This window comes from Nonomuraea sp. NPDC003709, assembly GCF_040610775.1.
Taxonomy (GTDB): domain Bacteria; phylum Actinomycetota; class Actinomycetes; order Streptosporangiales; family Streptosporangiaceae; genus Nonomuraea; species Nonomuraea angiospora_A.
Window position 1 is genome coordinate 227889 of sequence record NZ_JBEXMW010000014.1, and the last position, 57140, is coordinate 285028.

Consider the following 57140-nt stretch of genomic DNA (forward strand, 5'->3'; position numbering starts at 1 on the left):
TCTCTCCATCGTCTCGCTAAGCCTATGCGGTCGGGAGTACTCGGCGTCACCGATCTCCCCGCGAATGCGCAACCCGCGTCTCACGTGCGAACGCGCCATCGCCGTCCCCTCAGGCGAACACCTCACCGCGCCTCCCCACCACCCATCCCAGCCCGCCACCAGACCCGTCCGAAACCCCTACGCCGCCCCGCGTCACCCATACCTCCTGCACCCTTATCCCGCCTCCACCGCCCGCAACCCCTCCAGCCCTCCCACACCCACTCGCTCTCCCGCTCCCCACCCCTCCCACCGCTCCATCCGCACCCTCTCCCGCACGCCCGCACCCGCCCCGACCGCTCGCACCGCCGCGACGCCTCTCCCGCACTCCCGCTCCCGCCCGCGGCTCGCACTCCCGCCCTTCTCCGACAGCCGCACCCGCTCACACCGCCGCGCCTCTCCGGCGCTCCCGCACCTGCCCGCCTCGCGCACCGCCGAGTCCCTGCGGTACCCGCACCCCACCGGCGCTCCCGCACTCGACCGCCTCTCGCGCTCCGGCGCTTCGCCATCACCAGCGACCCTCCTGGCTTCCACGCCGCCACGCCTCGCCGGCCCCACGTCCCCTGCGTCGCCGCCCTTCGCCTCCTGCGCTCCAGCACCGTCCGCCTCCCGCACACCCGTGCCTCCTGCGCCCTGTGCAGGCGCTGCGCCGGACGCGTCCGCTGCGGGGCTTGCGTCCCCTGCGGCTGGTGTGCCTTGTGTGCAATGTGCCGTTCTATGCGCCTGATATGCCCCCTGTGGCCACGTATCTACCCGCTGCGGTGCATACGTGATCTCCCCGCGACCTACGCCACCCGCGTCCCAGGCCAGGGGACGCCCGCCGGCCCCTCGCGCGCGCGTGCGCGTAAGACAAGCGGCGAAGGATCAGCGGCCGTCGGTCGTGCGGACGATCAGGACGTCGCAGGCGGCGCGGTGGGAGACCGCGGACGGCACGGAGCCGAGCAGCCGCCCCGCCAGGCTGTTGAGCCCGCGATTACCCACAACCAGCAGGTCGGCGCGGTGCCGGGCGGCCAGCGAGACGAGCACGTCCACGGCATCCCCCTGCTCGGCGGCCAGGACCACGTCGGAGGCGCCGGCCGCCACGGCGTGCCCGCGCGCCGCCCGCAGGGCGTCGTCGGCCGGGGTGGAGCCGCCCACCTTGTACGCGAGGTCGCCCAGCCGGTCGGCGGCCGCGGCGCGCTCGCTCTCCCGCATCGGCAGGTACGCGCAGGCCAGGACCAGGGTGGCGCCGGTCGCCGCGGCCAGGGACCCCGCCGCGGAGACGGCGCGGAAGGAGGAGGCCGAGCCGTCGGTGCCGACGAGTACGGTGCGGTAGGTCACGGAGACCCCCAATTGGACGCGGCGTTCAATTGACAGTCGGTACGATAGCGCCCGGTACCCACCCCAGGGCCGCCCGGGTCCCGCGGACCGGAACGCTCACGCCCCTGGAGGCCCCGATTTCGCGCCCAAAGCGAACAGGCGTACGGGCCGCTTGCGAGTAGGGCTCCAGGCGCACCCGATAAGCTCTACCCCATGAGCATCTCCCCGTCCTTCCGAGAAGTGTTGTCCCAGCGCGTCATCGTGGCCGACGGGGCGATGGGCACGATGCTCCAGGCCCAGGACCCGACGCTCGACGACTTCCACGGTCACGAGGGCTGCAACGAGGTGCTCAACGTCACCAGGCCCGACATCGTGCGCGGCGTCCACGACGCCTACTTCGCCGTCGGCGTCGACTGCGTCGAGACCAACACCTTCGGCGCCAACCTCGCCGCCCTCGGCGAATACGACATCTCCGACCGCGTCTTCGAATACTCCGAGGCGGGGGCCAGGATCGCCCGCGAGGCCGCCGACCACTGGTCCACGCCCGACCAGCCGCGCTTCGTGCTGGGCTCCATGGGCCCCGGCACCAAGCTCCCGACCCTCGGCCACCTGCCGTACGCCCTCCTGCGCGACGCCTACCGCGACAACGCCGCGGGCCTGATCGCGGGCGGCGCCGACGCGCTGATCATCGAGACCTGCCAGGACCTGCTCCAGGTCAAGGCCGCCGTCATCGGCGCCAAGCGGGCGGCCGAAGACTCCGGCCGCGACATCCCGATCATCGCGCAGGTCACCATCGAGACCAACGGCGCGATGCTGCTCGGCTCCGAGATCGGCGCCGCGCTGACCGCGATCGAGCCGCTCGGCGTCGACGTCGTGGGCCTCAACTGCGCGACCGGCCCCGCCGAGATGAGCGAGCACCTGCGCTACCTCGCCCGCCACTCGCGGCTCAAGCTCTCCTGCATGCCCAACGCCGGCCTGCCGGTGCTGACGTCCGATGGCGCGTACTACCCGCTGAGCGCGCAGGAGCTGGCCGACGCGCACGGCACCTTCACCCGCGACTACGGCCTGTCGCTGGTCGGCGGCTGCTGCGGCACCACGCCCGAGCACCTGCGCCAGGTCGTCGAGCGCGTCCGCGGCAAGCAGGTCGCGCCGCGCCGGCCGCACCCCGAGCCGGGCGCGTCCTCGCTCTACCAGACGGTCCCGTTCCGCCAGGACACCTCCTACCTCGCCATCGGCGAGCGCTGCAACACCAACGGCTCCAAGGCCTTCCGCGAGGCCATGCTGGCGGGCGCCTGGGACGACTGCGTCGAGACGGCCCGCGACCAGGCCCGCGACGGCGCCCACATGCTCGACCTGTGCGTCGACTACGTCGGCCGCGACGGCGTGGCCGACATGAAGGAGCTGGCGTTCCGGTTCGCCACCGCGTCCACGTTGCCGATCATGCTCGACTCGACCGAGCCCGCGGTGCTGCAGGCGGGTCTCGAGATGCTCGGCGGGCGCGCCGCGGTCAACTCCGTCAACTACGAGGACGGCGACGGCCCCGACTCCCGCTTCCAGAAGATCATGCGCCTCGTACGCGAGCACGGCTCGGCCGTCGTCGCGCTCACCATCGACGAGGAGGGCCAGGCCCGCACCGCCGAATGGAAGGTCCGCGTGGCCAGCCGCCTCGTCGAGGACCTGACCACCAACTGGGGCATGCGGGTCGAGGACATCATCGTCGACTGCCTGACCTTCCCCATCGCCACCGGCCAGGAGGAGACCAGGCGCGACGGCCTCGAGACCATCGAGGCCATCCGCGAGCTCAAGCGCCGCTACCCGGGCGTGCAGACCACGCTGGGCCTGTCCAACATCAGCTTCGGCCTCAACCCGGCCGCCCGCATGGTGCTCAACTCGGTCTTCCTCAACGAGTGCGTCAACGCCGGGCTCGACTCCGCCATCGTGCACGCCTCCAAGATCCTGCCGATGGCCCGCATCCCCGACGAGCAGCGCCAGGTCGCGCTCGACATGGTCTACGACCGCCGCCGCGAGGGCTACGACCCGCTGCAGCGGTTCATGGACCTGTTCGAAGGCGTCGACGCGGCCGCCCTGCGCGCCGGCAAGGCCGAGGAGCTGGCCGCGCTGCCGCTGTGGGAGCGGCTCAAGCGGCGCATCATCGACGGCGAGCGCAAGGGCCTGGAGACCGACCTCGACACCGCGCTGGAGCAGCGCCCCGCCCTCGAGATCATCAACGACGTGCTGCTCGACGGCATGAAGACGGTGGGCGAGCTGTTCGGCTCCGGGCAGATGCAGCTGCCGTTCGTGCTGCAGTCGGCCGAGGTCATGAAGGCCGCCGTCGCCTACCTCGAGCCCCACATGGACCGGCTCGAGGGCGAGTCGAAGGGCCGCATCGTGCTGGCCACCGTCAAGGGCGACGTGCACGACATCGGCAAGAACCTCGTCGACATCATCCTGTCCAACAACGGCTACCAGGTCGTCAACCTCGGCATCAAGCAGCCGGTCTCGGCCATCCTCGAGGCCGCCGACGAGCAGAAGGCCGACGTCATCGGCATGTCGGGGCTGCTGGTGAAGTCGACGGTCATCATGAAGGAAAACCTGGAGGAGATGAACTCCAGGGGCCTGTCCGAGAGATACCCCGTCCTGCTCGGCGGCGCCGCCCTGACCCGCGCCTACGTCGAGCAGGACCTGGCCGAGCTGTTCGAGGGCGAGGTGCGCTACGCGCGCGACGCGTTCGAGGGGCTGCGGCTGATGGACTCGTTCATGGCGGTCAAGCGCGGCGTCGCGGGCGCGACGCTGCCGCCGCTGCGCGAGCGGCGCGTCAAGACCGGCGCGGTGCTGCAGCGCACGCCCGTCGAGGAGCTGCCCGCCCGCTCCGACGTGGCCGCCGACAACCCCGTCCCCGCGGTCCCCTTCTACGGCGACCGCGTGGTCAAGGGCATCTCCCTGACCGAGTACGCCGCCTTCCTCGACGAGCGCGCCCTGTTCCTCGGCCAGTGGGGGCTCAAGCCCACCAGGGGCGGCTCGGGGCCCGACTACGACGAGCTGGTCGAGCTCGAGGGGCGACCGCGGCTGCGCATGTGGCTCGACCGCATCCAGACCGAGGGGCTGCTGGAGGCGGCCGTCGTCTACGGCCACTTCCCGTGCGTCTCCGACGGCGACTCGCTGATCATCCTCGACGACGACGGCAAGGAGCGCACCCGCTTCACGTTCCCGCGCCAGCGCCGCGACCGCCACCTGTGCCTGTCCGACTTCTTCCGCGCCAAGGACTCCGGCGAGGTCGACGTGGTCGGCTTCCAGGTCGCCACCATGGGCGCCAAGATCGCCGAGGCCACGGCCGAGCTGTTCGCCAAGGACGCCTACCGCGACTACCTCGAGCTCCACGGCCTGTCGGTGCAGCTCACCGAGGCGCTGGCCGAATACTGGCACGCCAGGGTGCGCTCGGAGTGGTCGATCGGCGGCGAGGAGTCCCTCGACGACATGCTCAAGGTCAACATCCAGGGCTGCCGCTACTCCTTCGGCTACCCGGCCTGCCCCAACCTGGAGGACCAGAAGCAGCTGTTCGAGCTGCTCGACCCCGAGCGCATCGGGGTGTCGCTGTCGGAGGAGTTCCAGCTCCACCCGGAGCAGGCCACCTCGGCCCTGGTCGCCCACCACCCCGAGGCCAAATACTTCAACGTCTGACCCCACCCCGTCCTTCACCGCCCGTTCGGTCCTTGGCCGGCTGGCCGGTACTTGGTCGGCCGTTCGGTCCTTCACCGGGCGTTCGGTCCTTCACCGGGCGGCGGGCGGATGGCGGGGCTCCCCGGCCCGGGGGGAGGACGACCGCTCACTGGTCGGCGGGTGGGGGCGGCTTCCCAGCTCGGGCGGACGGCCGCTCACTGGTCGCCGGACGGGGGGCTTCCCGCTCCGGCACTCCACCGGTGCTCATTGGTGGCGGGGAGGGGGCACTCGGCATCGCGTCGGTACGCCGTTCACCCTGCGGACGGATGACCGGCGCCCGCTCCCCAGACGGCAGTGCCCCACGAGTCACTGGTGCTGGTGCTGGTGCTGGTGCCGGTGACGGGGGGCGGTGACGGGGGCGGCCTCTCCGCGCGCCGGGCGGGGCAGGGACAATAGCGGGCAAAACACTACCGATCGGGGGCATGCATGGAAGCGGTCTTCTTCGACATGGACGGGCTGCTCGTCGACAGCGAGCGGGTCTGGCTGGAGATCGAGACCGACGTGATGGCCAGGCTCGGCGCTCAGTGGACGCCGGAGCACCAGGTCCACCTCGTGGGCGGATCCATGGAGCGAACGGTCGACTACATGTTGGCCGTCTCGGGGGCCGACGTGCCCGCCGAGATGGTGCGGGAGTGGATGACCGGCGGGATGGTGCGGCGGCTGACGGCGGGCGTGCACGTCATGCCGGGCGCCTTGGAACTGCTGGGGGCGCTGCGGGACGAGGGGGTGCCCGTGGGGCTGGTCACCTCGTCGCTGAAGGAGATCGCTGAGGCGGTCCTCAAGAGCGTGGGGCGTGACCGGTTCGACGTCGTGGTCACGGCGGACGACGTCACGCGTACCAAACCTGACCCTGAGCCGTACCTGACGGCTGCGCGGCTGCTCGGGGTGGAGCCGGTGCGGTGCGTGGTGCTGGAGGATTCTCCCAACGGCGTGGCGGCCGCGACGGCGGCGGGCTGCGCGGTGGTGGCCGTCCCGAGCCTGCTGGCCATCGACCCCGCTCCCGGCCGGCTGGTGGTGCCGTCCCTGGAGCAGGTCACCGTCGCCGACCTCCGCGCCCTCATCTCAACCTGACCCCTCATCTCAACCTGACCCCTCATCTCAACCTGATCTCCCATCCGCCCCCGCCCCATCCGCCCCCGCCCCATCCGCCCCCACCCCATCCGCCCCCGCCTCCCTGCGTCCCCGCCTCCCTGCGTCCCCGCCTCCGTGCGTCGGGCCGCATGCTGGCCGCGTAACCCCTTCCACGCGTGCTTGCTGGGTGGCTCCGCTGGTTCGCCCTGTGCCCCCTGCTCGGCACCGTGCTGGACGTCCTCGCCGAGGGTGCCGCCGTCCGGGGCGGGGCGCTGACTGCCCGTGGACTCGGGGCGGCGGCCGCCGTTGCTCGGCATGAGCCAGTCGTTGGTGTCGCATTCGCTCGCCTCCCTGGAACGCGCGCCGCAGGGCGAACTCGTGCACCGCGCCGCTCCCGTACGGTCGACGCCGCTGGGCGACGTGCTGTTGCCGCGCACCCGCGCGCCCGCGCCAGGCTTGCCACGCACCCGCCGCCGTTCGCGCCTTCAACGCCGCGGCGGCCCACACGAGTGCCGCCGCTGCCGGATCGATCGGGCTTGCCGTCCCGTCGGCACGTCGCCGGCCGCAGCCCCCGCCACCCGCCCGCCGACACGAGCGCGACCGCCGCGCCCAGGGATGGGGAGCCGGACCCCTAGGGGGCAAGTGGTTCTTGCGGAGGAGCGGCGGGTGGCGTTTCGCGTGCCAGGATGGAGACGTAGTCGATATGAGGGGCGGCGTGATGTTCAATTCGATCGCCTGGCTGCCGCTGTGCGCCGGACTGAGCGCGGTGGGCCTGGTGTTCAGCTTCCTGGCCTTCAGGCGCAGGGGGGCGGCCTCGGGCATGCGGATGGCGGCGTGGGCGCTGCTGCCGGTGGCGGCCTATCTGACGGGCGCGCTGCAGGCGTTGTGGACCATCGGCGCCACCGTCGTGGGTTTCGTGACGCAGCTGGTGTTCAACCCCTTGGTGTGGGCGGGCGTCGCCGTCGCGGGGCTGTCGGCGGTGCTGTTCGTCGCGTCGGGCGTCATGCGCGGCCGGAAACTGGCGCGCTTCAGGAAGAAGACCCCCGGAGAGGCCCCCGAGGTTAAGCCCTCAGCGAACAAAACCGTGCCCAAACCTCAGCAGCCCGCCGTCGCTCCCAAGCAAACTGCCAAGGCAGAGGACGACTTCTCCGATATCGAGGCGCTGCTCAAAAAGCGTGGCATCAGCTGAATACAAGGACGAAATCGGCTGTGTCACAGTTCCGAGACGTAACCGGGACGGCTCGTAGACATTCTCCTCAAGATCGATACGAATGAGTTTCTGGTCAATCACAGTTGAGCCACATAGAGCTCAGAGGGACTAGTCACACCAGCTCAGGCCATAGATTCTGCCTCCTGGGGCCGCGACACGGCGGACCTCGCTCGCATGGGCGCACTACCCTGACCGGGACCGCGCCGACACGGACGATGTCGTCTGGAATCCAGGGGGCTACTGGCATGACCGCACCGCTCGATGTTCCGGAATCGGCCATCGAAGCAGGGCCGGAGACCGTTCTTGAGGGAGCGGAGACCTCGGTCATCAGGGGACGTTCCCTGGGGCAGATCGCGTGGATGCGCCTCAAGCGCGACCGCATCGCGATGACCGGTGGCATCGTCATCCTGCTGCTCATCCTGGTCGCCGTCTTCGCCCCGCTGCTGGTGTCGTGGTTCGGGCACCCGCCGGGTGAGTGGCACCGGGAGAAGCTCGACCCCTCCATCGGCGCGCCGCTGGGCGCCTTCGGCGGCATCAGCAGCGACTTCCTGTTCGGCGTGGAGCCCGACTCGGGCCGCGACCTGTTCAGCCGCGTCCTGTACGGGGCCCGCATCTCGCTGCTGATCGCGTTCTTCGCGACCCTGCTGTGCGTGGTGCTCGGCACCGTCCTCGGGATGATCGCCGGCTTCTTCGGCGGCTGGGTCGACACCATCATCAGCCGCCTCATGGACATCTTCCTGGCCTTCCCGCTGCTGGTGTTCGCGCTGGCGCTGGCCGGCGTCATCCCGGACAAGGCGTTCGGCCTGTCGGGTGACACGCTGCGGATCAGCCTGCTGGTGTTCATCATCGGGTTCTTCAACTGGCCCTATATCGGACGCATCATCCGAGGTCAGACGCTGTCCCTCCGCGAACGGGAGTTCGTCGACGCCTCCAGGAGCCTGGGCGCGCGCAACCACACCATCCTGTTCAAGGAGATCCTGCCCAACCTCCTGGCGCCGATCCTCGTCTACTCGACGCTGTTGATCCCCTCGAACATCCTGTTCGAGGCCGCGCTGTCGTTCCTCGGCGTGGGTGTGCGGCCGCCGACTCCCACGTGGGGAGGCATGTTGTCGGACGCCGTCCACAACTACCAGGTGGCGCCCAACTTCATGATCTTCCCCGGTCTCGCGATCTTCATCACCGTGCTGGCGTTCAACCTGCTCGGTGACGGCCTCAGGGACGCCTTCGACCCCAAGGCCCGATAGCCCTCGTGAGTTTTCAGCAAGTTCTCAACTCCTAGATACAAGGGGTGTGTCAGGTCGATGAAGACAAGATCAAAGGCGTCGGCAGTGGCGATGACCGCCGCTCTCGCCGTGGTCGTCTCGGCGTGTGGCGGCGGTGGCGGTGCCAAGAGCACCAGCGGCACCGGCAGTGACGAGAAGCCCGCGAGCCAGTACAACGCGGGTGTCACGCAGGTCGTCAACCCGTCGGAGAAGACCGGCGGCACCCTGCACATGGGCATGCCGGGCGACTTCGACTCCGTCGACCCCGGCGACCAGTACTACGGCTACGCGTGGAACTTCTCCCGCTTCTACACGCGCGCGCTGACCATGTTCAAGCCGGTGCCGGGCGAGGAGGGCCTGCAGCTCGTCGGCGACCTGGCCGAGGACCTGGGCAAGCCCAGCGACGGCGGCAAGACGTGGACGTACAAGCTGCGCAAGGGCATCAAGTTCGAGGACGGCAGCCCCGTCACCGCCAAGGACGTCAAGTACGCCGTGGCCCGCTCCCTGGACAAGGACATCCTGCCCAGCGGCCCGACCTACTTCAACGACTGGCTCGACCTGCAGGGCTACACCGGCCCGTACAAGATGAAGGACAAGCTCGACGACTTCAAGGCCGTCGAGACGCCTGATGACTACACCGTCGTCTTCCACCTGAAGAAGGCCTACGGCGGCTTCGACTACTTCGCCATGCTCCCGCAGACGGCCCCGGTGCCCGCGGCCAAGGACACCGGCTCGAAGTACAAGGAGCACCCGGTCTCGACCGGCCCCTACATGTTCAAGTCGCACGAGCTCACCAAGCGCATCGAGCTCGTGAAGAACCCGAACTGGGACCCGGCGACCGACCCCAACCGCAAGCAGCTCAACGACTCCGTCGAGGTGCTGCTCGGCCAGAACGAGGACGACCTCGACCAGCGCCTGCTGTCCGGCAAGATCGACGTCAAGATCAACAGCACCGGCGTGGCGGCCAACGCCCGCAAGACGGTCCTGACCGACCCGAAGGTCAAGCAGTACGCCGACTCGGCCGCGATCGACCGGACCTGGTTCACCAACATCAACGGTGACGTCAAGCCGTTCGACAACATCCACTGCCGCAAGGCCGTGATGTACGCCGCCGACCGCTCCGCGATCCAGGGCGCCTACGGCGGCCCCGACGCCGGCGGCGACGTCGCGCTCAGCCTCATGCCGTCGAAGATGACCGGCTACCAGAAGATCGACCCGTACGGCGTCGAGGCCAACCCGACCGGCGACCTCACCAAGGCCAAGGAGGAGCTGACGGCCTGCGGCCAGCCCAACGGCTTCAGCACCACCATCTCCTACCGTAACGAGCGCGCCGCCGAGAAGCTGACTGCCGAGTCGCTGCAGCAGTCGCTCGGCCGCGTCGGCATCAAGCTGGAGATCAAGGGCTACCCGCAGGGCGACTACTTCAAGCTGTACGCCGGCAAGCCCGACTTCGCCAAGAAGAACAACCTCGGCCTCATGGTCTACGGCTGGGGCGCCGACTACCCCGAGGGCTTCGGCTTCTTCCAGCAGATCGTCGACAGCCGCGTGATCCGCGACGCCGGTAACACCAACCTCGGCGTCAAGGACCCGAAGATCGACGAGCTCATCGACCAGGCCGCCGGGGAGACCGACGCCGCCAAGCGCAACGCCATCTGGGCGCAGGTCGACAAGCAGGTCATGGACTCGGCGTTCATCCTGCCCTACGTCTGGGCGCACGGCCTGTTCTACCGGCCGCCGACGCTGAAGAACGTCTTCGTCAGCCAGAACTGGGGCATGTACGAGTACCTCACGCTGGGCACCCAGTAACCGGTCAGGCGACCCCGCCGGACACGTCCGTCGAAAGCAGGTGAAGGCTCCGGCGGCCGGGCTCACGAGGCCCGGCCGCCATGGCCGAGATCAGTGTTCACATACATTCTCAGACGGTTGATAGCGGCCGTCATGCTGCTCTTCGTGGTGAGCATCACGACGTTCGCCATCTTCTTCCTCGTGCCTCGGCTCGCTGGGATGTCCGCTGACGACCTCGCCTCTCGTTATGTCGGCAAGGCCGCCAACGAGCAGGTCATCCACGACACGGCGATCCGGCTGGGGTTCTACGATCCGCTCCTGGTCCAGTACGGGCGGTTCGTGAAGGGCATCTTCGTCGGTGTGGAGCGCAACTACGGTCCCGGCGTCGAGCTGTGCCCGGCGCCCTGCCTCGGTTACTCGTACGTCACGCAGAACCCGGTCCTGCCCGACCTGCTCGACCGCATACCGATCACGCTGTCGCTGGCGCTCGGCGCGGCCCTGGTGTGGGTGTTCTTCGGCGTGGCCACCGGCGTGGTGTCCGCGCTGCGGCGCGGCAGCTTCTTCGACCGCATCTCCATGGGCGTCGCCCTGGCCGGCGTGTCGCTGCCGATCTTCTTCACCGGCATCGTGTCGCTGGCCATCTTCCGCGACCAGCTCGGCCTCGTCGGCGACGTCGCCGACTGGGTGCCGTTCAGCGAGGACCCGCTCACCTGGGCCAACAACCTGATGCTGCCCTGGATCACGCTCGCCTTCCTGTACGCCGCCGGTTATGCCCGGCTCACCAGGGCGGGCATGCTGGAGACCATGTCCGAGGACTACATACGCACGGCCAGAGCCAAGGGCCTGCCCGAGCGGGCCGTGGTGCTCAAACACGGGCTGAGAGCCACGCTCACCCCGGTGCTGACCATGTTCGGCCTGGACCTGGGCCTGCTGCTCGGCGGCGCGGTGCTGACCGAGAGCACGTTCTCGCTGCCCGGCATCGGCAAGTACGCCAGGGACGCCATCGAACGCAACGACCTGCCCCAGGTGATGGGCGTCACCCTGGTGGCGGCGGCCTTCATCATCGTCGCCAACCTGATCGTCGACCTGCTCTACGCGGTCGTGGACCCGAGGGTGAGGCTGTCGTGAGCGCATTTCTCCAGGTCAAGGACCTCAAGATCCACTTCCCGACCGACGACGGCCTGGTCAGGTCCGTCGACGGGCTGACGTTCGACCTCGAACGCGGCAAGACGCTCGGCATCGTCGGCGAGTCCGGCTCCGGCAAGTCGGTCACCAGCCTCGGCATCCTCGGCCTGCACAAGGGCAAGGGCGCCAACGTCTCCGGGGAGATCTGGCTCGACGGCGAGGAGCTCGTCGGCGCCTCCCAGGAGCACGTGCGCGGGCTGCGCGGCAAGAAGATGGCGATGATCTTCCAGGATCCGCTGTCGTCGATGCACCCCTTCTACACGGTCGGCGACCAGATCGTCGAGGCGTACCGCATCCACCACAAGGTCACCAAGGCCGTGGCGAAGAAGCACGCCATCGACATGCTCGGCCGGGTCGGCATCCCCGAGCCGCAGCGCCGCGTCGACTCCTACCCGCACGAGTTCTCCGGCGGCATGCGCCAGCGCGCCATGATCGCCATGGCGCTGTCGTGCGACCCCGAGCTGCTCATCGCCGACGAGCCCACCACCGCGCTCGACGTGACCGTGCAGGCCCAGATCCTCGACCTCATGGTCGACCTGCAGCGCGAGTTCAACTCCGCGCTGATCATCATCACCCACGACCTGGGCGTGGTGGCCGAGCTGTCCGACGACATCCTGGTCATGTACGCGGGCAAGTGCATCGAGTACGGCAGCGCCGACGACATCTTCTACCGTCCCGAGCACCCCTACACATGGGGTCTACTGGGATCGATGCCCCGGCTCGACCGGGAGCCCACCGAACGGCTGCTGCCGATCAAGGGCTCCCCGCCGTCGCTGATCAACGTGCCGCCGGGCTGCGCCTTCAACCCCCGCTGCCCGTACGTCGAGCGGACCGGAGACAAGGCCAAGTCCGAGGTTCCGGAGCTGCTCCAGACCCAGGGCGGCCACCTGGTGCGCTGCCACATGGACCGGACGGAGCGGCGGGAGCTGTGGGAGAACGAGATCAAGCCACTGCTGGAGACCCAGTGACCGAGCCCAAGAACGAGCCGCTCCTTTCCGTACAGGGCCTGGAGAAGCACTTCCCCGTGACGAAGGGCCTGCTCAAGCGGCAGGTCGGCGCCGTCAAGGCGGTCGACGGGATCAGCTTCGACGTGTTCAAGGGCGAGACGCTCGGCCTGGTGGGGGAGTCCGGCTGCGGCAAGTCCACCACCGGCCGGCTGGTCACCCGGCTCCTCGAACCCACCGCCGGCAAGGTGATCTTCGAGGGCGAGGACATCACGCACATGGGGCAGGGCAAGCTGAGGCCGCTCCGCCGCGACATGCAGATGATCTTCCAGGACCCGTACTCGTCGCTCAACCCCCGCCACACGGTCGGCACCATCGTCGGCGCGCCGTTCCGCATCCAGGGCGTCAAGACCGAGCACGGCGTCAAGCGGGCCGTCCAGGACATCCTCGCCCTGGTCGGGCTCAACCCCGAGCACTACAACCGCTACCCGCACGAGTTCTCCGGCGGCCAGCGGCAGCGCATCGGCATCGCCCGCACCCTCGCGCTCAAGCCCAAGCTGATCATCGCCGACGAGCCGGTCTCCGCACTCGACGTCTCCATCCAGGCCCAGGTCGTCAACCTGCTCGAAGACCTGCAGAACGAGCTGGACCTCACCTACGTCGTGATCGCCCACGACCTGTCGGTGGTGCGGCACATCAGCGACCGGGTGGCCGTCATGTACCTGGGCAAGATCGTGGAGATCGGCGACCGCAAGCAGCTCTACAGCGCGCCGATGCACCCGTACACCAACGCCCTGATGTCGGCCGTGCCCGTCCCCGACCCCAAGGCGCGCAAGGAGCGCGAGCGCATCCGGCTGGCCGGCGACGTGCCCAGCCCGCTCAACCCGCCGCCCGCCTGCCGCTTCCACACCCGCTGCTGGAAGGCGCAGGAGATCTGCAAGACGGTCGAGCCGCCCCTGGAGGAGCTGGCCAGCGGCCACCGCGTCGCCTGCCACTTCCCGGAGAACGCCCCCGCCTCCGCCGAGGCCGCCCCCGCCGCCGCGTCCTGACGGTGACCTGACCGGGGGTGCGCCCCCGGTCTCAGGAGTACGTGCCCGGCGTGATCAGCCCGGTCTCGTAGGCCAGCACCACGGCCTGCACGCGGTCGCGCAGCCCCAGCTTGGTCAGCACGTTGCCGACGTGGGTCTTGACCGTCGTCTCGCTCACGACGAGCTTGGCCGCGATCTCCGCGTTGGACATGCCCTTGGCGATCAGCCGCAGCACCTCCAGCTCCCGCTCCGTCAGCCGGTCCAGCCGCGCCGGAGCGGGCTGCTCGTACGCCGACGGCAGCCGCTTGGCGAACCTGTCGAGCAGCCGCCGCGTCACGCTCGGCGCCACGATCGCGTCGCCCGCCGCCACCACCCGGATCGCCTGCACCAGCTCGTCGGGCGGCACGTCCTTCAGCAGGAACCCGGACGCGCCCGAGCGCAGCGCCTCCACGATGTACTCGTCCAGGTCGAACGTCGTCAGCACCAGCACCTTCGGCACGTGCGCCGTCGGCGCCGCCTCCCGCACGATCCTGCGGGTCGCCTCGATGCCGTCGACGCCCGGCATGCGGATGTCCATCAGCACCACGTCGGGCAGCAGCGCCCGCGTCTGCTCCATGGCGTCCTTGCCGTCGCCCGCCTGCCCCACCACCGTGATGTCGGACTCGGCCTCCAGAATCAGGCGGAATCCCGTACGCAGCAGCGGCTGGTCGTCCACCAGCAGCACTCTGATCGTCATTGGCCGTCCTTCAACGGGAACCTCGCCCGCACTTCGAAACCGCCCCCCGGTAGCGGACCGATGTTGAGGATTCCACCATAGAGTGCGACCCGTTCGCGAATGCCCACCAAACCGTGCCCTGGCGGCGCGGACACCCCGGCCGCGCCCAGCCCGTCGTCCTCCACCCGTACGTCCAGCTCACGGGGGTCGTGGCGGACGGTCACCACGGCCTTCGCGCCCGCTCCGGCGTGCCGCAGGCTGTTCGTCAGCCCCTCCTGGGCCAGCCGGTAGGCGGCCAGGTCGACCCCGGCGGGCAGCGGCCGCGGCTCCCCCTCCACGATCAGCCGGGTCGCCAGCCCCGCCTCGCGCATCTGCTCCACCAGCGCGGGCAGATCGTGCACGCCGGGCTGCGGGCCCAGCTCGGCGCGGGCGTCGGTACGCAGGACGCCGACGATGCTGCGCATCTCCGTCATCGCCATCCGGCCGGTGTGCTCGATCGCCGACAGCGCCTCGCGCGCCAGGTCGGGATCGGAGGCCAGCACCCGGCGCGCCGCGGCCGCCTGCACGGTCATCACGCTGACGTGGTGGGCCACCACGTCGTGCAGCTCGCGGGCGATCCGCGAGCGCTCTTCGGCGCGGGCCGCCCTTGTGTCGGCCGCGCGCGCCCGCTCCAGCCGCTCCGCCCGGTCCTTGAGCTCGTCCAGGTACGCCCGGCGCAGCCGCAGGCTCCGCCCCGCGCCCCACACCGCCACCAGCACCACGGCCACCACGACGTGCTCGCTCCAGCTCGTCGCCCTGACCGGGCCCGCCAGGGCGCCCAGCACGTACGTCACCAGCGAGATCAGCAGCCCCGCCAGCGCCATCGCCAGCCCGCGGTAGGAGGCCACCGAGTACAGCAGCACCAGCCCGGCCAGCCCCGAGATCCCGGTCCCGTAGCCGAGCACGGTCAGCAGCGTCTCGGGCACCAGCTCGGCGCACATCGCCGCCAGCGGCCACCGCCTGCGCGCCGCCACGGGCACGCACGCCAGCACCACCAGGACTCCGCCCAGCGGGTCGGGGGCGCGCATGCCGTCGACCGCCAGGCCCTGCGCCTCCAGGCGGTCGGGACCGTAGAGCACGAACATCGCCACCGACACCGCGGCCACCACCCCGGCGAGCACGGAGTCGTGGAACGTGGTCCGGTCTGTGCGCACCGCTTCACTGTAGGCCCAGGTGAAAACCCGTAACCTCCTCCCTCGGGAGGATTACCACCCACCCGCCCCCAAGCCCGCGCCGCCCCGGCGCGGCGGATGCGCTTGGGGTGGGTCAGAGTTCGTCGGTGGCGGCGCGGCGGTGGGTGCGGGTGGTGTCGCCCGGTTGGCGGGCCGGGATCGGTGGGGGTGTGCCGCCGAACTCCGGGCACAGGGCCTGGTGGTCGCACCAGTCGCACAGGCGGCTGCGGCGGGCCCGCCACTCGCCGGACTCCAGCGACCGCTCGATCGCCGTCCACAGCGCCATCACCTTGCGCTCGGTGGCCAGCAGGTCGGCCTCGTCCGGGGCGTAGCGCAGCACCTCGCCCTGCCCGCCCAGATAGACCAGCTGCAGCAGCCGAGGCACCTGGCCGCGCAGCCGCCACAGCACCAGGGCGTAGAACTTCATCTGGAACAGCGCCTTGGCCTCGAAGTCGGGGCCCGGCGCGCTGCCCGTCTTGTAGTCGACCACCCGGACCTCGCCGGTCGGCGCCACGTCGAGCCGGTCGACGTAGCCGCGCAGCATGAGCCCCCCGTCGAGGACCGCCTCCACGTAGAGCTCGCGCTCGGCGGGCTCCAGCCGCGTCGGGTCCTCCAGCGTGAAGTAGCGCTCCAGCATGCCGCGCGCCTGGACCAGCCACTCGGCCTGCTCGGCCTCGTCGGCGAACATCTGCGCGTACTGCGCGTCCTCGTCCAGCAGTCGCTGCCACTGCGGCTCCAGGAGCTCCAGCGCCGCCTGGACCGAGCGCCGCGGCGCCGGGAGGTCGTAGAGGCGCTCCAGGACCGCGTGCACCACCGTGCCGCGCACCGCCGCCTGCGAAGGCTTCTCGGGGAGCTGGTCGATCACCCGGAAGCGGTAGAGCAGCGGACAGGTCATGAAATCGCCCGCCCGGGACGGGGAGAGAGCTCCGATGATCTCCGGTTCGGTCAACGTCATGCACCGCACTCTAGGTCAAGACCCCGACAGAATAGCCCTCGCGCCACGATGATCACCCGATCCGGCGCGTAGCATCAAGGCAGCAACAGCACGTAATGGACGTTTCAAGGAGTGCGGTGAGCGAGCAGAGCCCGCGGCAGGAGTTCTCCGGTCTTCGGATGGGGAAGCCGTTCGGCATTCCGGTATACGTCTCGTGGACATGGTTCATCGTGGCGGCGGTCATCACCTGGGTGTTCGGGCGCCGGGTGACCAACATGCTGCCCGAGCTCGACAGCGCGGCCGCCTACGCGGTCGCGTTCGTGTTCGCGGTGCTGCTGTACGTGTCGGTGCTGCTGCACGAGCTGGCCCACAGCGTGCTGGCCAAGTTCTACGGCCTACCGGTGCGCAGGATCACCCTCTACCTGCTCGGCGGCGTGTCGGAGATCGAGAAGGAGCCGCCCACGCCGGCCAAGGAGTTCCTGGTCGCCGCGGCGGGGCCGGCGCTGTCGCTGGGCCTGGCCGGGCTCGGCCTGGCCGCCGACGTCTACGTGATCAACGGCGGCGGCATCGTCGAGGTGCTCGTCTGGTGGCTGTGGGTCGCCAACCTCATCGTCGGCGTGTTCAACCTGCTGCCCGGCCTGCCCCTGGACGGCGGCCGGATGCTGCGCGCCGGAGTCTGGAAGCTGACCAAGAACCCCAGCTCCGGCACCATCGTCGCCGCCTGGGGCGGCCGCGTGCTGGCCGTGCTGCTCGTCGTGTTCTCGATCGCCACGGCCCTGCAGAGCGGCCAGGTGACCGACCCGCTGGACCTGCTGTGGCCGTTCGTGCTGGCGTCGTTCATCTGGCTCGGCGCGAGCCAGTCGCTGCGCGTGGCCAAGATCCGCGCCAGGATCCCGCAGGTCAACGCCCGCGCGCTGGCGCGCAGGGCGATCCCGGTGACCGCCGAGACGCCGCTGTCGGAGGCGCTGCGGCAGGCCGCCGAGCGCAACGCGGGCGCCCTCGTCGTGATCGGCCACGACGGCGAGCCCCTGGCCATCGTGAACGAGGCCGCCGTCCAGGCCACCCCCGAACACCGCCGCCCCTGGGTGAGCGCCGGCTCGGTCGCCAAGTCCCTGGAGCCCACCATGGTGCTCGCGGCCGACCTGACCGGGGAGCCGCTCATCGACGCCATGCGCGAGGCCCCGGGCAGCGAGTACCTCCTGGTGGAACGGGGCGGCGAGATCTACGGGGTGCTCGCCACGGCCGACGTGAACCGGGTTTTCACGGGCGTCTGATTTGTCCCACTCGTTTAAGCGGCGGGCCATGGATAGGGTCGTGTCCAGCAGTTTCGGGCGGCCGGAGCCGACTCCGGCCGGTTACTGCGATGTGACGACTGGCCGATAGTGTTCTGTTTGGCCAGACTTGCACAGTTGAGGGGTTTGCCGCAGTCCATCGGTTCACCGAATCGAGACGACGTGGCCGCGGCACGGCCCCTTCGTCTGGGTATGCGTATGGCTGGTGGCCAGCACGGCAGTGCGGGTGCCGTAATTTCGCCGGCTTCCGGGGAGGAGACACGAGTGACCGAGCGCAGCGAGGGCACCGATGAGCAGCGCAGCGCCGTCGTCATGAGGGAGGACGCATGACCGACCAAGGCTTCGGAGTGGTGCGTCCGCTTCCCGGTAACGGGCTTGTCGCCTACGCGGGCGGGCTGCTGCTGGTGTGCGACGCCGGCGAGGCCGCGGCCGACGACCTGCTCGACGCGCTGCGCGAGACGGCCGCGTCCGGCGGCGACGGCAGGGCGCTGGCCCGCCGCGCCGCTCAGGTGCTCGCGGCCAACATGGCCGGCGACCCGGCCACCTGCGCCGTCGCGGGCCGGGTCGGAGAAGGCGTGGCCGTCCTGGTCAGCGGCTCGGCCGCGGCCGTCATCGGCACCCCGGGCGGTGAGACGCGGCTGGCCGGCAGCGACTCGCTGACGTGGGCCGACCGGCTCGTCACCGGGCCCGTCGAGCGGGTCGAGCTGAGCCTGCCCGGCGCCGGCACCCCGCACCCCGCGGTCCGCTTCGACGGCGGCGTGGTGCACGGCGGAGGCCTCGTGGGCGACCTCACCGAGCGCTCCTCGGCGCCCGCCCCGTCCAGGCCGCTCACCAGCGAGATGCCCGCCACGGCCTTCCATCTCGAAGCCGACCTGGTCCAGCAGCCGCCCGCGCCGGTGGAGCGGCCGCCGTACCCGCTGGCCGACCAGCCGCCGGTCGTGCCGGGGCCGCCGTCGGGCCCGCAGCCCGCGCCGGTGGAGCAGCCGTCGTACCTCTCTCCCCAGGACCAGCCCCCGTACGTCCCGCCCCAGGACCCGCCGCCCTACCACACGCCGCAGGATCAGCCGGCCCCCTTCTTCGCGCCGCCGCAGGATCAGCCGCCGCCCCTGCCGGAGCCGCAGCAGTTCCCCTCCTACGACGAGCCGCCCCCCGGCAACGGCGTGGCCGACCAGCCCATGCCGCAGCACCTGGGCCCGTCCGACCACTTCGACCAGCCCGCGCCGCCCCTGCTCGGCCCGCCCGACCACTTCGACCATCCGGGCCAGCCGCCGCAGGATCAGCAGCAGCAGGACCACGGCGACCGCCCCCTGGTCTACGGCGTCGACTGCAAGAACGACCACTTCAACGACCCGCGCTCGCCCTACTGCGCGGTCTGCGGCATCGCGCTGGTGCAGCGCACGCTCGTCCCCTACAAGGGGCCGCGCCCGTCGCTCGGGGTGCTCATCCTCGACGACGGCACCGCGCTGCCGCTGGAGACCGACTACCTGCTGGGCCGCGACCCCGAGCGGGCGCCCGAGGTGGCCGGCGGCACCGCCAGGCCCGCCAAGGTGACCAGCCCGGACGGCTCGGTGTCGCGCCGCCACCTGCGGGTGGCGCTCGACGGGTGGGACGTCAACCTGGTCGACCTGGGCTCGGTCAACGGCACCCAGATCCAGCCGCCCGGTGACCCCAACTTCTACGACATCCCGCCGAACGAGCCGGTCACCATCGCCCCCGGGACGACGGTCCGGGTCGGCGTCTCCCGCACGCTCCGCTTCGAGGCTCACCGGGGATAACCCGGCCGCCGGAACGCCCGCGCCCCCGTCCCGGGGCCGCGGGCGTTCTCGTACGCCGCTCAGGACGCCAGGAACTCAGGGGCGGCGAGCTGCCCCGGCTCGTACCGGTGCACCGCGACATACGGCCGCCCCGGGAGAGCGCGGCGTCGCCTGAGACGGGCGAGGGCTACGGCGCCGTCCGCGAGCATTCTCACGGAGAGCCAAAGCTCCATGATTTATTGATAAATAGTCAAATATCCGCAAAATCTTCGGACAAATGGGGCGGGCGGGAAGCGGCCATTCTCCGCCCGATCCAGGCAGGCAACCGGTCGTCCCTTACCCCGGGATCCGGTCGCCTCCAACGGGGAGGTTCGGCGGCTGGGCCGGGCAGAACGCCCGTACCCCGCGCAACAGCCGTACCGCGGCCTCCAGCCCGCTCGCCGCCTCCAGCGCCCGCCCGGCGGCGGTCGAGAAGCGGCTCAGCAGGTGCTCGTCCCCGTCGCCGAACCCCCGCCCGGCGACCCACACGAACGTGTGGTCCCGCGTCGCCAGCGGCAGGGGAGTGGCCAGGAAGCCCGGCTCGCCCACCGCCGCGTCGCGCGCCAGCCGGACCGTCGCCGGCACGGTCGCCAGCTCCTTCAGCACTCCCGACTCGGCCAGCCACCGGCGCACGCGCTGGGGATCGCCGGGAGGGGCGTGCGTGTGGATCGCGTCGGCCTCCAAACGCAGGGCGTCCACGCGCACGAATCCCGCGTAGGCCGTGCCCGTGACGGCGGCGGCGGTACGCGCCAGCCGGTCGAGCAGGTCGACGGCCTCCAGGCAGGAGAACGAGGCGATGAGTTCACGCATGGCGGCATCGGCATGGTTGTATGACATCGCGGTGGTCCCTCGGGGGGAGGAGAGATCGCGCGGCCCGCTCGCGCGAAACTGAAGTGCGGGTGCCCTGACTATCACCCCCGACGCGGCTCCTGACTAGCCCTCAACAGGAAATCGGGATTTCTGCCCCCTCCCGGTCCGCACGCGTCACGTGGGACGCAGCACCGACCACGCCAGGTCGTCCGCCCGCGTCCCGTCCGCGTTGACGAACAGCCCCCGGTGCACGCCCTCCCGGCTGAACCCGGCCCGCTCCAGCACCGCGTGCGAGGCCGCGTTGCCCGGGTCGGTGCCGGCCACGATCCGGTGCAGCGCCGTGTTCGCGAACGCCCAGTCCACCAGCAGCCGGACCGCCCGCGTCATGAACCCCTTGCCCCGGAACCCGGGCACCAGCGAGTAGCCCACCATGGCCTGCCCCAGCGAAGGAACGACGTGCGCCAGCTGGATGTGCCCGGCGAACGCCCCCGACGCCGCGTCCCTGACGGCCAGCTCGATCCGCTGCCCCGACACCCACCAGTAGCCGGTGTAGCGGCAGCGCCGCTCGTGCTCCTCCAGCGTGCCCATCGGCCCGAAGTGATAGGCCGCCACGGTCGGGTCGGCCAGCATCCGGTGGAAGTCGCCGGCGTCCTCCACGGCCATCGGCACCAGCCGCACCACGCCGTCGCACAGCTCCCCGTCCGCGAAGAACGGCAGGTACGGCTCCGCCGTCACCGCGTCCTCCGCCAGCCGGGCGAAGGTGACCATGTCGACGTAGCGGCCGTCGCGCAGCCGCTTGGCGTCCCGCCGGCGCCCCTCCTCGAGGAAGCCCGCCTTGACGGCCACCCGCAGGCTCGCCACGTTCTCCACCGCGGCCTGCAGCTCGACCCTGCGCACCCCGTGGTCGAACAGCCAGTCGGTGACCGCCCTGGCCGCCGTCGCCGCGACGTTCCTGCCCCGAGCCCACGGCGCGACCACGTAGCCGATCGAGGCCACGCCCCACTGATCGGGCGGCACGATCCCGATGGAGCCCACGTAGCCGCCGTCCTGCGCGATCACGAACTCCGCGCCGCCGTCCGCCCACTTCGCCGCCGCCTTCTCCAGGAAGGCGTGCGCGTCCTGCACCCGGTACGGCGACGGCAACGCCGGCAGGAACCGGGCGGTCACCGGGTCGTTGCACACCTTCACGATCGCCTCGACGTCCTCCTCCGCGGGAGGCCGGAGAATCAGGGGACCGGTGGAGATCACGTCGCGCGGAAGCATCCCCCATAGATACCGTGCGTCCGGACGCACTCGAAAGCCCTATAACCTTGCGGCCATGGGTTTCCGCAGGCATGGGCCTTTCCAGGCGGGGGATCAGGTGCAGCTCACCGACCCCAAGAACAAACGCCACACGATCACGCTCAAGGAGGACGGCGTCTTCCACACCCACAAGGGCGCCATCCCGCACAGCGACCTGATCGGGCAGCCTGAAGGCTCCGTCGTGCGCTCCTCGGGGGGCACCCAGTACCTCGCCTTCCGCCACCTGCTGCAGGACTACACGCTGGCCATGCCGCGCGGCGCGGCCGTCATCTACCCCAAGGACGCCTCGATGATCGTCGGCATGGCCGACATCTTCCCGGGCGCGCGGGTGATCGAGGCCGGCGTCGGCTCCGGCGCGCTGACGTGCTTCCTGCTGCGGGCCGTCGGCCCCGACGGGCACGTCACCTCGTACGAGCGGCGCCAGGAGTTCGCCGACGTGGCGAGCAAGAACGTGGAGAAGTTCTTCGGCGGCCCCATGGACGACAACTGGCGCCTGGTCGTCGGCGACCTGGTCGCCTCCATCGACGAGAGCGACGTCGACCGGGTGATCCTCGACATGCTCGCCCCGTGGGAGTGCGTCGACGCCGCCGCCAAGGCGCTCACCCCGGGTGGCGTGATCTGCTGTTATGTCGCCACGACCACGCAGTTGTCCAAGACGGTCGAGATGATTCGCGATCACGGGTGTTTCACGGAGCCGCATGCGTGGGAGACCCTGGTTCGCGACTGGCACGTCGAAGGGCTCGCGGTAAGACCGGATCATCGGATGATCGGTCACACGGGATTCCTGGTCACCGCCCGCCGCATGGCGGACGGAGTGACGCCCCCGCCGAGACGCCGTCGACCGAAGGGGACCACCGAAGAACTATGACAATTTGGCCACGAGGGTGCGTTGGTGCGTGACACGGGAACAGATTCCCGTGTGCAGGTGCTGGGAGTATTAAACGCACTATTGAGGATTATTCACCGAATACTGAATGTCACTCTACGAACACTGCCCGGCCAGGTTACGGAGGGGCCCGAGATAGGTAAGGTCCTAAGTAGTCGCCCTCGACTGGGAAGGAGGTGACGGGCGTGGCAGCTCGCGATGATGCTGAGGCTCGAGCCGCGCAGCGCGAACGGGAGGTCGCTGATCTTTCAACACAGGTCTCCTTCCTCCAGGAGGAGATCACCGCGCTGAGGCGGAAGCTGGCCGAGTCACCCCGTCAGGCCAGGGTCCTCGAAGAGCGTCTTCATGAGGCGCAGGCGAATCTCGCGGCCGTGACCGGCCAGAACGAACGCCTGGTCGCCACACTGAAGGAGGCCCGGGACCAAATCGTCGCCCTCAAGGAGGAGGTCGACCGGCTGGCGCAGCCGCCATCCGGTTTCGGCACCTTCCTCGAGGCCAGAGAAGACGGCACCATCGAGGTGTTCACCGGCGGCCGCAAGCTCCGGGTGAACGTCAGCCCTGCCGTCGACATCGACTCGCTGCGGCGTGGCCAGGAGGTCATGCTCAACGAAGCGCTCAACGTGGTCGAAGCTCTCGGCTACGAAGAGGTCGGCGAGATCGTCATGCTGAAAGAACTGCTCGACGAGGGCAAGCGGGCCCTGGTCATCTCGCACGCCGACGAAGAGCGGGTCGTGCGACTGGCCGAGTCGTTGGTCGGCCAGCCCATCAGGGCCGGCGACTCGCTCCTGCTCGAGCCGCGCTCCGGCTACGTCTACGAGCGCATTCCCAAGTCCGAAGTCGAAGAGCTCGTCCTCGAGGAGGTCCCCGACATCTCCTACGAGGAGATCGGCGGCCTCGGCAGGCAGATCGAGCAGATCAGGGACGCAATCGAGCTGCCCTACCTGCACGCCGACCTGTTCCGCGAGCACAAGCTCCGGCCCCCCAAGGGCGTGCTGCTGTACGGCCCGCCCGGATGCGGCAAGACGCTCATCGCCAAGGCGGTCGCCAACTCCCTGGCCAAGCAGGTCGCGGAGAAGACCGGCCAGTCCGGCAAGAGCTTCTTCCTCAACATCAAGGGCCCCGAGCTGCTCAACAAGTACGTCGGCGAGACCGAGCGGCACATCCGCCTGGTCTTCCAGCGGGCCCGTGAGAAGGCCTCCGAGGGCACCCCGGTGATCGTGTTCTTCGACGAGATGGACTCGATCTTCCGCACCCGAGGCTCCGGCGTGTCCTCCGACGTGGAGAACACCATCGTCCCTCAGCTGCTGTCGGAGATCGACGGCGTCGAGGGTCTGGAGAACGTCATCGTCATCGGCGCCTCCAACCGCGAGGACATGATCGACCCGGCGATCCTGCGGCCCGGCCGCCTGGACGTCAAGATCAAGATCGAGCGGCCGGACGCCGAGGCGGCCAAGGACATCTTCTCCAAGTACCTCATCGCCGACCTGCCACTGCACCCGGACGACCTCACGGAGCACGCCGACTCCCGCGAGGGCACCATCCAGGGCATGATCCAGAGCGTCGTCGAGCGCATGTACACCGAGAGCGAGGAAAACCGCTTCCTCGAGGTGACCTACGCCAACGGCGACAAGGAAGTCCTCTACTTCAAGGACTTCAACTCCGGCGCGATGATCCAGAACATCGTCGACCGTGGCAAGAAGATGGCCATCAAGCAGTTCCTCGAAACCGGCCAGAAGGGCCTGCGGGTGCAGCACCTGCTCACGGCCTGCGTGGACGAGTTCTCCGAGAACGAGGACCTGCCCAACACCACCAACCCCGACGACTGGGCCCGCATCTCCGGCAAGAAGGGTGAGCGGATCGTCTACATCCGCACGCTCGTCTCCGGCAAGCAGGGCACCGAAGCCGGCCGGTCCATCGACACCGTCGCCAACACCGGCCAGTACCTGTAGAACCCCCGAACGGGAGGGCCGCCGCGGCCCTCCCGTTCGCATGTCCGCGCCCCGCCGCGGCGACCCCGGCGAGGACGCCGGACGCGACACGGCCGATACGCATGCACGCCGCCCCGATCAGGCGCACACTGGGCTGATGACCACGCTCAAACGAGTAGACGTGCACGTCGAAGGCGTCGTCCAGGGCGTCGGCTTCCGCCCCTTCGTGCACTCGCTCGCCCGCCGGCTGGGTCTGGCCGGGCGGGTGCACAACGACGTCGACGGAGTGCACATCGAGGTCGAAGGCGCCCTGGCCGGCGTCGAGGAGTTCCTGACCGCGCTCGAACGCGACGCGCCCGCCCTGTCCGAGATCGAACGCGTCACCGTCGTCAGCGCCCGCCCCACCGGCCACAACGGCTTCACCATCGCCGCCGGCCTCCCGTCGGGCCCGCTGCGGCCCCTCGTCCGCGCCGACGGCGCCACCTGCGACGACTGCCTGCGCGAGCTGGCCGACCCCGCCGACCGCCGCCACGGCTACCCGTTCATCAACTGCGCCAACTGCGGCCCCCGCTTCACGATCGTGCGCGGCGTCCCGTACGACCGGCCCCTGACCACCATGGCCGGCTTCGGCATGTGCCAGGCGTGCGCGGCCGAGTACCACGACCCCGGCAACCGCCGCCACCACGCCCAGCCCACCTGCTGCCCCGCCTGCGGGCCCCGGCTGCGGCTGCGCGACGCCCGCGGCACCGAGCTGTGCGGCGACCCCATCGCCGGCGCCGTCACCCTGCTGCGCGCCGGGCGCGTCGTCGCCGTCAAGGGCCTCGGCGGCTTCCACCTCGCCGTGCCCGCCGCCGACGAGCGGGCCGCCGCGGCGCTGCGCGGCCGCAAGCACCGGGAGGAGCAGCCGTTCGCCGTCATGACGGCCGACCTGGCGCAGGCGCGGCGGCTGTGCGAGATCGACGAGCATGCCGCCGAGCTGCTCACCGGCCGCGCCCGGCCCATCGTGCTGCTGCCCCGCCTGCCCGGCGCCCCCGTCGCCGCCTCCGTGGCGCCCGCCACCCGCAGCCTCGGCCTCATCCTGCCCTACACGGCCCTGCACCACCTCCTGCTCGCCGAGCTCGCCGAACCCATGGTCCTCACCGGCGGCAACGTCTCCGGCGAGCCCATCGCCTACGAGGACGACGACGCGCTGACCCGCCTGAGCGGCATCGCCGACGCCTTCCTCATCCACGACCGCCCCATCCACGTACGCGCCGACGACTCGGTCGTGCGCCCCATGGCGGGCGAGGTGACCGTGCTGCGCCGGGCCCGCGGGTACGCGCCCGAACCGCTCGCGATGCGCTGGCCCGCGCCCCGGCCCGTGCTCGCCTGCGGCGCCGAGCTGAAGAGCACCTTCTGCCTGGCCGAAGGACGGCGCGCGTTCGTCTCCCAGCACATCGGCACCCTGGAGAACCACGAGACGCTCCGGTCGTTCGTCGAGAGCATCGACCACTTCTGCGGCCTGTTCGGCATCCGGCCCGAGGTCGTGGCGCACGACCTGCACCCCGGCTACCTGTCCACCCGGCACGCCATGGAGATCCGCGGCGTCGAACTCCTCGGCGTCCAGCACCACCACGCCCACATCGCCTCCTGCCTGGCCGACAACGGCGACCCCGGGCCCGTGCTCGGCGTCGCCCTCGACGGGCTCGGCCACGGCCCCGACGGCACCCTGTGGGGCGGCGAGTTCCTGCGCGCCGACCTGACCTCCTTCGAACGCCTCGGCCACCTCGCCCAGGTCCCCATGCCGGGCGGGAGCGCCGCCGTGCGGCAGCCCTGGCGCATGACCGCCGCCTACCTCGGCGACGACCACCCCGGCCTCGACGTGGCCCGCCGCAACCCCTGGGCCGACGCCCTCCGGCTCGCCCCCGGCTCCCCGCTGACCTCCAGCGCGGCCCGCCTCTTCGACGCCGTCGCGGCGCTGCTCGGCGTCCGCGACAAGATCACGTACGCGGGGCAGGCCGTCGTCGAGCTCGAACAGCACGCCGACCCCGCCGAGCGCGGCACGTACGAGGCCGGGATCACCCACGGCGACCTGCTCGTCGTGGAGGGCGCCGACCTCGTCCGGGCCGCCGCCGCGGACCTGGCCGCGGGAGCCTGCACCCGCGCGATCGCCGGACGCTTCCACAACGGCCTCGCCGACGCCGTCACCCGTGCCTGCGACACCCTCCGCCACGCCACCGGGCTGACCGCGGTGGCGCTGTCGGGCGGGATGTTCCAGAACGCGCTGCTGCTGGAGGCCACCGTGGCCCGGCTGCGCGCGGCCGGGTTCCGGGTGCTCAAGCACGTGCGCGTGCCGCCCGGCGACGGCGGCGTCAGCCTCGGCCAGGCCGCCGTCGCCGCCGCCCGCGACCGCGCCTGACCACCCTTAACCGTGCCCTCACCGTGCTCTCCTCAGGCTCTCATCGCGGCGGAGTGGCGGGCCGGGGGAGAGCGGCCGGTCGCCCTAGCATGGCGATCATGGAGTACCTCAACCCCGCCCGCGCCCCGTACACCGCGCACGACCGCGCGCTCATCGGGACCGAGCACGCCCGCCAGGCCCGCGCCCACTTCGCCCGGCACCCCTCCTACCGGCCCACGCCGGTCCGCACCATCCCGGACCTGGCCGGAACCGAAGCCGTCCACGTCAAGGACGAGAGCGGGCGCATGGGGCTGGGCAGCTTCAAGGCGCTCGGGGGCGCGTACGCCGTCCACCTGCTCGCCGAGCACGAGGGCGGCGGTACGCCGTTCGTGTGCGCCAGCGCGGGCAACCACGGCATCTCCGTAGCCTCCGGCGCCGCCGAGGTCGGCGTGGACTGCGTCGTGTACCTCAGCGAAGGCGTCCCCGAGGCGTTCGCGCAGCGGCTGCGCGGGCTCGGCGCCGAGGTGCGGCGCAGCGGCGAGGACTACGAGGCCAGCATGGCCGCCGCGATCCAGGCCGCCGAACGGAACGGCTGGCGGCTCGTCGCCGACAGCTCCTGGAACGGCTACACCGGCATCCCGCTCGACGTCATGCGCGGCTACACCGTCCTGTTCGACGAACTCGCCGACCCGGGCGCCCTGCCCGCCGTCCCCGCGCAGACCGCGCGCACCGGCGGCCCCGCCACGCCCCCAGGAGCGCGCGCCGGCCTCGAGTCGTACTCGGGCAGGCTCAACGGCTCCTCGGCCCTGACCGGCGGCCACAGCACGCCCCACGGGGCCGCGGGCGCGCCCACCCACGTGTTCCTCCAGGCGGGCGTCGGCGGGCTCGCCGCCGCCGGGGCCGCGTACGTGCGCGACCGCTGGGGCGAGCAGCCCAAGATCGTCGTGGTCGAGCCGGAAGGCGCGCCCTGCCTGCTCGAAAGCGCCCGGGCCGGCGAGCCCGTACGCGTCCAGGGCGGCCGCACCATCCTCGGCCGCCTCGACTGCCCGGAACCCTCCGTCATCGCTTTCCAGCTCCTCCACCACCTCGCCGACCTCTACATGACGATCACCGACGACCAGGCGGCCGACGCCGCCCGCCTCCTGGCCGGCCACGGCGTCCACCTGTCCGGGTGCGGCGCCGCCGGAGCCGCCGGCCTGCTCGCCCTCACGCCCGCGGCCCGCGACGCGCTCGGGCTCGACGACGCCTCCCGCCCGCTGGTGGTGGGAACGGAGGGCCCCGTGGAACCAAAGTGATCCAGGTGACGTCAAAAAGGGCGTGCACGCACCTAACCGGCCCAAGCATGCTCGGGGGGACGGCCGGTTGGCCGAGCTCGACCTCCTGCGCTTCATCGCCGCCCTGGCCGTCGTCGCCTTCCACTACCTGGTGGCGTACGCGTCCGTCTGGGGGGCCAGGCCCGCCGCGCTGTTCCCGCCGCTGGCGCCCTTCGCGGGGTTAGGCATCCTCGGTGTCGAGCTGTTCTTCATCATCAGCGGGTTCGTCATCCTCATGACCGTGTGGGGGCGCGGCCTCGGCGGGTTCGCCCAGTCCAGGTTCGTCCGCCTCTATCCCGCGTACTGGCTCAGCCTCGTCGCCACCGCGGCGCTCTACGGGCTCACCGGCGCCAAGGCGCTGGACCCAAAACTTTCACCAGGCGACTATCTGGTGAACGCCACCATGTTCCAGCGGTTGTTCAAGGTCACCGACGCCAGCCAGGTCTACTGGTCGCTGTGGGCGGAGCTCCGCTTCTACCTGCTGATGGTCATCCTCGTGATCATCGGGGTCACGTACGGGCGCGTCCTGATCTTCTCCGGCGTCTGGCTGGTGGCCGCCTTCGGCGCCGACCTGCTCGGCAACGAGATCGTCAACGAGATCGTCATGCCCGACTACGCGCCCTACTTCATCGCCGGCATGTCCCTCTACCTCATCCACAAACACGGCAGCGCCTGGCTCCCATGGCTCTACGTGGCCGGCGCGTACGCCCTGTCGATCGGCTCCGCGCTCGACCGGGTCCACCGGCGCGTCGACAACGTCGGGTTCAAGAACATGCCCGTCACCGACGTCAGCGTGATCATCACCATCACGCTGATCTTCGCCGTGATGGCCGTCGCCGCCCTCGGGCTGATCCGCCTCAAACCGTCCAGGACGCTCACCGCGCTCGGCGGCATCACATACCCGCTTTACCTGTTCCATGGCGTCGTCGCGGTGGCCCTCATCCCAGCGCTCACCGGCCACATGCCCCCCTGGGCCATCGCCGCCACGACCGTCCTGACGGCCGTGGTGCTGTCGTATCTCGTGTACTCCTTTGCCGAACGGCCCATCCAGCGGCTACTCAAGCCCCGCAGACCCACGCAAACCCCATCAGCTCCGGCCGTACAGGTTGAAAAGGCGTCGGTGCCATAACTCTGTGACCCTGGGGCACTGTGAAGGGCATAGGCTCGGGCATATAAACGGCGGATAGGCAGATCCGGACGAACAGAGGGTGTTGCATGACGGTGCGTCGGGTGATGGGCATCGAGACCGAGTACGGCATCTCCGTACCCGGCCAGCCAGGCGCCAACGCGATGGTGACCTCCTCGCAGGTCGTGAACGCCTACCTGGCCGCCTCGGCGGCCCGGGCGCGCAGGGCCCGGTGGGACTTCGAAGAGGAGAACCCACTCCGCGACGCGCGCGGCTTCGACCTGGCCAGAGAGGTCGCCGACACCAGCCAGCTCACCGACGAGGACCTCGGCCTCGCCAACGTCATCCTCACCAACGGCGCCCGGCTCTACGTCGACCACGCCCACCCCGAATACAGCTCGCCCGAGTGCACCAACCCCCGGGCCGCCGTCATCTGGGACAAGGCCGGCGAACGCGTCATGTACGACGCCGCCACCCGGGCCTCCGCCATCCCCTCCAACGCGCCCATCCAGCTCTACAAGAACAACACCGACGCCAAAGGCGCCTCCTACGGCTGCCACGAGAACTACCTCATGCGGCGCGCCACCCCCTTCGCCGACATCGTCCGGCACCTCACCCCCTTCTTCGTCTCCCGCCAGGTCGTCGTCGGCGCCGGCAAGGTCGGCATCGGCCAGGACTCCCGCGGCGAAGGCTTCCAGATCAGCCAGCGCGCCGACTTCTTCGAGGTCGAGGTCGGCCTCGAGACCACGCTCAAGCGGCCCATCATCAACACCCGCGACGAGCCGCACGCCGACCCCGAGAAGTACCGCCGGCTGCACGTGATCATCGGCGACGCCAACATGTCGGAAATTTCGACATATCTGAAGCTGGGCACCACCGCCCTCGTCCTCGCCATGATCGAAGAAGGCTTCCTCACCCGCGACCTCGCCGTCGAAAACCCCGTACAAGCCCTCCGGGCCGTCTCCCACGACCCCACCTGCCGCTACGAGATCGCCATGCGCGACGGCCGCAAGCTCACCGCCATCCAGCTCCAGATGGAATACCTCGAACAAGCGCGCAAATACGTCGAAGAGCGAGGCACCGCCCAAGAGGAGATGAACAAGGACATCCTCGACCGCTGGGAGTCCGTCCTCACCCGGCTCGCCGAAGACCCCATGCAGCTCTCCCGCGAACTCGACTGGGTCGCCAAACTCGAACTCCTCGAGGGCTACCGCACCCGCGACGGCCTGCCCTGGTCCCACCCCAGACTCCAGCTCGTCGACCTGCAATACTCCGACATCCGCCCCGACCGCGGCCTCTACAACCGCCTCGTCGCCCGCGGACGCATGCAACGCCTCGTCACCGAAGACGAAGTCCAGCGCGCCGTCGAACACCCGCCCAACGACACCCGCGCCTACTTCCGCGGCCGCTGCCTGCGCCAATACAGCGAATCCGTCGCCGCCGCCTCCTGGGACTCCGTCATCTTCGACATCCCCGGCCGCGAATCACTCCAGCGCGTACCCACCCTCGAACCACTGCGCGGCACCAAAGCCCACGTCGGCGAACTCTTCGACCGCTGCCGCACCGCCGCCGACCTCGTCGCCGCCCTCACCGGCGGCGACTGAGCCCTTCTGAACGAGACCGGCCCACACGGGCCGGTCTCCTACAGCAGCCCCACACCCAGCGTCAGCGTGCCCACCGCCAGGCACGCCCCGCCCGCCACCGTCAGCCAGATCAACCTGCTCGGCTTCGTGTCGCCCGGACGCACCACCGACAGGAAGAAACCCAGCGGCATCAGGATCGGCGCGGCCACGATCAACACCCGCGTCAGGGCCTTCACGCCCTCCGGCAGACTCGCCTGGTCCACATAGAGCATCGCCACCAGCGAGAACAGCACCAGCACGCCCGCATGCGCGTGCCCGGCCCGCCACAGGCCACGCCGGACCGGGTTGTCCAGGTAGCCGGGGACATTACGCATCAGGAACTTCAACAGGGTGACGCCGCCGAAGGCCACCCCGGGGACTGTGATGAGGAGCACACCGGCCGTGCTCAGGGATGCGGGGGACATCGGAACCTCCTCGTGTGTAGGTGGATCCATTATTGGATAGTTTGACTATCTAGTCAAGCCGACAAGATCGCTGGGCGATCGGCGCGAAATGTCGCTCGGTTCGGGGAAGATATGCCTTAGAGGCAGTCCCCCAACCGGAGGTAGGACATGGCAACCAAGGACACCGGAGGCCAGAAGCAGGCCGGTCGGCGCGAGAGCGAAGTCGAGGAGACCGAGGCCTCGGCGACGCCGGACGTTCAGGAGCGCCAGGAGAAGCTCACGGACGATGTCGACGCAATTCTGGACGAGATCGACGAAGTTCTCGAAGAGAACGCAGAGGAGTTCGTGAGGAGCTATGTACAGAAAGGCGGCGAATAGGGGGTAAATCGGACATCGGATAGGAGGGGGATCGGTGGAGACGCCGGATGGGTTCAAGCGGTGCCCGGACTGCGGGGAAGAAAAGGAGGTCTCCGAGTTCGGGCGCAATAAGCGCAGGGCCGATGGGTTGGCGCAGTATTGCAAGGGCTGCTTCCGGCGGCGTTCCACTGAGAGCTATCGGAAGAGAAAGGCTGAGCAGGGAAAAACTGTTCGGGAGGCGGTCATCGCCCCGGATGGGCACAAATACTGCCCCCGATGCAGGGAAGCGAAGCCGGTAGAGGAGTTCGGGCGCAACCGGGCAGAGAAATCAGGGCTGACCGCTTATTGCAAGCCGTGTCACAACACGGTGATGCGGGAGGAGCGGATCAAGAATCACGGCAGCACTCGCAACTACCACCTGAAGCGCCGCTATGGCATCACCGAGGACGACTTCGAGCGCATGCTCGCCCACCAGGGCGGGCTCTGCGCCATCTGCCGGGCCGTCCCCGGCACGTTCGTCGACCACAGTCATCAGACCGGCCAGGTCCGGGGCATTCTCTGTTTCAACTGCAACAACGGGCTCGGCCACTTCGGCGACAATCTGGTGTTGCTGGAGTTGGCGGCCCTTTATCTGGACGGGGAGATTCTCTGGCCCGAGTTCGTGGTCCTCCCGCGGCAGCGCGCCTCGGATGAGGTGGCGCGGACGCGGAGTTATCACCTGACGCAGCGCTATCGGGTGCGGCATGAGGATGTCGAGCGGATGATTTCGGCTCAGCATGGTTTGTGTGTGGTGTGCTGGGATCGGCCGCTCGAGCATGTGGACCATTGTCATCGCACCGGTGATGTGCGGTTTGCGTTGTGTCTGCCGTGTAATACGGGGATCGGGCAGTTCCGGGATGATCCAGGTGTGGTGTGGCGGGCGCTTTCTTATGTCGAGGCGACCGTTGAGGAGTTCGACGAGGTCGAGGTTTCGGAGGAGGAGTTTCGGGGGTTGGTCGAGGCTGAGGAGCGGCTTCGGGGCGAGTTCTATTCGACGGTGTCGAGGGTGGGCTGATCGGCTTTGGGGAGGGTGTAGTCGACGGCGACGCCCAGGAGGCGGACCGGGCGGGTGAAGTCGAAGCGGGTGAGGATGGTGAGGGCCGCCTGCTGGATGGTGGCCGGGTCCGTGGTGGGGGCGGGGAGTTTTGACTGGCGGGTTCGGGTGAGGAACGGGGTGAAGCGGACCTTGACCGATACCCGGGTGATGTCGCGGCCGGCTTCGCGGGCGTCGTGGGCGACCTGGGTGGCGAGGGCGGCGACGTGGTGGGTGATGTCGGCTTCGTCGGTGAGGTCGTGCTGGAAGGTGGTTTCGCGGCTGTGGCCGCGGGCGATCCAGGGTGTGGTGACGATTTCGGCTTCGCCTTTGCCGAGGGCGAGGTAGCGGTACCAGGGGCCGTTGGTGGGGCCGAAGTGGCGGGCGAGGTGGGCGGGGTCGGCGGCGGCGAGTTGGGCGACGGTGTAGAGGCCCAGGGCGGCGAGTTTTTTGGAGATCTTGGCGCCGATGCCCCAGAGTGCGTCGGTGGGGCGGTCGTTCATGATCTCGGCCCAGTTGTCGCTGGTGAGGCGGTAGATTCCGGCGGGTTTGGCGAGGCCGGAGGCGAGTTTGGCCTGGTGTTTGTTGTCGCCGATGCCGATGGAGCAGGACAGCTGGGTGCGTTCGCGTACGGTCTGGCGGATGGTGGCGGCGAGGGTTTCGGGGTCGTCGGTGGTGGCGCCGAGGAAGGCTTCGTCCCAGCCCCAGATTTCGACGCGTACGGGGAATTCGCGGAGTACGGCCATGACGTGGGCGGAGGCGGCTTCGTAGGCGGGTGGGTCGCTGGGCAGGAAGATCGCTTCGGGGCAGCGTTTGAGTGCGGTGCGCAGTGGCATGCCGGAGTGGATGCCGTGTTCGCGGGCTTCGTAGGTGGCGGTGGCGGCCACGGTGCGGGGTTGGGTGGGGTCTCCTGAGCCGCCGACGACGACGGGTTTGCCGCGGAGTTCGGGGTGGCGGAGGATCTCGACGGCGGCGATGAACTGGTCGAGGTCGACGTGGAGGATCCAGTCCCTCATGGTTATCAGTATGTCGTGAGGCCCTGTGGAGACGGTGTGGAGGCGGTCGTCGCGGTAGGTGAGGGCGTGGCGGGGGCTGCCCAGGCGGGGTTGCCGATGGGTGGTGTTTCGCCTTCTTGGACGACGGCCTGGATGAGGGTGGTGGGGGTCCGGGGGTAGTGGGGGTTTCGGGGTAGGCGATGGTGCGCGGCGGCGTGGTCCTGTCGCAGCCGGACGGGCCCGGCGGCGGTGAACTCGCCGTTCTCGACGGTCAGGTGGGCGCGCGTACCCACGCGTGACAGCAGCAGGAGCAGGTAGAGCGGTGCGTCCCGGCCGGGTACGCGGACGTGGGAGAGGCGTGGTTGCCGAGCCCGACGACCTGCGGTTCGGCGGCGGCCAGGCCGGTGAGGCGGTGGTCGGTGAGTCCGAGGTAGATGGTCCGCAGCGCGGGGAAGATCAGGAAGACGGCGATGAGGACGAGGGCGGGCAGCACGAATGCGACCGCCCTGCCTTTGCCGAGCCCTGCGGCGTCGGTGCTCATGGCGATCCTTCGATCGCCGGGATCCTGTGTCTTCCCTCGTCTGTGTGGCCGGCTCACCGCTCATGGCGGAGCCGGGCTCAGCCGCCGACGTGGGCCGGGCCGCCGACGAGGTCCTCCAGCTTCGCCTGGTACGCGGCGGCGGCCTCGTCGGGGCTCGTGCCGCTGACGACGGCGGCGGTGGCCTCCTGCAGCGCGGCCGACACCTGCGGGTAGACGGCCAGGCCGGGGCGGTAGGCGGTGAGGGGCAGCACCTCGTCGGCGACGAACTTCAGCATCGGGTCGGCGGTGAGCACCTCGTCGTTGACGTCGGCGCGCGAGCTGATGCGCGCCTGCCCGGCCAGTTGCGCCTTCGTGGCCGCCGCCGAGTGCATGAAGGCGAGCAGGTCCCAGGCGAGCCTGGGGTTCTTGGAGTACGGGTTGAGCACGCGGACGGCGCCGCCGGACATGCTGACGAAGTCCTGGCCGCGGACGCCGGCGCCGGGCCGCTCGGCGGGGATCTTGGCGTAGCCGACGACCTGGTCGCGGTCCTTCATGGGGGCGACGCCGGCCCGGGGTTCGACGACGGAGCGCCAGAAGTAGTCGCTCTCGGCGAGAATGCCGATCTTGCCGGCGGCGAACTGGGCGAAGGACTTGTCGCGGCCCTTGGCCTCCTGCTGCAGCCTGGGGTCGCCGAGGCCGCTGCCGCCGTAGATCTGCCGGTAGAAGCCGAGAGCGTCCTTGAGCGACCGGGAGGCGCCGGTCCACTTGCTGCCGGCGGCGTAGATCTCGGATCCGGCGCCGGCGAGCAGGGGGAGCACGCCCTGCATGGTCGTGGCCTCGCCCATGGCTGTGCCGGCGTCGATCTGGATGGGGACGGGCACGCCCGCGGCCTTGAGCCTGGTGCCGGCGTCGATGATGTCCTGCCAGCTCTTGGGCTGCCACGGGCCGGGCAGGCCGGCCTTGGCGAACAGGGTCTTGTTGTAGAACAGGACGCGGCCGTCGGTGCCCTGCGGCAGGCCGTACTTCTTGCCGTCGAAGATGCCCAGGCTCTGCACGGCCTGCGGGATCTGTGACCAGCCCTCCCACTGTTCGACGGTGGCGCCGCCGACCTCCGGCAGCGGTTTGATGTAGCCGGCCTGGGCGAACTCGCCGACCCAGATGCCGTCGATGTCGATCACGTCGGCGCCGGTCCCGGACTTGAGGTCGAGCGCGATCTTCGTCTTGTACTGCTCGTCGTCGACGCCGCTGGGCTGGAAGAGGACCTTGACGTCGCGGTGCGTCCTCTCGAACTCGGGGATCACCCACCGCTTGATCCAGTCGGCGGACTCGGAGTTCTTGCCGCCGGAGATGGAGTTGGCGGCGATGGTCAGGGAGACGCTGCCTGCGCCGGAGTCCGCGCCGGTGCCGCAGGATGTGAGGGCGAGGGCGGCCAGGGTGGCGATCACCGCAGGTCGGCTGGGGAATCGCATGTCGGCCTCCTGTTCAGGACGTGCAGACATACCGACAGTCGCACGGCCGCCGGGAGCCGTAAAGAAACGATCTGAACACGGAACGGGGCGGCGTGTGATCACGCGGGTTCGCCGTGAGCTGATCGTGGGAAGTGCAGACAACAACCCAACATGAGTAGGGTCGCCCTAGGAACACTGACGTTTGGAGGGAGTCGCGTGGCATCGCACAGGGATCTGCCCGCCGGCTTGGTCAACCAGTTTTTCCGCAACACCGGAAGTTCCTCGTTCACGGAGTTTGTCAGCTCGTATGCGCCTGATTTGCTGCCGCAGCGGAATGAGGTGCTGGCCACGCCGATCGGCGACCAGGTCCCGCACGCGACGACGATCGTGGCCGCCACCTTCGCCGGTGGCGTGATCATGGCGGGCGACCGGCGGGCGACGTCGGGCAACATCATCTCCCAGCGCGATGTGGAGAAGGTCTTCCGCGCCGACGACTACTCGTGCATGGGCATCGCGGGCACGGCCAGCACCGGCATCGAGTTCGCCCGGCTGTTCCGGGTGGAGCTGGAGCACTACGAGAAGCTCGAGGGCCGCACGATGTCGGTGGCGGGCAAGGCCAACCGGCTGGCCACCATGATCAGGGGCAACCTTCCGATGGCGATGCAGGGGCTGGTGGTGGTGCCGCTGTTCGCCGCGTACGACCCCGACAAGGACGAGGGGCGGATCTTCAGCTACGACGTCGCGGGCGGGCCGTACGAGCGGGAGAGGTTCGACGCGATCGGCTCCGGCTCGATCTTCGCGCGCGGGTCGTTGAAGAAGCTCTACCGCGACGGCTCGTCGGCCGACGACATGGTGATGACGCTCATCCAGGCCCTCTACGACGCCGCCGACGACGACTCGGCGACCGGTGGGCCCGACGTCACCAGGAAGATCTGGCCGATCGTGTCGGTGATCGACGCCGACGGCTTCCGCAGGCTGAGCGAGGAGCAGGTCTCCGACTACGTGGAGCAGATGCTCGAAGCCCGCCTGATCTCGCCTGACGGCCCTATCGCCCCGCTGCGCTAGAAAGGACCACCGCACGTGTCCATGCCTTTTGGATATGCGTCCCCTGAGCAGATCATGCGGGACAAGGCCGACTACGCGCGCAAGGGCATCGCGCGGGGCCGCTCCGTCGTCGTGCTGCAGTATGTCGACGGCATCCTGTTCGTCGCGCCCAACCCGTCGCGGGCACTGCACAAGATCAGCGAGATCTACGACCGCATCGGGTTCGCGGCCGTGGGCCGGTACAACGAGTTCGAGGAGCTGCGGCTCGGCGGCATCCGTTACGCCGACATCAACGGCTACACCTACGACCGTTCCGACGTGACCGGGCGCGGCCTGGCCAACCTGTACGCCTCCAACCTGGGTCGCATCTTCACCGAGTCGATCAAGTCACTGGAGGTGGAGGTCGTGGTCGCCGAGGTCGGCGAGACCAAGGACGGCGACGCGATCTACCGGCTCACCTTCGACGGGTCGGTCTTCGACGAGCACGGCTTCGCGGCCATGGGCGGCCAGGCGGACGCGGTGTCCACCCGGCTCAAGGAGCGCTACCGCGAGTCGATGTCGCTGGCCGACGCGCTGGAGGTGGCGCTGACGGCGCTCACCGAGCCTGGTGGCGAGCGGCCGCCGGTGGCGCAGCTCGAGGTGGCGGTCCTCGACCGCAACCGGGAGCACCGCAAGTTCCTGCGGCTCACGGGCGCCCGCCTGGAGCGCCTCCTGGCCCAGACCACCACCCCGCCCCCGGCCGCCACCCCGCCGCCCGCGGCCAAGCCCTCGTCCGAGGACACCCCGCCTCCCACGGGGCCTGAGGGCGACGTGGACGACGGCTCGTCGCCGCTGTAGCCGTCCACTCTTCTCACACCCGCCAGGGGCCGCTACGGCTACCCCTGGCGGGTTTTTCGTTGGCCCGGTACGGGTGTGGCGGTACGGGGCGGCGGCGATTACTCCGGGGCCCCAGCCGTCATTTCGGCAACTCGCGGCGCGGGCCTGGACGGTGCCTCGGGGGCCCTTCGGACGCCGCGCCCGTCGCCCGAAGGGGTGCGGGCGGTCGCGCGACACGGCAGCGGGCGTGTGGCGGTCGGCGGCGGTGGAGGGGTAGCCGGGCGCGGGCGGTGAGGGCGTGTGGTCGCTGGGCGGCGGTGAGTGCGAGGGCGCGTTGAGGTGGGTGGCGAGGAGCCCGGCGGGTGGCGTGACGGGAAGGCGGCGGGGCGCGGCCAGATGACCCTGCGGTGGCCATGGTGTGCGCCCATTTGTGGCGGGGCGAGGGTGGTGAGGGCGTGGGCCGGTGCATGGGCAGCGGTCCGTTGGGTGCTGTGTGCGGGGGGAGTGGTGAGGGGGTGGAGGGGGCCGGTGGGGTGGTGGGGAAGGCGGTATTGGTGGTGAAGGTGTGGGGGAGTGTGACTTGTATCACTGGGGTTGAGACGAACTTCGGGGGGTGATATCGGGTCTCAGAATCCGTGAACACTCCCATGCGTGGCCTCCTGGCGGCCGGTGCCGCTGTGGCCGTGGTGCTGAGCTCCGGTGTGGCTGCCCACGCCGCTCACGCCGCCACCGCGGTGGCCGGCGCGTCCTCCGGGTACGCCGCCGCGTTCCCCAACTTCAAGGCGCCCAAGCCTTTCGGCACGACCCTCCAGTCCGACCCGAAGCACGACTTCACCAAGGGCATCCACTCCCGCCATGACGGCATCCTGCGCGGCCGGATCACCCTGATCCGCGGTGACGTGGCCGAGTACCAGCCGATCAAGTGGAAGAAGGGCACCGAGACCGAGGGCTACTTCGTGGGCCCGCCCGAGGGTGACGTCATGGCGTACGCCTCGCCCGTCGCCAAGGACGTGGTCTATCTGTCGGCGTTCGGCTGCGGGGAGTCGGAGGGCGGCATGACGATCAACCGGGACACCGGGCTGGGCGACAAGCGCTGCTCCAGGTCGGTGCTGATGAAGCGGGAGGGGAAACCCGCGCTCATCACCGTCTACAAGGGGAAGATCGTCCAGGTTCAGGAGATCTGGACGCCCTGACACGAGGGCCCTGGAAAACGCGGGAAAAAGGACCCGTGCCCCGTGGGGGCGGGCGCGGGACAAAGGGGATAAAAGAGGGATCACAGAGGGCCGGGTGGGAAAACACCTGGAAGATCTCTCCCGCTCGCGGATCCATGGGCATAGTGTGAGGTGATGGATCGTCGCATCTTCGGGCTGGAGAACGAGTACGGTGTGACCTGCACGTTCAGGGGACAGCGCAGGCTGTCGCCCGACGAGGTCGCGCGCTACTTGTTCCGGCGGGTCGTGTCCTGGGGCCGATCGAGCAACGTCTTCCTCCGCAACGGCGCGCGTCTCTACCTCGACGTGGGCAGCCATCCTGAATACGCAACACCCGAGTGTGACAACGTCATCGAGCTCGTCACGCACGACAAGGCGGGTGAGCGCATCCTCGAGGGCCTGCTGGTCGACGCCGAGAAACGGCTTCGCGAAGAGGGCATCGCGGGTGACATCTATCTGTTCAAGAACAACACGGACTCGGCCGGCAACTCCTACGGCTGCCACGAGAACTACCTGGTCGGCAGGCACGGGGAGTTCGGGCGGCTGGCGGACGTGCTGATCCCGTTCCTGGTGACGCGGCAGATCATCTGCGGGGCCGGCAAGGTCCTGCAGACGCCGCGCGGCGCCGTCTATTGCGTCTCTCAGCGGGCCGAGCACATCTGGGAGGGCGTCTCCAGCGCCACGACCCGGTCCCGGCCCATCATCAACACCCGGGACGAGCCGCACGCCGACGCCGAGCGGTTCCGCCGCCTGCACGTCATCGTCGGCGACTCCAACATGAGCGAGACCACGATGCTGCTCAAGGTCGGCGCCACCGACCTGGTGCTGCGCATGATCGAGTCGGGCACGGTGATGCGGGACCTGTCGCTGGAGAACCCGATCAGGGCCATCCGCGAGGTTTCCCACGACATGACCGGCCGCCGCAGGGTGCGCCTGGCCAACGGCCGGGAGGCCTCCAGCCTGGAGATCCAGCAGGAATACCTGTCCAAGGCGAAGGACTTCGTCGACCGCCGCGGCGGCGACGCCATCGCCCACCGGGTGCTGGAGCTGTGGGAGCGCACGCTGAACGCGGTCGACACCGGCAACCTCGACCTGGTCTCCCGGGAGATCGACTGGGTGACGAAATACCAGCTCATCGAGCGTTACCGGAAGAAGTACGACCTGCCGCTGTCCTCGCCCAGGGTGGCCCAGCTCGACCTGGCCTACCACGACGTGCACCGCAAGCGTGGCCTGTTCTACCTGCTGCAGAAGCGTGGCTCGGTGGAGCGGGTGGCGTCCGACCTGAAGATCTTCGAGGCCAAGTCGGTGCCGCCGCAGACGACCAGGGCGCGGTTGCGCGGCGAGTTCATCCGCAAGGCGCAGGAGAAGCGGCGCGACTTCACTGTCGACTGGGTGCATCTCAAGCTCAACGACCAGGCGCAGCGCACGGTGCTGTGCAAGGACCCGTTCCGGAGCGTGGACGAGAGGGTGGACAAGCTCATAGCCGGGATGTAGCGCGTGGTTTACCTCGGGCCTACCAGGATGTCGGGTAGGGTGACGCGAATCTGCCGTCTTCCCGAGGGAAACCCATGCGCCGCGCTATGGCCGTACTGGCCGCCGTGCCACTGATCCTGTTCGCCGCCGCCTGCGGATCCGACGACGGTGCGAGCACCGGCGCCACCGCCACCGGCGCTGGCGCCGGGGCGGGGGTCAAGGTCACCGGTGACGTGGGCGGCAAGCCCACGGTGACCTTCCCCGCCGGCACGCCCGCCAGCAAGTCGTCGTACGAGGTGATCCAGCCGGGCACCGGCGACGGGGTCAAGGCCGGCGACCGCGTGATCGTCAACCTGACCGTCTACAACTGGGACGGCAAGGGCAACGCGGTTCAGGGCTCCTCCTACGACACCAAGAAGCCCGAGACGATCGCGGTCGACCAGCAGATCCCGCAGGTGCTGCAGGAGGGCTTCACCAAGGTCAAGCACGGCGGGCGGCTGCTGGCCGTGCTCGCCAACGACAGCATGGCCCAGCAGCCGGCCACGCAGCCGGCCGAGCCGACCAAGGTGTTCGTGTTCGACATCGTCGGCACCCAGCCGCCGCCGCTGAAGGCCGCCACCGGCAAGGAGACCGGCGAGAGCCTCAAGGGTGTCAAGGTCGTCAGCCCGGGCGGCGACAAGGCGCCGACGCTGACCACGAAGACCGATGAGAAGCCGTCGGACAAGCTCGTCGTCAAGACGCTCATCGAGGGCACCGGGCCGAAGGTGGAGGCGAGCCAGACGCTCACCGTCCACTACACGGGCAAGCTGTGGGGCAGCGACAAGCAGTTCGACTCCACCTGGGAGCGGGGCCAGCCGGCCGAGTTCCCGCTGTCGGGGGTCATCAAGGGCTGGCAGCAGGGCCTGGCCGGGGTGCCGGTCGGCAGCCGGGTCGTGATGAGCATCCCGCCGGACCTCGGCTACGGGGACCAGGCGCAGCAGGGCATCCCCGCCAAGAGCACCCTCGTGTTCGTGGTGGACATTCTCGGCGCCTCCTGAGCCGACCTCCCGTCCGGCCCGCCCGCGGGCCGGACACGGTAGCATCGCCACGCCCAGCCCCGCCGCGTGGGAGGACCGATGCCGCACCGCCGTACCGCCGTGTTGCTGCCGGTCATCGTCCTGCTGGCCGGCTGCTCGGGCGGTGCCGCGCGCGATCTCGGCATGACGGTGGACGGCCCGTTCGGGGCCAGGCCGACGATCACTTTCGCGGGCGGCGGACCGGCCGCCGGGCTCCGGGTGGAGGAGCTGGCGACCGGCGGCGGCGCCCGGCTCGGCGCGGACGACACGGCGATCGTTCAGTACACCGCACATGTCTGGGACGGCGGGGACAACCGCCTGGTCGACTCCACCTTCGACCGCGGCACCCCGGCCGCGTTCCCGCTGGGGGAGCTGCCGCCGGGGCTGGACGGGGCGCTGCGGGGCCGCAGGGTCGGCAGCCGGGTCCTGGCCGCGCTCCCGCCCGATCAACGCCGTGGCGCGCGCCTGCCGCCCGGCGTCGGGCCCGATGACGAGCTGGTCTACGTGGTCGACATCCTCGGCGCCCACCCCAAGGGCGCCTCGGTCGAGGCGGGCGGCGGCTCGCTGGCGGGCGTGCGCGTCACCGCCGGCGCCCCGCCCGGGCTGGAGGTGCCCGCCACCGCCCCGCCGGCCGCGTTCGAGGTCAAGGTGCTGGCCAGGGGCGAGGGGCGCGGCACGCGGGCGGGGCAGCTCGTGGTCGCCCAGTACGAGGGCGCGATCTGGAGCCGCCGCCACGTCTTCGAGGCCACCTGGACGAGCGGCCGGCCGAAGGCGTTCAGGATCGGCGACGGCGGCGTGCCCAAGGGGTGGGAGGCGGCCCTGGTCGGGATGCCCGCCGGCAGCCGGGTCCTGATGGTCGTCCCGCCCTCGTACGGGTACGGCCCCGCCGGCGACCCCGCCCACGGCATCACGGGCACCGACACGCTCGTCTACGTCGTGGACGTCATCGCCGCCTATTGAGGCAGGATGAACCTCATGATCCGCACTTTCCTGGTCATCGCATCCGCCTTAGCCGTCCTCCTCGGCGGCGCCACGGCCGCGTCCGCCGCCGATGACCCGCCCTTCTGCAAGGGCGTCAAGAAGCCCTGCGTCGTCGGCGGCGACGCCGGCACGACGTGGGTGAACACCTCCGCCGCCAACAAGGCCCAGGCCAAGGCCGTGGCCGCCCGCGTGCTGAAGAACGCCACGGCCGCCCACCGCCGTTATCACGCGCCCGAGTGGGTCGACATCTGGGTGATCAAGAAGGGGGCGTGCTGGCGCAGGTACGGCAACGTCCCGTCCGACGCCAGCCGCGCGTGCACGTACAAGCACGTGAAGCGGAAGCTTTCATAGACTCCCGTTGTGAGTAGCGACGACCTCGACGCGCTGGCCCTCCTGCACGACCCCGTACGCCGCAGCCTGTACGCGGCCGTCGCGGGCCGCGGCGGCGACGTGGGCAGGGGGGAGGCGGCCGAGGCCGCGGGCGTCTCCAGGACCCTCGCCGGCCACCACCTCGACAAGCTCGTCGAGGCGGGGCTGCTCGAGAGCGGTTTCCGGCAGCAGGAGAAGAAGGGGCCGGGCAGCGGCCGGCCCGCCAAGGTCTACCGCCGGGCCAGGGGCGAGCGGTCGGTGAGCCTGCCGCCGCGCGACTACGGCGCGCTCGCCTCCGTCCTGGCCGAGGTCGTCGACGCGCTCGGCGCCGAGGAGCGGGCCGAGCGGGCGGCGCGGGAGGCCGGCGCCCGGCTGGCCAAGAGGCACGCCGGTGAGCCCGTCGAGCGGGTGCTCAGGGAGCGCGGCTACGAGCCGTACGAGGAGGGCGGCGCGCTGCGGCTGCGCAACTGCCCCTTCCACGTGCTGGCCGAGGAGCAGCCGCTGCTGGTGTGCTCCATGAACCTGGCGCTGTGCCAGGGGCTGCTCGAAGGGCTCGGCGACGAGCCGGGCCGGGCCAGGCTCGACCCGCGGCCGGGGGACTGCTGCGTCTCCCTCTCTAAAACAAATGAGGATTGACATAGAAGGCGGACGGGTGGTGTGCTGAGCGTCATGCATCTCGCTGAGCTGAACATCGCCCATCTGCGCGCGCCCATCGACAGTCAGGAGCTCGCCGAGTTCGTCGCCCTCCTCGAGCCCGTCAACACCATCGCCGACGAGGCCCCCGGGTTCGTGTGGCGGCTGAAGGAGAGCGAGAGCGACCCCACCGCCACCGTCATCCACGACTACGGCGACCACCTGCTGATGAACTTCTCGGTGTGGGAGTCGCTGGACAGCCTGTGGAACTACACCTACCGCAGCGCCCACCTGGGCGTGCTGCGCAGGCGCAGGGAGTGGTTCCTGCGCCTGGCGGAGCCGTACATGGTGATGTGGTGGATCCCCGAGGGTCACATCCCGACGCTGGCCGAGGGCATCGCTCGGCTGGAGCGCCTCAGGGCCGAGGGGCCGAGCCCCGAGGCGTTCACGTTCAAGGACTCCTACGACAGCAGCGAGGCCGCCAGCCTGCCCGCCGCCGCCGAGGCCAGGAAGTAGGGCAGGTCCTCCTCCAGGCCCCTGCCCATCGTCGACAGGCGCACCGGGGACTCCCGCAGCGCCTCGTGCAGGCCCTCCACCGGCACCGGCACCAGGCGGTGCCGGACGGCCAGCAGCTCGGACTGGTCCCTGACCCGCTCGCCGAACTCCCCGGGCAGCTCCGGCACCGGCACGTCGGCGGGCGTCAGGGCGACCCGGCCGTAGGCGGTCAGCGAGTGGTGCGAGACCCCGTAGTGGCGCTCGCGCAGGTCGCCCTCGCTGACCCGCAGCGCGGCCACCGGGCGGCCGCGCAGCACGCCCGCCGCGTTCACCGCCTCGCCCGCCGACACCCCGGAGAAGCCCCACCTGGTGCCCGTGCCCAGGTTGCCGGGGCCCTGCGCGACGATCGCCACGTCGGCCTCCAGCACGTGGCGGGCCGCCAGCAGCCCGGTGTGGACGGTGACCGCCTCCACGTCGCCGCCGAACGACTGCCCGACCGTGACCACGCCCGCCAGCCAGCCGATCTCCCGCAGCCGGGCCGCCGCCATCGAGAACCACACCGGCAGCGCGCCGCCGTCCTGCATCACGTACGCCACCCGCGTGCCGGGCCGGTCGGCGTACAGTCCGCACAGGATCGGCGCCAGCGCCGAGTGCAGGTCGGCCACCACCACCGGCATCCCGTCGAGGGAGTCGGCCTCGCGCAATCTGTCATGATGCGGGGAGTCCTGCTCGTCGGCGCCCAGCACCGTGGCCTGCAGCGGCGTGTAACGGGCCTTCACCAGGTGGCCCGGACCGGCAGGATCTTGCGGCAAACGGTTAGGGACGGCCACCACCATGGCGTAACCTCCCGTACCGAGACCCATCGCGAGTGCCGTCGTGTTGAGCAGCACCTCGTCGCCGGGTTCCGGGCGGCCGACCAACGGCGGATAGGCCAGCGCCCGGCACTCCCCTTCGGGGACGGCGACGTCCAGCTCCACCGCTCCCGGCCACTCGCGTCGGATCCGTACAACCTCGCCCTTGCGCCATCTGATCACGGGGGCAGGGTAGCGTCGATGGAGGAGGAGTGAGGCAGATGTCGCGCCGGAAGACCGAACGGTTGCTCAATCTCGTGATCTGCCTGCTCGCCACCCGGAGGCCACTGTCGGCCGAGCAGATCCGCCAGGCCGTCCCCGGCTACGACCGCGATGGCGACGAGGCGTTCCAGCGCATGTTCGAGCGTGACAAGAACGAGCTGCGCGAGATCGGCATCCCCATCGACGTGGTGCGCGACCCCTGGGAGGACGAGCCGGGCTACCGGATCGAGCGCGAGTCGTACGAGCTGCCGGAGATCACCCTGGAGCCCGACGAGGCCGCCGTGCTCGGCCTGGCCGCGCAGGTGTGGCAGCGGGCCAGCCTGGCCGAGGCCGCCTCCGGGGCGCTGCTGAAGCTGCGCGCCGGCGGCGTGGCCACCGACCGGCCCGTCGGCGCGTCCATGGGCGGGTCCATGGGCGGCGGCGCGCTGGAGCTGCGCGTGGACACCCGCGACCCGGCCTTCCCCGCGCTGTGGGACGCCGTACGCGACCGGCGCGTGGTGCGCTTCGACTACCGCGGCGCCGGCAGCGAGAGCGTGCGCGCCCGCACCGTCGAGCCGTGGGGCGTGGTCAGCCGCAACGGCCGCTGGTACGTGGCCGGGTTCGACCGCGACCGGCAGGCGCCGCGCGTCTTCCGGCTCAGCCGCGTCACCGGCCAGGTCACCGTCATGGGCAGGCCCGGCGCCGTCGAGGTGCCCGAAGGGGTCGATCTCCGGGGTATGGTCGGCTTTCCCGACGACTCGACGGACGAGCGGCTGGCCGTCGTCCGCGTACGCCAGGGGACGTGCGAGGGGCTGCGGCAGCTCGCGGCGGCCGTGCGCACGGGGGAGCGCGGGTGGGACGAGGCCGATCTGCCCTTCACCGACCCCGAACGCCTGGCCGGCTGGATGGCCAGCCTCGGCGCCGACGTGGAGGTCGTCGGGCCGCCGGACGCCCGCGAGGCCGTCATCCGCCGACTGAAGGGGGCAATGGCATGACAGAGGAGCTGCGATGAGCGGGTCGGCCGACCGGCTGCCCAGGCTGCTGGCCCTGGTGCCGTACCTGATGTCCCACCCGGGGGCGCAGGTCGACGAGGTGGCCGCGGTGTTCGGGCTGAGCGAGAAGCAGCTCATCGACGACCTGCAGCTCGTGTGGATGTGCGGCCTGCCCGGCCACACCCCCGGCGACCTCATCGACGTCTCCTGGGACGGCGGCGAGATCATCATCGACAACGCCGAGACCATCGGCAGGCCGCTGCGGCTGGGCATCGACGAGGCCAGCGCGCTGCTGGTCGCGCTGCGCATGCTCGCCGCGACCCCCGAGCTGGCCCTGCCTGCCAACGAGGTGCCGGGCGACGCGCTGCCCCGCGTGACGGCCAAGCTGGAGCGGGCCGCCGGCGAGGGCGCCGCCACCCTCAGCAGCCAGCTCGCGGTCGACGTGGACGCCGCCCCCGACGCGCTGCCGCGCGTGCGCGAGGGGCTCACCAGGGGCCGCCGGCTGTCGCTGCGCTACTACGTTCCCGGGCGCGACGAGGTGACGCCGCGCGAGGTCGACCCCACGCGGGTCGTGGTCGTCGACGGCCGCACCTACCTGGAGGGCTGGTGCTACCGGGCCGAGGCGATGCGGCTGTTCAGGCTCGACCGGATGCTCGGCGTCGAGGTGCTCGACGTGCCCGCCGACCCGCCGGCCGAGGCCGAGCCCATCGACGTCACCCGGGGCGTCTTCCGGCCCTCGCCCACCGACGAGCTGGTCGAGCTGGAGCTCAGCGCCGCCGGGCGGTGGGTGGCCGAGTACTACCCGTGCGAGCAGGTCACCGAGCTGGGCGAGGGGCGGCTGCGGGTGGCGCTGCGGGCCCGCGACGAGGACTGGATCCTCAAGCTGGCGCTGCGCCTGGGCGACACCGGCCGGGTCGTCTCACCCCCTGAGATGGCCGAGACCGTGCGCCAGGAGGCCGAGCGGGCCCTGGCCCTGTACGCTCACCAGTCATGATGTGGATCTACGTGGCCGGCGGGCTGTGCGTCGCGGGGCTCGGCGTGGTCGGGGTCGCGGGTGCCCGCGTCGTCGTGGCGGCACGTACCCTGAAAAGGGAAATCGCCGAGGCGACGGCCCAGCTGGAGCCGCGGCGGGCCAGATTGGCGGGCCAGGGGGGTGAGACCACGCCCCAGGCAGCGTACGATCGTGGCTGAAACAGGCACTCGCTAGAAAAGGGCGTTTCATGTCGCAACTCGGAGTCCCCGAACTTCTGATCATCGCGCTGGTGCTCGTCCTGCTTTTCGGTGCGAAGAAGCTGCCCGAGATGGCCCGCGGCGTCGGCCGTTCTCTGCGCATCTTCAAGTCCGAGACGGCCAAGCTCCGTGAAGACGACGACGACAACCACACCGTCCAGGCCCAGGCGCAGGCCCCGGCTCAGCCGCAGCCCCCGGCGGCGCAGCCCCAGCAGATCCAGGCCACGCCCGCCCCCGCGCTCTCCGCGGAGGAGCAGGCCAGGCAGCTCGAGGAGCAGGCCGCCCGGCTGCGCGCCAGCGCCGCCGCCCAGGCCGACAAGCGCGTCTGACCCCATCCCTCCTCCTCACCTGGACTGTTAGATGGCGCTGCTCAAACGGTCGAGCCAGCCGGCACCCGACCACGACACCGAGGGCCGCATGCCCCTCATGGAGCACCTGCGCGAGCTGCGTAACAGGTTGCTCATCGCGGCCGCCGCCGTCGTCGTGGGCATCATCATCGGCTGGATCTTCTTCGATCCGGTCTGGGCGTTCATCAAGGAGCCCTTCTGCGAGACGCCGCAGGCCCAGCAGTTGCGTGTCGGCGAGTGCACGCTGACCTACGGCGGCATCTTCCAGTCGTTCTTCCTGACGTTGAAGGTCTCGGCGATGGTGGGCGTCGTCGTGTCCTCGCCCGTCTGGCTCTACCAGGTCTGGGCCTTCGTCACCCCCGCCCTCTACCGCAACGAGAAGCGCTACTCGATCGCCTTCCTCGGGCTGGCGATCCCGCTGTTCCTGATCGGCGCCTTCCTGGCGTACGTGATCATGGACACCAGCCTGGCCATCCTGCTCGGGTTCGCGCCGAGCGACACCGTGGCCATCATCCAGATCGACGAGTACGTCAGCTACGTGCTGATCATGCTCGTGATCTTCGGCATCTCGTTCGAGCTGCCGCTCCTGCTCGTGTTCCTCAACATCATCGGTGTGCTGCCGCACGCCACGGTGAAGAAGTACCGCCGCTGGGTGATCTTCTCCATGTTCGTCTTCGGCGCGGTCATCACCCCCGGCGGCGACCCGCTGACGATGATGGCGCTGGCCATGCCGATGATCGTGCTCTACTTCCTGGCCGAGTTCTTCATGTTCATGCGTGAGAAGCGCAGGCCCGCCACCGAGGACTTCTCCCACCTGTCCGACGACGAGGCCTCCCCGCTGGTGGAGGACTCCACTCCGGTCGACGACGATCGCCCCGGGGAGGATTCCGGTTCCACGCGATAGGCGATAAGTTCCGGGCGTGTCCCCTCAAATCGCCCTGCTCGTCAACCCCGCCGCACGCGGCGGCCGTACGCTGCGCCTGATCGAACCCGTGGCGCGCCGGCTGCGCGCCGGCGGGGCCGAGCTGTCGGTGATCGTCGGCGCCGACGCCGCCGACGCCCTCGCACGTGCCTGCACCGCCGTGGCCGAGCGCCCCGACGCGCTCGTGGCCTTCGGCGGCGACGGGCTGGTCCACCTGGCCGTGCAGGCCGTGGCCGGCACCGACGTGCCGCTCGGCATCATCCCCGCGGGCACCGGCAACGACATCGCGGCCGCGCTCGGGGTGCCCTGCGCCGATCCCATGGCCGCGGCCCGCGTCGTGCTGCGCATGAAGTCGCGCCTGGTGGACGTCGCCCGGATCCGGGCCGGGCAGGCCGACGAGCTGTTCGCGGGGGTGATGTGCTGCGGGTTCGACTCGCGGGTCAACGAGCGGGCCAACCGGAAGACGTGGCCGCCGGGGATGGCGCGCTATCTGGTGGCGACGGTGGAGGAGCTGCGCTCGTTCCGGCCGATCCCGTTCCGGATGACCCTCGACGACGGTGAGGTCGTCGAACGCGAGGCCATGCTGGTGGCGGTGGCCAACACGTCCTCGTACGGGGCGGGGATGCGTGTGTGCCCCGACGCCCGGCCCGACGACGGGCTGCTGGACGTGATGATGCTGGACGCGGTCTCCAAGACCGAGTTCCTGCGGGTCTTCCCGAGCGTCTACCGGGGGACCCACGTGGGGCATCCGGCGGTGTCGGTGCGGCGGGTGCGGAGCGTGCGGCTGGAGGCTGCGGACGTCATCGCCTACGCCGACGGTGAACGCGTGGGCCCGGCGCCGGTCCACTGCGAGGTGCGTCCGGGGGCGTTACGGGTCATCGTTTGAAATCTACAATGTAAAGGCGCCCGGCTCGGACGCCGGCTGAGGATCGGCCGGACCACTGGGGGACCGACCGGAAAGGCGATTTCGGTAGGCTGACGGGTATGACAACGCCAGCGGAACGCTATGCGGCCTTCCGTCACAAGTATGGGGACGACGGGGCCGCGGTGAGATCGTTCCGAGGTCTCTATGACTTCGAGCTGGATGACTTCCAGCTAGACGCCTGCCGCGCCCTGGAGGCCGGAGACGGCGTGCTGGTGGCGGCGCCCACGGGGTCGGGCAAGACGGTGGTCGGCGAGTTCGCCGTCCACCTGGCCTTGGAGCAGGGCCAGAAATGCTTCTACACCACCCCCATCAAGGCGCTGTCCAACCAGAAGTACAACGACCTGGTCAAGCGCTACGGCACCGCCAAGGTCGGCCTGCTGACCGGCGACAACAGCGTCAACGGCGAGGCCCCCATCGTCGTCATGACCACCGAGGTGCTGCGCAACATGCTCTACGCGGGGTCGGCGACCCTGGCGGGGCTCGGGTTCGTGGTCATGGACGAGGTCCACTACCTCGCCGACCGCTTCCGCGGCGCGGTGTGGGAAGAGGTGATCATCCACCTGCAGGAGTCGGTGCGGCTGGTGGCGCTGTCGGCGACGGTGAGCAACGCCGAGGAGTTCGGCGAGTGGCTGGGCGAGGTGCGCGGCGACACCACGGTGATCGTGGACGAGCACCGTCCGGTGCCGTTGTGGCAGCACATGATGGTCGGCAACCGCCTCTACGACATGTTCGTGAACGACGACCTGACCCCGCGCGTCAACCCCACGCTGATGCGGGTGACGCGCGACGCCGAGCGGCTGACGGCGGGGCGGGGCAGGCGCGGCTACGGCCGGCCGCAGCGTTCGCGCCCGCCGGACCGGGTGCAGGTGATCGAGAAGCTCGACGCCGAGGGGCTGCTGCCGGCGATCACGTTCATCTTCTCCCGTGCCGGGTGCGACGCCGCCGTTCAGAAGTGCCTGTACGCCGGGATCCGGCTCACGACCGACCGCGAGCGGCACGAGATCAGGCAGCTCGTGGACGAGCGCACCGCGCATCTGCCGGACGAGGACCTGGCCGTCCTGGGCTACCTGGAGTGGCGTGACTGCCTGGAGCGCGGGCTGGCCTCGCACCACGCGGGCATGCTGCCGGCGTTCAAGGAGGTCGTGGAGGAGCTGTTCACGCGCGGGCTGGTCAAGGCCGTGTTCGCGACGGAGACGCTCGCGCTGGGCATCAACATGCCGGCGCGCAGCGTGGTGATCGAGAAGCTCGACAAGTGGAACGGCGAGACCCACGCCGACCTCACGCCCGGCGAGTACACCCAGCTGACCGGGCGGGCGGGGCGGCGCGGCATCGACGTCGAGGGCCATGCGGTGGTGCTGTGGCAGCAGGGCATGGATCCGCTGTCGGTGGCGGGGCTGGCCGGCACGCGTACGTATCCGCTGCGGTCGAGCTTCCAGCCGTCGTACAACATGGCGGTCAACCTCGTCGGGCAGTTCGGCCGGGAGCGGGCCAGGACGCTGCTGGAGGAGTCGTTCGCGCAGTTCCAGGCCGACCGGGCGGTCGTCGGGCTGGCCAAGCAGCTGCGCAAGCACGAGGAGGCGCTGGAGGGCTACCAGGAGGCCATGACGTGCCACCTGGGAGACTTCCCCGAATACGCGGCGCTACGCCGCAGGCTCTCCGATCGTGAGGCCGAGCTGTCCAGGCAGCGCGGCGCCGCGCGCCGGGCGGCGGCCGCGCGGTCGCTGGAGGCGTTGCAGCCGGGTGACGTCATCCGGGTGCCGGGCGGGCGCCGGGCGGGGCTGGCGATCGTGCTCGACCCGGGCCGCAACCCGCGCGGTCAGGGGCCGAGCCCGCTGGTGCTGACGATCGGCAAGCAGATCAAGAAGCTCGACCCGGCGGACTTCCCCGTCCCGGTCGAGCCGCTGGAGAAGCTGCGCATCCCGAAGAACTTCAACGGCCGCTCGCCCAAGGAGCGCGCCAACCTCGTCTCCACGCTGCTGGCCAAGCTGGGCGACCGCGACCTGGGCAAGCCGGCCAGGGCGCGCGACCACACGGAGGAGGACGACGAGGTCAACGAGCTGCGCCGGCTCATCCGCCAGCACCCGTGCCACGGCTGTGACGAGCGTGAGGACCACGCCCGCTGGGCCGAGCGCTACTACAAGCTGCTGCGCGAGACCGAGGGGCTGCGCCGCCGGGTGGAGGGGCGCTCGCACGTCATCTCGCGGACGTTCGACCGCATCTGCTCGGTGCTGGAGCAGCTCGGCTACCTCGAGGGTGAGGCCGTCACCGACGAGGGCCGCCGGCTGGGCCGCATCTACACCGAGCTCGACCTGCTGACCGCCGAGTCGCTGCGGCAGGGGCTGTGGGAGGAGCTCGACCCGGCCGAGCTGGCGGCGTGCGTGTCGGCGCTGGTGTTCGAGTCGCGGGCCGCCGATGACGCGCGCCGCCCGAAGGTGCCCGCCGGGCGGACGCAGGAGGCGCTGACGTCGATGATCCGGCTGTGGGGGGAGCTGGAGGGCATCGAGTCCGACCATGGGCTGTCCACGATCAGGGAGCCGGATCTGGCGTTCGCGTGGGCGGCGTTCCGGTGGACGAAGGGGCACGCGCTGGACGCCGTCCTGCGGGACGGGGTGAACGGCAACGAGCTGGCGGCCGGTGACTTCGTACGGTGGGTCAAGCAGCTGATGGACCTGCTCGGTCAGCTCGGGAACGCGGCCCCGCCCGGCAGCAAGATCAAGCAGACGGCGGGCAAGGCGGTCGACGCGATGCGGCGCGGCGTGGTGGCCTACTCCTCGCTCACCTGACCTTCTCGGAAAGGTCCTACCCGCCCTCTTCGGAGGGCGGGTCCGGGGGTGTGGCCGTCAGGAGTCCTTGCTGATCGCGCCGATCGTCAGGAGCAGGCCCGCGACGCCCACCACGGCGCTCACGACGGTCAGGGCGGTGCCGTCGAGCACCAGGTGCAGCAGGCCGAAGTTCTTGCCGAAGAAGTGATCGGCGATGAGGCCGCCGAAGCCCTGGATCATGAGGATGACGCCGGTGAATGCCATGCACCCATGATCCCCGGCGCAGACGTCCGATCCATCGGACCAAAGTATCGGGTGACCTACACCTTGGAACCAGTTCTGAGCAGCATCCTTTGGGATTACCGTTACCCGAATTAGCGGTTCTTTTTATTTACGGTCGATTTAACGGCGGCAGGCAACGGCCTTTGTCGGGCGGTTTCACTGGTCAAGTTCCTTTTAAAAAGGCGATATCTCGTGCTTTGTCGCTTTTCGGGTGCTAACGTGCGATTTGTGCAAGTCAGCAAACGGGGGAGGAATCATGGCTGGCTCTCAGCTCACCAGGATCGACTTCCAGCAGGGTTGCTGCCGTCGCCGTAGGCGCTGGCGTTGCGGTTGGCGCGGTTGGCGCTGCCGCTCCCGGCGCTGGTGGTGGGGGTGGTAAATCGCTCCCGTGAGAGCCGGTGGCCTGGCCGCCGGCTCTCATTGACTGTCTCCGGCCGCGAACTCGCCCCGGCGATTTCCATTCGCCGCACTTTTCGCGAGTTCTGGCCGGACACCCGCGGGTTGCGCCGCCTATTCGCGGCCGGCGTCGTGTTCGCCGTCGTGGCCGCGCTCTGCGAGGTCGCCGCGATCCGCCTGTTCGGCCACATCACCGACGAGGTGCTGACCACCCGGCGGCTGAACGAGTTCTGGGTTCCGGCGTTCGCCTGGCTCGGGCTCGCCGCGATCGCCGGGGTGACGTCCTTCGCGGCGACGTACGCCACCGCGCTGGGCGCCGAACGGTTCCTGCTGGCCCTGCGCGACCGCGTCTACGCGCACCTGCAGACGCTCGCGCCGGACTTCTCGGAGCACCGGCGCCTCGGCGACCTGATGGCACGGCTGACCGACGACATCGAGGCCATCGAGGAGCTCGTGGGGTCCGGGCTGGTCAAGGCGCTCACCACGGCGGCGAGCGTGGTGTTCTTCGCCGGGGCGGCCTTCTTCATCCGCTGGGACCTCGCCCTCGTCACGATGGCGCTGATCCCGCTGTTCCTGGTGGTGTCCAAGGTGTTCGCGGGCAGGTTCAGAACGGCCGCGGCCCGGGAGCGCTACAGCAACGGCGCCATGAACAGCGTCCTGGAGGAGGGGCTGGCCAACCAGCCGCTCGTGCAGGCGTACAACCGGCAGGAGACCGAGTCGGGCCGCCTGCACCGGGAGGGCGGCATGTGGCTGCGCGCCAACATGTCGCAGGCCTGGCTGTCCGGCCTGTACGGGCCCACCGTCCAGGTCATCGAGACCGTCTGCCTGATCGTCGTCCTGGGGTTCGGCGCGTGGGAGATCGCCGCGGGCCGGCTGACCCTGGGCGGCCTGCTGGCCTTCGCCGCGTACCTGGCACTGCTGTACCCGGCGGTCCAGGCGCTGGGGGAGCTGGCGCTGACGGTGTCGGAGGCGGCGGCCGGGTCCGACCGGGTCATCGAGATCCTCAAGGTCAGGCCGGCCGTCACCGACGCGCAGGACGCCGTGCCCGCCGGGCGGTGCCGGGGCCTGGTCGAGTTCGACCGGGTCGGCTTCACGTACCCGAGGCGCGGGCGGCAGGTGCTGCGGGACGTGACGTTCACCGCCTCGCCCGGCAAGGTCGTCGTCCTCACCGGGCCCAGCGGGGTGGGCAAGTCCACGCTGGCCAAGCTGATGCTGCGCTTCTACGACCCGGAAGCGGGCCGCATCCTGCTGGACGGGGTCGACATCCGGCGCCTGACGCGGCAGTCGCTGCGCGAGAACATCACGATCGTGCACCAGGAGACGCTGCTGTTCTCGGCGTCCGTACGCGACAACATCGCCTACGGCCGCCCCGACGCCTCGCTGGAGGAGATCGTGCAGGCGGCGGAGGCGGCGGGGGTGCACGAGTTCGCCGAACTCCTGCCGCAGGGCTACGACACGCCGGTGGGGCAGCGGGGGCGGCTCCTGTCCGGCGGTCAGCGGCAGCGGATCGCCATCGCCAGGGCCGTCCTGCGGGACGCGCCGGTGCTGGTGCTCGACGAGCCCATGACGGGGCTGGACGAGGCCACGGCCGCGCAGGTCATGAAGCCGCTCCTGCGGCTCATGGCCGGGCGGACGACGCTCCTCATCACGCACGACCTGCGGTTCGTGCCGGAGGGGGCGCGCATCGTGGAGCTGTCGCCCGTGCACCGGGAGGAGCGTATCCGCCTCAAGCGCTTCGCCCGCGCCCACCCGCGCCCGCTGACCACCCCTCCCTGACCGGCCGCCGCACCACACCCCCGAGCCCGACACCCGCCTCTTTTCGGGGGCGGGTGTTCCGGTGTCCGGGGTCGGTGGCTGCCCGTCCTTCGAGCGGGGATGCGCACGGCGGCGGCGCGCCGGGGCGGGGGAAAGCATGATCGGGATGGGTGCGGGGGCGAGGGGCCGTCGATAGAATCGGAGAGATCCCTCCGGTTGTTGAAGGCAGGTTCGTTCATGGGCGACGACCACAGCTCGGCCCGGCCGTTGCGGGCCGACGCCCGGCGGAACCGGGAGCGGGTGCTGCAGATCGCGCAGGAGGCCCTGGCCAGTGACGGCCTGACGATCTCCTTCGACGAGATCGCGCAGCGGGCCGGGTTCGGCGTGGGCACCGTCTACCGGCACTTCCCGACCAAGGAGGCGCTGTTCGAGGCGGTGCTGCTGGGGCGGATCGAGCGGTTCGTGGCCGACGCCCGCGCGCTGGCCACGGCGGAGGATCCCGGGAAGGCGTTCTTCGCCTGGTTCGCCAAGGTGGTCGAGCAGGCGTCGGGGAACCAGGCGCTGTGCGACATGCTCGACAGCGGGGCCGGGATGAAGGTCTCGTTGCAGGACGATCTCGGCAGGGCCGTCGCCCGATTACTGGTCCGGGCGCAGCGGGCCGGGGCCGCGCGCGGGGATCTGGCGGGGGAGGACGTGCTGGATCTGCTGCGCGGGTGCCTGGTGGCCGAGCGCCGGGCGCGGGCCAGAGGGGCCTCGGTGCGGATGGCGGACGTGATCTGCGACGGGATGCGGGTGAAAAGGGCCTGAGCCTCATGGCGGGAGACTGACCGGCCGGTCAAGGCGGTGTCGTCATTCGTTCACGGAACGTCACCTTCGGGGCAGTTTTTCGGCCGATCGTGCTGGAAATCCCCATGTCAGAGACATCCTCGGACGCACTCGCCGAGGCCCCCTCGGCTGCGTGGCGTCCGCCCGGCCCCGTTCGGAGGTAGCCACCACATGTTCGCCCTTGTCGCCGCCCTGCTGTTCGTGCTCGCCCTCGTCTTCGAGATCGCCGGCCTCGCGGTCGGCAGCGTAGTCACGGTCGCCACGCTCGGCACCGCCGGGCTGCTCTGCGTCGCGCTGCACCTCATGGGTGTGGGCGCGGGGTGGAGCCTGCTGAAGAAGTGACGCCCGATGCGGGACCGCGCGCGGAACATGCCGTGCGCGGCCCCGCAGGGCGCCCGAGGTTCACGTCGCCAGGGTGAAGCGGACCTCGCGGGTCGCCGGGTCCGCCTGCGTCAGACGTACCGTGACCTGCTCGCCGAGGGGGAGCGGGCCGTCGCAGCGGGCGATCACGGCCGGGTCGGCGAGCTGCACCTGCCCGCCCCCGCGGCGCTCGTCCACGTCGATCACGACCGCGTCGAACGCCTGCCCGATCCGTTCCCGCAGCAGGAACGCCTCCACCAGGTCCACGCACGCCCGCTCCACCGCCCCGGCGCGCCGCCCGGTCGAGCCCATGACGGCGGGCAGGGCCGCCAGCCCCGCCCGGACGTCGAACGGCACCGGCACGCCCGCCGCCACCGCCAGGCACACCTCGGTCGCGTACCGGTCGACCAGGCGCCGCAGAGGAGCCGTGACGTGCGCGTACGGCGCCGCCACCGCCGCGTGCTCGGCCAGCGCGGGCGGCGCGCCGTCGAAGGCCACGTAGCCCGCGCCGCGCAGCAGCACCTTCGACTCGTGCAGGAACGCCGCCTGCTGCGGGTTCTTGGGGTCCAGGTCGTGCACCACGGCGCCGTAGGCGGCCCCGTCGGGCCAGGGGACGTCCAGCGCCTGGGCGACCCTGCGGACCTTCGCCAGGTCGTCGGCGTGCGGCCGGGGCAGCACGCGCAGGATGCCGATCTCGGCGTCGAGCATCATCGAGGCCGCGGCCATGCCGGTCAGCAGGGAGATCTGCGCGTTCCACGCCTCGGCGGGCAGCGGCAGCCGGAACTCCAGCCGGTAGGCGCCGTCGCCGTCGGAGACCACCTCCTGCTCGGGGGTGGGCAGGGTGACGCCGCCACGCTCGCGTTCGAGGGCCAGCCGTAGGCGGCCGATCTCGGCCAGCAGCCCCAGGACGCCGTCGGCGGTGCCGGTGTCGACGGCTGCCTGCACGTAGGCGTAGTCGAGGCGCTCGCGGCTGCGGACGAGCGCGCGCTGCACGTCGGCGCCGACCATGCGGCCGTCGGCGTCGAGGTCGATGCGCCAGACCGCGGCCGGCCGCAGCGCGCCGGGCAGCAGGCTGGCCGCGTCCTCCGACAGGACCTTGGGGTGCAGCGGCACCTTGCCCGCGGGAAGGTAGACGGTCTCGCCCCTGGTGCGGGCCTCGGCGTCGATGAGGCCGCCCGGCCGGACGAAAGCGCCGACGTCGGCGATCGCGTACCAGACGCGGTAGCCGGCGCGCAGCCGCTCCAGGTGCACGGCCTGGTCGAGGTCCATCGAGCCGGGCGGGTCGATGGTGACGAACGGAACGTCGGACAGGTCTTCGGCGTCGAGCCGCGGCACCCGCGCCACCCACGCGGCCTCGTCGAGCACGGCGCGGGGGAAGTCGTCCGGCAGGTCGAGCTCCCGCCTGACGCGTTCGAACCCGTCCTCCAGCTTCAGGGGTATCTGATCGGGAACCTGAATCACGCCTGACAACCTACAGGTGGCGGGTGTTCAGGTGAGGCGCGCCTCCAGGCCGGTGAGGCGCAGCAGCCGCCGGATGGCGGGCGGGACGCCCGTGAGGCGCAGCGGGGTCTGC

The 57140-nt window shown here is 70.4% G+C and carries 52 protein-coding genes (1 of these 52 only partly in view); 37 read left to right on the plus strand and 15 right to left on the minus strand.

From position 1 onward, the window contains the following. Positions 1–900: 900 nt before the first annotated feature. Complete coding sequence (locus ABZX61_RS36905) at positions 901–1356, minus strand: universal stress protein (RefSeq protein ID WP_355200827.1); 456 nt, start codon at positions 1354–1356, stop codon at positions 901–903. A 192-nt stretch (positions 1357–1548) separates the two neighbouring features. Here ABZX61_RS36905 and metH point away from each other — a divergent pair, with 192 nt between their 5' ends. The 8 genes from metH (at position 1549) to ABZX61_RS36945 (ending at position 13558) form a co-directional block, all read left to right on the plus strand. Continuing rightward, the gene (gene metH / locus ABZX61_RS36910) at positions 1549–5013 is read left to right on the plus strand and encodes a methionine synthase (protein WP_350735341.1); all 3465 of its coding nucleotides are present in this window, start codon (positions 1549–1551) and stop codon (positions 5011–5013) included. Between the two features lie 465 nt (positions 5014–5478). Further along, positions 5479–6123, plus strand: coding sequence for an HAD family phosphatase (locus ABZX61_RS36915; RefSeq protein ID WP_350735343.1), 645 nt, complete (start codon positions 5479–5481; stop codon positions 6121–6123). 718 nt (positions 6124–6841) lie between these two features. Then, complete coding sequence (locus ABZX61_RS36920; protein WP_355200829.1) at positions 6842–7312, plus strand: cellulose synthase; 471 nt, start codon at positions 6842–6844, stop codon at positions 7310–7312. Positions 7313–7578: 266 nt separating this feature from the next. Beyond that, the gene (locus ABZX61_RS36925; RefSeq protein ID WP_355200831.1) at positions 7579–8577 is read left to right on the plus strand and encodes an ABC transporter permease; all 999 of its coding nucleotides are present in this window, start codon (positions 7579–7581) and stop codon (positions 8575–8577) included. Positions 8578–8667: 90 nt separating this feature from the next. After that, positions 8668–10401 carry an ABC transporter substrate-binding protein gene (locus ABZX61_RS36930; RefSeq protein ID WP_355200833.1) on the plus strand — a complete coding sequence of 578 codons (1734 nt, stop codon included), beginning with the start codon at positions 8668–8670 and terminating at the stop codon, positions 10399–10401. A gap of 93 nt (positions 10402–10494) precedes the next feature. Next, positions 10495–11508, plus strand: coding sequence for an ABC transporter permease (locus ABZX61_RS36935; RefSeq protein WP_350735351.1), 1014 nt, complete (start codon positions 10495–10497; stop codon positions 11506–11508). Next, complete coding sequence (locus ABZX61_RS36940; RefSeq protein WP_355200835.1) at positions 11505–12533, plus strand: ABC transporter ATP-binding protein; 1029 nt, start codon at positions 11505–11507, stop codon at positions 12531–12533. The genes ABZX61_RS36935 and ABZX61_RS36940 overlap by 4 nt, the downstream gene beginning before the upstream one ends. After that, positions 12530–13558, plus strand: coding sequence for a dipeptide ABC transporter ATP-binding protein (locus ABZX61_RS36945; RefSeq protein ID WP_350735355.1), 1029 nt, complete (start codon positions 12530–12532; stop codon positions 13556–13558). Before ABZX61_RS36940 ends, ABZX61_RS36945 begins: the two co-directional genes overlap by 4 nt. Before the next feature lie 31 nt (positions 13559–13589). Here ABZX61_RS36945 and ABZX61_RS36950 read toward each other — a convergent pair whose 3' ends face one another. The 3 genes from ABZX61_RS36950 to ABZX61_RS36960 all read right to left on the minus strand — a co-directional run bounded on the left by ABZX61_RS36950 (position 13590) and on the right by ABZX61_RS36960 (position 16418). After that, positions 13590–14273, minus strand: a complete 684-nt coding sequence (locus ABZX61_RS36950) for a response regulator transcription factor (RefSeq protein ID WP_185076857.1) — start codon at positions 14271–14273, stop codon at positions 13590–13592. Continuing rightward, positions 14270–15445 (minus strand): sensor histidine kinase, encoded by a 1176-nt coding sequence (locus ABZX61_RS36955; protein ID WP_350735358.1) that lies wholly within the window; start codon positions 15443–15445, stop codon positions 14270–14272. The genes ABZX61_RS36950 and ABZX61_RS36955 overlap by 4 nt, the downstream gene beginning before the upstream one ends. A gap of 112 nt (positions 15446–15557) precedes the next feature. Further along, positions 15558–16418: a RecB family exonuclease gene (locus ABZX61_RS36960; protein ID WP_355200837.1), complete on the minus strand. Its 861-nt coding sequence runs from the start codon at positions 16416–16418 to the stop codon at positions 15558–15560. 116 nt (positions 16419–16534) lie between these two features. Between ABZX61_RS36960 and ABZX61_RS36965 the strand changes: the two genes are divergently transcribed. Together ABZX61_RS36965 and ABZX61_RS36970 are read left to right on the plus strand one after the other, a co-directional pair. Continuing rightward, positions 16535–17671, plus strand: a complete 1137-nt coding sequence (locus tag ABZX61_RS36965; RefSeq protein ID WP_350735362.1) for a site-2 protease family protein — start codon at positions 16535–16537, stop codon at positions 17669–17671. Between the two features lie 344 nt (positions 17672–18015). Continuing rightward, positions 18016–19464 (plus strand): FHA domain-containing protein, encoded by a 1449-nt coding sequence (locus ABZX61_RS36970; RefSeq protein WP_355200839.1) that lies wholly within the window; start codon positions 18016–18018, stop codon positions 19462–19464. Between the two features lie 59 nt (positions 19465–19523). On the opposite strand, the gene ABZX61_RS36975 is transcribed toward ABZX61_RS36970, so the two are convergent. From ABZX61_RS36975 to ABZX61_RS36985, 3 genes are all read right to left on the minus strand, one after another. Further along, the gene (locus tag ABZX61_RS36975; protein WP_355200840.1) at positions 19524–19676 is read right to left on the minus strand and encodes a hypothetical protein; all 153 of its coding nucleotides are present in this window, start codon (positions 19674–19676) and stop codon (positions 19524–19526) included. Positions 19677–19779: 103 nt separating this feature from the next. Beyond that, positions 19780–20319: a hypothetical protein gene (locus tag ABZX61_RS36980; protein ID WP_350735370.1), complete on the minus strand. Its 540-nt coding sequence runs from the start codon at positions 20317–20319 to the stop codon at positions 19780–19782. Positions 20320–20466: 147 nt separating this feature from the next. Next, positions 20467–21555 (minus strand): GNAT family N-acetyltransferase, encoded by a 1089-nt coding sequence (locus ABZX61_RS36985; RefSeq protein ID WP_355200842.1) that lies wholly within the window; start codon positions 21553–21555, stop codon positions 20467–20469. Positions 21556–21610: 55 nt separating this feature from the next. Between ABZX61_RS36985 and ABZX61_RS36990 the strand changes: the two genes are divergently transcribed. The 6 genes from ABZX61_RS36990 to dop all read left to right on the plus strand — a co-directional run bounded on the left by ABZX61_RS36990 (position 21611) and on the right by dop (position 30828). Continuing rightward, positions 21611–22462, plus strand: a complete 852-nt coding sequence (locus ABZX61_RS36990; protein WP_350735376.1) for a tRNA (adenine-N1)-methyltransferase — start codon at positions 21611–21613, stop codon at positions 22460–22462. 194 nt (positions 22463–22656) lie between these two features. Then, complete coding sequence (gene arc, locus ABZX61_RS36995; protein ID WP_318786861.1) at positions 22657–24429, plus strand: proteasome ATPase; 1773 nt, start codon at positions 22657–22659, stop codon at positions 24427–24429. Between the two features lie 136 nt (positions 24430–24565). Further along, positions 24566–26806 carry a carbamoyltransferase HypF gene (gene hypF, locus ABZX61_RS37000; RefSeq protein WP_355200844.1) on the plus strand — a complete coding sequence of 747 codons (2241 nt, stop codon included), beginning with the start codon at positions 24566–24568 and terminating at the stop codon, positions 26804–26806. A 98-nt stretch (positions 26807–26904) separates the two neighbouring features. Next, positions 26905–28080 (plus strand): pyridoxal-phosphate dependent enzyme, encoded by a 1176-nt coding sequence (locus ABZX61_RS37005; protein WP_355200846.1) that lies wholly within the window; start codon positions 26905–26907, stop codon positions 28078–28080. Positions 28081–28147: 67 nt separating this feature from the next. Continuing rightward, positions 28148–29227: an acyltransferase gene (locus ABZX61_RS37010; protein WP_355200848.1), complete on the plus strand. Its 1080-nt coding sequence runs from the start codon at positions 28148–28150 to the stop codon at positions 29225–29227. Positions 29228–29313: 86 nt separating this feature from the next. Further along, the gene (dop, locus tag ABZX61_RS37015) at positions 29314–30828 is read left to right on the plus strand and encodes a depupylase/deamidase Dop (RefSeq protein WP_350735387.1); all 1515 of its coding nucleotides are present in this window, start codon (positions 29314–29316) and stop codon (positions 30826–30828) included. A 38-nt stretch (positions 30829–30866) separates the two neighbouring features. Here dop and ABZX61_RS37020 read toward each other — a convergent pair whose 3' ends face one another. Next, positions 30867–31271: a hypothetical protein gene (locus ABZX61_RS37020; protein WP_350735389.1), complete on the minus strand. Its 405-nt coding sequence runs from the start codon at positions 31269–31271 to the stop codon at positions 30867–30869. A gap of 147 nt (positions 31272–31418) precedes the next feature. Between ABZX61_RS37020 and ABZX61_RS37025 the strand changes: the two genes are divergently transcribed. Further along, a complete protein-coding gene (locus ABZX61_RS37025) occupies positions 31419–31628 on the plus strand; it encodes a ubiquitin-like protein Pup (protein ID WP_185076845.1) in 210 nt (69 codons plus the stop codon). A gap of 34 nt (positions 31629–31662) precedes the next feature. Beyond that, positions 31663–32661 (plus strand): endonuclease VII domain-containing protein, encoded by a 999-nt coding sequence (locus tag ABZX61_RS37030; protein WP_355200851.1) that lies wholly within the window; start codon positions 31663–31665, stop codon positions 32659–32661. Here the strand turns inward: ABZX61_RS37030 and ABZX61_RS37035 are convergent. From ABZX61_RS37035 to ABZX61_RS37045, 3 genes are all read right to left on the minus strand, one after another. Continuing rightward, a complete protein-coding gene (locus tag ABZX61_RS37035; RefSeq protein ID WP_355200853.1) occupies positions 32634–33695 on the minus strand; it encodes a DNA polymerase IV in 1062 nt (353 codons plus the stop codon). The genes ABZX61_RS37030 and ABZX61_RS37035 overlap by 28 nt on opposite strands. Before the next feature lie 250 nt (positions 33696–33945). Then, positions 33946–34215: a hypothetical protein gene (locus ABZX61_RS37040; RefSeq protein WP_355200854.1), complete on the minus strand. Its 270-nt coding sequence runs from the start codon at positions 34213–34215 to the stop codon at positions 33946–33948. A gap of 77 nt (positions 34216–34292) precedes the next feature. Beyond that, positions 34293–35663 carry an extracellular solute-binding protein gene (locus ABZX61_RS37045; RefSeq protein ID WP_355200855.1) on the minus strand — a complete coding sequence of 457 codons (1371 nt, stop codon included), beginning with the start codon at positions 35661–35663 and terminating at the stop codon, positions 34293–34295. 297 nt (positions 35664–35960) lie between these two features. On the opposite strand from ABZX61_RS37045, the gene prcB reads away from it, so the two are divergent. The 9 genes from prcB (at position 35961) to ABZX61_RS37090 (ending at position 43740) form a co-directional block, all read left to right on the plus strand. Beyond that, positions 35961–36707, plus strand: coding sequence for a proteasome subunit beta (gene prcB, locus ABZX61_RS37050; protein ID WP_355200857.1), 747 nt, complete (start codon positions 35961–35963; stop codon positions 36705–36707). Between the two features lie 21 nt (positions 36708–36728). Beyond that, positions 36729–37523 carry a proteasome subunit alpha gene (prcA, locus tag ABZX61_RS37055; protein WP_350735404.1) on the plus strand — a complete coding sequence of 265 codons (795 nt, stop codon included), beginning with the start codon at positions 36729–36731 and terminating at the stop codon, positions 37521–37523. Between the two features lie 626 nt (positions 37524–38149). Further along, the gene (locus ABZX61_RS37060; RefSeq protein WP_355200859.1) at positions 38150–38695 is read left to right on the plus strand and encodes a hypothetical protein; all 546 of its coding nucleotides are present in this window, start codon (positions 38150–38152) and stop codon (positions 38693–38695) included. Between the two features lie 153 nt (positions 38696–38848). Continuing rightward, positions 38849–40207 carry a Pup--protein ligase gene (pafA, locus tag ABZX61_RS37065; protein WP_185076838.1) on the plus strand — a complete coding sequence of 453 codons (1359 nt, stop codon included), beginning with the start codon at positions 38849–38851 and terminating at the stop codon, positions 40205–40207. Positions 40208–40281: 74 nt separating this feature from the next. Beyond that, positions 40282–41223: an FKBP-type peptidyl-prolyl cis-trans isomerase gene (locus ABZX61_RS37070; RefSeq protein ID WP_355200861.1), complete on the plus strand. Its 942-nt coding sequence runs from the start codon at positions 40282–40284 to the stop codon at positions 41221–41223. A gap of 78 nt (positions 41224–41301) precedes the next feature. Continuing rightward, a complete protein-coding gene (locus tag ABZX61_RS37075; protein ID WP_355200863.1) occupies positions 41302–42201 on the plus strand; it encodes an FKBP-type peptidyl-prolyl cis-trans isomerase in 900 nt (299 codons plus the stop codon). A gap of 15 nt (positions 42202–42216) precedes the next feature. After that, positions 42217–42573, plus strand: coding sequence for a hypothetical protein (locus ABZX61_RS37080; RefSeq protein ID WP_355200865.1), 357 nt, complete (start codon positions 42217–42219; stop codon positions 42571–42573). A gap of 9 nt (positions 42574–42582) precedes the next feature. Beyond that, a complete protein-coding gene (locus ABZX61_RS37085; RefSeq protein ID WP_350735417.1) occupies positions 42583–43227 on the plus strand; it encodes a helix-turn-helix domain-containing protein in 645 nt (214 codons plus the stop codon). A 33-nt stretch (positions 43228–43260) separates the two neighbouring features. Continuing rightward, positions 43261–43740, plus strand: coding sequence for a DUF3291 domain-containing protein (locus ABZX61_RS37090; RefSeq protein ID WP_355200867.1), 480 nt, complete (start codon positions 43261–43263; stop codon positions 43738–43740). Here the strand turns inward: ABZX61_RS37090 and ABZX61_RS37095 are convergent. Then, positions 43686–44753 (minus strand): DUF3866 family protein, encoded by a 1068-nt coding sequence (locus ABZX61_RS37095; RefSeq protein WP_355200868.1) that lies wholly within the window; start codon positions 44751–44753, stop codon positions 43686–43688. The two genes, ABZX61_RS37090 and ABZX61_RS37095, sit on opposite strands and share 55 nt — an antisense overlap. Before the next feature lie 38 nt (positions 44754–44791). Between ABZX61_RS37095 and ABZX61_RS37100 the strand changes: the two genes are divergently transcribed. From ABZX61_RS37100 to ABZX61_RS37130, 7 genes are all read left to right on the plus strand, one after another. Continuing rightward, positions 44792–45766 (plus strand): WYL domain-containing protein, encoded by a 975-nt coding sequence (locus ABZX61_RS37100; RefSeq protein ID WP_355200870.1) that lies wholly within the window; start codon positions 44792–44794, stop codon positions 45764–45766. A 13-nt stretch (positions 45767–45779) separates the two neighbouring features. After that, positions 45780–46757, plus strand: a complete 978-nt coding sequence (locus ABZX61_RS37105; RefSeq protein WP_355200872.1) for a WYL domain-containing protein — start codon at positions 45780–45782, stop codon at positions 46755–46757. After that, the gene (locus tag ABZX61_RS37110; protein WP_350735430.1) at positions 46754–46954 is read left to right on the plus strand and encodes a hypothetical protein; all 201 of its coding nucleotides are present in this window, start codon (positions 46754–46756) and stop codon (positions 46952–46954) included. The genes ABZX61_RS37105 and ABZX61_RS37110 overlap by 4 nt, the downstream gene beginning before the upstream one ends. A gap of 29 nt (positions 46955–46983) precedes the next feature. Continuing rightward, complete coding sequence (tatA, locus tag ABZX61_RS37115) at positions 46984–47322, plus strand: Sec-independent protein translocase subunit TatA (protein WP_355200874.1); 339 nt, start codon at positions 46984–46986, stop codon at positions 47320–47322. 31 nt (positions 47323–47353) lie between these two features. Then, complete coding sequence (gene tatC, locus ABZX61_RS37120; RefSeq protein WP_355200876.1) at positions 47354–48244, plus strand: twin-arginine translocase subunit TatC; 891 nt, start codon at positions 47354–47356, stop codon at positions 48242–48244. Between the two features lie 16 nt (positions 48245–48260). Beyond that, positions 48261–49148 (plus strand): YegS/Rv2252/BmrU family lipid kinase, encoded by an 888-nt coding sequence (locus ABZX61_RS37125; protein WP_350735439.1) that lies wholly within the window; start codon positions 48261–48263, stop codon positions 49146–49148. A 98-nt stretch (positions 49149–49246) separates the two neighbouring features. Then, positions 49247–51970, plus strand: coding sequence for a DEAD/DEAH box helicase (locus ABZX61_RS37130; protein ID WP_350731907.1), 2724 nt, complete (start codon positions 49247–49249; stop codon positions 51968–51970). A 57-nt stretch (positions 51971–52027) separates the two neighbouring features. On the opposite strand, the gene ABZX61_RS37135 is transcribed toward ABZX61_RS37130, so the two are convergent. Beyond that, entirely contained in the window at positions 52028–52213 is a 186-nt protein-coding gene (locus tag ABZX61_RS37135) for a hypothetical protein (protein ID WP_350731909.1), read from the minus strand. Positions 52214–52732: 519 nt separating this feature from the next. On the opposite strand from ABZX61_RS37135, the gene ABZX61_RS37140 reads away from it, so the two are divergent. The 3 genes from ABZX61_RS37140 (at position 52733) to ABZX61_RS37150 (ending at position 55549) form a co-directional block, all read left to right on the plus strand. Next, positions 52733–54403 (plus strand): ABC transporter ATP-binding protein, encoded by a 1671-nt coding sequence (locus ABZX61_RS37140; protein WP_355200878.1) that lies wholly within the window; start codon positions 52733–52735, stop codon positions 54401–54403. Between the two features lie 216 nt (positions 54404–54619). Further along, positions 54620–55189, plus strand: a complete 570-nt coding sequence (locus ABZX61_RS37145) for a TetR/AcrR family transcriptional regulator (protein WP_355200880.1) — start codon at positions 54620–54622, stop codon at positions 55187–55189. A gap of 189 nt (positions 55190–55378) precedes the next feature. Next, a complete protein-coding gene (locus ABZX61_RS37150) occupies positions 55379–55549 on the plus strand; it encodes a hypothetical protein (RefSeq protein ID WP_350731913.1) in 171 nt (56 codons plus the stop codon). Positions 55550–55609: 60 nt separating this feature from the next. Here ABZX61_RS37150 and ABZX61_RS37155 read toward each other — a convergent pair whose 3' ends face one another. Both ABZX61_RS37155 and ABZX61_RS37160 read right to left on the minus strand, forming a co-directional pair. Next, positions 55610–57028 (minus strand): RNB domain-containing ribonuclease, encoded by a 1419-nt coding sequence (locus ABZX61_RS37155; RefSeq protein WP_350731915.1) that lies wholly within the window; start codon positions 57026–57028, stop codon positions 55610–55612. A 27-nt stretch (positions 57029–57055) separates the two neighbouring features. Continuing rightward, on the minus strand, positions 57056–57140 hold the 3' end of the coding sequence (locus tag ABZX61_RS37160; protein WP_355200881.1) for an STAS domain-containing protein. It continues 239 nt past the right edge of the window; only the last 85 of its 324 coding nucleotides appear in the window; its start codon lies off the right edge, out of view; it ends in the stop codon at positions 57056–57058.

Bases quoted from the DNA above. Each gene is read 5' to 3' on its own strand.
- ABZX61_RS36925 (WP_355200831.1), top strand. From the start codon at position 7,579: ATGACCGCACCGCTCGATGTTCCGGAATCGGCCATCGAAGCAGGGCCG.
- ABZX61_RS37150 (WP_350731913.1), top strand. From the start codon at position 55,379: ATGTTCGCCCTTGTCGCCGCCCTGCTGTTCGTGCTCGCCCTCGTCTTC.
- ABZX61_RS37135 (WP_350731909.1), bottom strand. From the start codon at position 52,213: ATGGCATTCACCGGCGTCATCCTCATGATCCAGGGCTTCGGCGGCCTC.
- ABZX61_RS37105 (WP_355200872.1), top strand. From the start codon at position 45,780: ATGAGCGGGTCGGCCGACCGGCTGCCCAGGCTGCTGGCCCTGGTGCCG.
- ABZX61_RS37020 (WP_350735389.1), bottom strand. From the start codon at position 31,271: ATGTCCCCCGCATCCCTGAGCACGGCCGGTGTGCTCCTCATCACAGTC.
- ABZX61_RS36915 (WP_350735343.1), top strand. From the start codon at position 5,479: ATGGAAGCGGTCTTCTTCGACATGGACGGGCTGCTCGTCGACAGCGAG.
- ABZX61_RS36970 (WP_355200839.1), top strand. From the start codon at position 18,016: ATGACCGACCAAGGCTTCGGAGTGGTGCGTCCGCTTCCCGGTAACGGG.
- tatC (WP_355200876.1), top strand. From the start codon at position 47,354: ATGGCGCTGCTCAAACGGTCGAGCCAGCCGGCACCCGACCACGACACC.
- ABZX61_RS36960 (WP_355200837.1), bottom strand. From the start codon at position 16,418: ATGACGTTGACCGAACCGGAGATCATCGGAGCTCTCTCCCCGTCCCGG.
- ABZX61_RS37040 (WP_355200854.1), bottom strand. From the start codon at position 34,215: ATGAGCACCGACGCCGCAGGGCTCGGCAAAGGCAGGGCGGTCGCATTC.
- ABZX61_RS36990 (WP_350735376.1), top strand. From the start codon at position 21,611: ATGGGTTTCCGCAGGCATGGGCCTTTCCAGGCGGGGGATCAGGTGCAG.
- tatA (WP_355200874.1), top strand. From the start codon at position 46,984: ATGTCGCAACTCGGAGTCCCCGAACTTCTGATCATCGCGCTGGTGCTC.
- metH (WP_350735341.1), top strand. From the start codon at position 1,549: ATGAGCATCTCCCCGTCCTTCCGAGAAGTGTTGTCCCAGCGCGTCATC.
- ABZX61_RS37035 (WP_355200853.1), bottom strand. From the start codon at position 33,695: ATGAGGGACTGGATCCTCCACGTCGACCTCGACCAGTTCATCGCCGCC.
- ABZX61_RS36920 (WP_355200829.1), top strand. From the start codon at position 6,842: ATGTTCAATTCGATCGCCTGGCTGCCGCTGTGCGCCGGACTGAGCGCG.
- ABZX61_RS37130 (WP_350731907.1), top strand. From the start codon at position 49,247: ATGACAACGCCAGCGGAACGCTATGCGGCCTTCCGTCACAAGTATGGG.
- ABZX61_RS36980 (WP_350735370.1), bottom strand. From the start codon at position 20,319: ATGTCATACAACCATGCCGATGCCGCCATGCGTGAACTCATCGCCTCG.
- ABZX61_RS37080 (WP_355200865.1), top strand. From the start codon at position 42,217: ATGATCCGCACTTTCCTGGTCATCGCATCCGCCTTAGCCGTCCTCCTC.
- dop (WP_350735387.1), top strand. From the start codon at position 29,314: ATGACGGTGCGTCGGGTGATGGGCATCGAGACCGAGTACGGCATCTCC.
- ABZX61_RS37075 (WP_355200863.1), top strand. From the start codon at position 41,302: ATGCCGCACCGCCGTACCGCCGTGTTGCTGCCGGTCATCGTCCTGCTG.
- ABZX61_RS36985 (WP_355200842.1), bottom strand. From the start codon at position 21,555: ATGCTTCCGCGCGACGTGATCTCCACCGGTCCCCTGATTCTCCGGCCT.
- ABZX61_RS37005 (WP_355200846.1), top strand. From the start codon at position 26,905: ATGGAGTACCTCAACCCCGCCCGCGCCCCGTACACCGCGCACGACCGC.
- ABZX61_RS37070 (WP_355200861.1), top strand. From the start codon at position 40,282: ATGCGCCGCGCTATGGCCGTACTGGCCGCCGTGCCACTGATCCTGTTC.
- ABZX61_RS36950 (WP_185076857.1), bottom strand. From the start codon at position 14,273: ATGACGATCAGAGTGCTGCTGGTGGACGACCAGCCGCTGCTGCGTACG.
- ABZX61_RS37090 (WP_355200867.1), top strand. From the start codon at position 43,261: ATGCATCTCGCTGAGCTGAACATCGCCCATCTGCGCGCGCCCATCGAC.
- ABZX61_RS36975 (WP_355200840.1), bottom strand. From the start codon at position 19,676: ATGGAGCTTTGGCTCTCCGTGAGAATGCTCGCGGACGGCGCCGTAGCC.
- ABZX61_RS37110 (WP_350735430.1), top strand. From the start codon at position 46,754: ATGATGTGGATCTACGTGGCCGGCGGGCTGTGCGTCGCGGGGCTCGGC.
- hypF (WP_355200844.1), top strand. From the start codon at position 24,566: ATGACCACGCTCAAACGAGTAGACGTGCACGTCGAAGGCGTCGTCCAG.
- ABZX61_RS37025 (WP_185076845.1), top strand. From the start codon at position 31,419: ATGGCAACCAAGGACACCGGAGGCCAGAAGCAGGCCGGTCGGCGCGAG.
- prcA (WP_350735404.1), top strand. From the start codon at position 36,729: ATGCCTTTTGGATATGCGTCCCCTGAGCAGATCATGCGGGACAAGGCC.
- ABZX61_RS36930 (WP_355200833.1), top strand. From the start codon at position 8,668: ATGACCGCCGCTCTCGCCGTGGTCGTCTCGGCGTGTGGCGGCGGTGGC.
- ABZX61_RS37100 (WP_355200870.1), top strand. From the start codon at position 44,792: ATGTCGCGCCGGAAGACCGAACGGTTGCTCAATCTCGTGATCTGCCTG.
- ABZX61_RS37045 (WP_355200855.1), bottom strand. From the start codon at position 35,663: ATGCGATTCCCCAGCCGACCTGCGGTGATCGCCACCCTGGCCGCCCTC.
- ABZX61_RS37145 (WP_355200880.1), top strand. From the start codon at position 54,620: ATGGGCGACGACCACAGCTCGGCCCGGCCGTTGCGGGCCGACGCCCGG.
- ABZX61_RS37060 (WP_355200859.1), top strand. From the start codon at position 38,150: ATGCGTGGCCTCCTGGCGGCCGGTGCCGCTGTGGCCGTGGTGCTGAGC.
- pafA (WP_185076838.1), top strand. From the start codon at position 38,849: ATGGATCGTCGCATCTTCGGGCTGGAGAACGAGTACGGTGTGACCTGC.